At 70.8% G+C, this 55,449-nt stretch carries 57 protein-coding genes and 6 tRNA genes (2 of these 63 only partly in view); 54 read left to right on the forward strand and 9 right to left on the reverse strand.

The window, feature by feature from the left end:
• The 4 genes in view from K311_RS0102575 to K311_RS0102590 are tightly spaced (at most 35 nt apart) and all read left to right on the forward strand, a layout consistent with a single transcriptional unit that may run on beyond the window.
• On the forward strand, positions 1-179 hold the 3' end of the coding sequence (locus K311_RS0102575) for a tRNA threonylcarbamoyladenosine dehydratase (RefSeq protein WP_026816026.1). Its footprint begins 604 nt before the window's first position; the window shows 179 of its 783 coding nt (coding positions 605-783); its start codon lies beyond the left edge, outside the window; it ends in the stop codon at positions 177-179.
• A 35-nt stretch (positions 180-214) separates the two neighbouring features.
• On the forward strand, positions 215-616 hold the full coding sequence (locus K311_RS0102580) for a hypothetical protein (RefSeq protein WP_154659424.1): 402 nt from the start codon (positions 215-217) through the stop codon (positions 614-616).
• Positions 616-1,284, forward strand: coding sequence for a hypothetical protein (locus K311_RS0102585; RefSeq protein WP_026816028.1), 669 nt, complete (start codon positions 616-618; stop codon positions 1,282-1,284). The genes K311_RS0102580 and K311_RS0102585 overlap by 1 nt, the downstream gene beginning before the upstream one ends.
• 17 nt (positions 1,285-1,301) lie before the next feature.
• Complete coding sequence (locus tag K311_RS0102590) at positions 1,302-1,862, forward strand: hypothetical protein (protein ID WP_026816029.1); 561 nt, start codon at positions 1,302-1,304, stop codon at positions 1,860-1,862.
• Between the two features lie 40 nt (positions 1,863-1,902).
• Here K311_RS0102590 and K311_RS0102595 read toward each other — a convergent pair whose 3' ends face one another.
• A complete protein-coding gene (locus K311_RS0102595) occupies positions 1,903-2,673 on the reverse strand; it encodes a TatD family hydrolase (protein WP_026816030.1) in 771 nt (256 codons plus the stop codon).
• Positions 2,670-2,906 carry a DUF6116 family protein gene (locus tag K311_RS0102600; RefSeq protein WP_026816031.1) on the reverse strand — a complete coding sequence of 79 codons (237 nt, stop codon included), beginning with the start codon at positions 2,904-2,906 and terminating at the stop codon, positions 2,670-2,672. The genes K311_RS0102595 and K311_RS0102600 overlap by 4 nt, the downstream gene beginning before the upstream one ends.
• Before the next feature lie 129 nt (positions 2,907-3,035).
• Between K311_RS0102600 and K311_RS0102605 the strand changes: the two genes are divergently transcribed.
• The 7 genes from K311_RS0102605 (at position 3,036) to K311_RS0102635 (ending at position 12,067) form a co-directional block, all read left to right on the forward strand.
• Entirely contained in the window at positions 3,036-3,725 is a 690-nt protein-coding gene (locus tag K311_RS0102605) for a glycine zipper 2TM domain-containing protein (RefSeq protein WP_026816032.1), read from the forward strand.
• Between the two features lie 121 nt (positions 3,726-3,846).
• The gene (locus K311_RS0102610) at positions 3,847-5,010 is read left to right on the forward strand and encodes an acyl-CoA dehydrogenase family protein (protein WP_026816033.1); all 1,164 of its coding nucleotides are present in this window, start codon (positions 3,847-3,849) and stop codon (positions 5,008-5,010) included.
• Position 5,011: 1 nt separating this feature from the next.
• Entirely contained in the window at positions 5,012-5,569 is a 558-nt protein-coding gene (locus tag K311_RS0102615) for a GNAT family N-acetyltransferase (protein ID WP_026816034.1), read from the forward strand.
• Entirely contained in the window at positions 5,563-6,165 is a 603-nt protein-coding gene (locus tag K311_RS0102620; RefSeq protein WP_026816035.1) for a glutathione S-transferase family protein, read from the forward strand. The genes K311_RS0102615 and K311_RS0102620 overlap by 7 nt, the downstream gene beginning before the upstream one ends.
• Entirely contained in the window at positions 6,162-8,834 is a 2,673-nt protein-coding gene (locus K311_RS0102625) for a DUF3857 domain-containing protein (RefSeq protein WP_026816036.1), read from the forward strand. The genes K311_RS0102620 and K311_RS0102625 overlap by 4 nt, the downstream gene beginning before the upstream one ends.
• Positions 8,835-8,847: 13 nt before the next feature.
• The gene (locus tag K311_RS0102630) at positions 8,848-11,118 is read left to right on the forward strand and encodes a thiamine pyrophosphate-dependent enzyme (RefSeq protein WP_026816037.1); all 2,271 of its coding nucleotides are present in this window, start codon (positions 8,848-8,850) and stop codon (positions 11,116-11,118) included.
• Positions 11,119-11,167: 49 nt separating this feature from the next.
• Positions 11,168-12,067, forward strand: coding sequence for an adenylate/guanylate cyclase domain-containing protein (locus K311_RS0102635; RefSeq protein ID WP_051239399.1), 900 nt, complete (start codon positions 11,168-11,170; stop codon positions 12,065-12,067).
• Positions 12,068-12,124: 57 nt separating this feature from the next.
• Here the strand turns inward: K311_RS0102635 and K311_RS0102640 are convergent, their stop codons facing one another.
• Both K311_RS0102640 and ygfZ read right to left on the reverse strand, forming a co-directional pair.
• Complete coding sequence (locus K311_RS0102640; protein WP_026816039.1) at positions 12,125-13,027, reverse strand: phosphate/phosphite/phosphonate ABC transporter substrate-binding protein; 903 nt, start codon at positions 13,025-13,027, stop codon at positions 12,125-12,127.
• Between the two features lie 67 nt (positions 13,028-13,094).
• Entirely contained in the window at positions 13,095-13,931 is an 837-nt protein-coding gene (gene ygfZ, locus K311_RS0102645; RefSeq protein WP_043798424.1) for a CAF17-like 4Fe-4S cluster assembly/insertion protein YgfZ, read from the reverse strand.
• 67 nt (positions 13,932-13,998) lie between these two features.
• Here ygfZ and K311_RS14935 point away from each other — a divergent pair, with 67 nt between their 5' ends.
• The 26 genes from K311_RS14935 to K311_RS14955 all read left to right on the forward strand — a co-directional run bounded on the left by K311_RS14935 (position 13,999) and on the right by K311_RS14955 (position 34,879).
• Complete coding sequence (locus K311_RS14935) at positions 13,999-14,190, forward strand: DUF1674 domain-containing protein (RefSeq protein WP_043798426.1); 192 nt, start codon at positions 13,999-14,001, stop codon at positions 14,188-14,190.
• A gap of 47 nt (positions 14,191-14,237) precedes the next feature.
• The gene (gene sdhC, locus K311_RS0102655) at positions 14,238-14,633 is read left to right on the forward strand and encodes a succinate dehydrogenase, cytochrome b556 subunit (protein ID WP_026816041.1); all 396 of its coding nucleotides are present in this window, start codon (positions 14,238-14,240) and stop codon (positions 14,631-14,633) included.
• On the forward strand, positions 14,630-15,007 hold the full coding sequence (gene sdhD / locus K311_RS0102660; RefSeq protein WP_026816042.1) for a succinate dehydrogenase, hydrophobic membrane anchor protein: 378 nt from the start codon (positions 14,630-14,632) through the stop codon (positions 15,005-15,007). Before sdhC ends, sdhD begins: the two co-directional genes overlap by 4 nt.
• Before the next feature lie 7 nt (positions 15,008-15,014).
• Entirely contained in the window at positions 15,015-16,841 is a 1,827-nt protein-coding gene (gene sdhA / locus K311_RS0102665; protein WP_026816043.1) for a succinate dehydrogenase flavoprotein subunit, read from the forward strand.
• Positions 16,842-16,898: 57 nt separating this feature from the next.
• Positions 16,899-17,684 carry a succinate dehydrogenase iron-sulfur subunit gene (locus K311_RS0102670; RefSeq protein ID WP_026816044.1) on the forward strand — a complete coding sequence of 262 codons (786 nt, stop codon included), beginning with the start codon at positions 16,899-16,901 and terminating at the stop codon, positions 17,682-17,684.
• A gap of 16 nt (positions 17,685-17,700) precedes the next feature.
• Positions 17,701-17,955: an FAD assembly factor SdhE gene (locus K311_RS0102675; RefSeq protein ID WP_026816045.1), complete on the forward strand. Its 255-nt coding sequence runs from the start codon at positions 17,701-17,703 to the stop codon at positions 17,953-17,955.
• Positions 17,906-18,370, forward strand: coding sequence for a protein YgfX (locus tag K311_RS0102680; RefSeq protein WP_043798430.1), 465 nt, complete (start codon positions 17,906-17,908; stop codon positions 18,368-18,370). The genes K311_RS0102675 and K311_RS0102680 overlap by 50 nt, the downstream gene beginning before the upstream one ends.
• A gap of 8 nt (positions 18,371-18,378) precedes the next feature.
• Complete coding sequence (locus tag K311_RS0102685; RefSeq protein ID WP_026816047.1) at positions 18,379-19,623, forward strand: lipoprotein-releasing ABC transporter permease subunit; 1,245 nt, start codon at positions 18,379-18,381, stop codon at positions 19,621-19,623.
• Positions 19,616-20,335: a lipoprotein-releasing ABC transporter ATP-binding protein LolD gene (lolD, locus tag K311_RS0102690; RefSeq protein ID WP_026816048.1), complete on the forward strand. Its 720-nt coding sequence runs from the start codon at positions 19,616-19,618 to the stop codon at positions 20,333-20,335. The genes K311_RS0102685 and lolD overlap by 8 nt, the downstream gene beginning before the upstream one ends.
• Positions 20,336-20,338: 3 nt before the next feature.
• A complete protein-coding gene (locus tag K311_RS14940; protein ID WP_245570616.1) occupies positions 20,339-22,804 on the forward strand; it encodes a DNA internalization-related competence protein ComEC/Rec2 in 2,466 nt (821 codons plus the stop codon).
• A 3-nt stretch (positions 22,805-22,807) separates the two neighbouring features.
• A complete protein-coding gene (locus K311_RS14945) occupies positions 22,808-23,449 on the forward strand; it encodes a MotA/TolQ/ExbB proton channel family protein (RefSeq protein WP_043798436.1) in 642 nt (213 codons plus the stop codon).
• Entirely contained in the window at positions 23,446-23,868 is a 423-nt protein-coding gene (locus tag K311_RS0102700; RefSeq protein ID WP_026816298.1) for an ExbD/TolR family protein, read from the forward strand. The genes K311_RS14945 and K311_RS0102700 overlap by 4 nt, the downstream gene beginning before the upstream one ends.
• A complete protein-coding gene (gene msbA, locus K311_RS0102705) occupies positions 23,865-25,640 on the forward strand; it encodes a lipid A export permease/ATP-binding protein MsbA (protein ID WP_026816049.1) in 1,776 nt (591 codons plus the stop codon). The genes K311_RS0102700 and msbA overlap by 4 nt, the downstream gene beginning before the upstream one ends.
• Positions 25,637-26,662 (forward strand): tetraacyldisaccharide 4'-kinase, encoded by a 1,026-nt coding sequence (lpxK, locus tag K311_RS0102710; RefSeq protein ID WP_051239400.1) that lies wholly within the window; start codon positions 25,637-25,639, stop codon positions 26,660-26,662. Before msbA ends, lpxK begins: the two co-directional genes overlap by 4 nt.
• Positions 26,649-27,416 (forward strand): 3-deoxy-manno-octulosonate cytidylyltransferase, encoded by a 768-nt coding sequence (gene kdsB, locus K311_RS0102715; protein ID WP_026816051.1) that lies wholly within the window; start codon positions 26,649-26,651, stop codon positions 27,414-27,416. The genes lpxK and kdsB overlap by 14 nt, the downstream gene beginning before the upstream one ends.
• A gap of 18 nt (positions 27,417-27,434) precedes the next feature.
• Complete coding sequence (locus tag K311_RS0102720) at positions 27,435-27,899, forward strand: low molecular weight protein-tyrosine-phosphatase (protein ID WP_026816052.1); 465 nt, start codon at positions 27,435-27,437, stop codon at positions 27,897-27,899.
• Between the two features lie 55 nt (positions 27,900-27,954).
• On the forward strand, positions 27,955-29,376 hold the full coding sequence (locus tag K311_RS0102725; protein ID WP_026816053.1) for a redoxin family protein: 1,422 nt from the start codon (positions 27,955-27,957) through the stop codon (positions 29,374-29,376).
• Positions 29,373-31,238 carry an excinuclease ABC subunit UvrC gene (uvrC, locus tag K311_RS0102730; protein ID WP_026816054.1) on the forward strand — a complete coding sequence of 622 codons (1,866 nt, stop codon included), beginning with the start codon at positions 29,373-29,375 and terminating at the stop codon, positions 31,236-31,238. Before K311_RS0102725 ends, uvrC begins: the two co-directional genes overlap by 4 nt.
• Positions 31,235-31,795, forward strand: coding sequence for a CDP-diacylglycerol--glycerol-3-phosphate 3-phosphatidyltransferase (gene pgsA, locus K311_RS14950; RefSeq protein ID WP_043798438.1), 561 nt, complete (start codon positions 31,235-31,237; stop codon positions 31,793-31,795). The genes uvrC and pgsA overlap by 4 nt, the downstream gene beginning before the upstream one ends.
• Before the next feature lie 64 nt (positions 31,796-31,859).
• Positions 31,860-31,935, forward strand: a tRNA-Gly gene (locus tag K311_RS0102740).
• Positions 31,936-32,026: 91 nt separating this feature from the next.
• Positions 32,027-32,100, forward strand: a tRNA-Cys gene (locus tag K311_RS0102745).
• Positions 32,101-32,214: 114 nt separating this feature from the next.
• Positions 32,215-32,301: transfer RNA gene (locus tag K311_RS0102750), tRNA-Leu, on the forward strand.
• A gap of 35 nt (positions 32,302-32,336) precedes the next feature.
• Positions 32,337-32,645, forward strand: a complete 309-nt coding sequence (locus tag K311_RS0102755) for a hypothetical protein (RefSeq protein WP_154659425.1) — start codon at positions 32,337-32,339, stop codon at positions 32,643-32,645.
• The gene (locus tag K311_RS0102760) at positions 32,642-34,279 is read left to right on the forward strand and encodes an FMN-binding glutamate synthase family protein (RefSeq protein ID WP_026816056.1); all 1,638 of its coding nucleotides are present in this window, start codon (positions 32,642-32,644) and stop codon (positions 34,277-34,279) included. The genes K311_RS0102755 and K311_RS0102760 overlap by 4 nt, the downstream gene beginning before the upstream one ends.
• Before the next feature lie 59 nt (positions 34,280-34,338).
• Positions 34,339-34,413: transfer RNA gene (locus tag K311_RS0102765), tRNA-Val, on the forward strand.
• An 85-nt stretch (positions 34,414-34,498) separates the two neighbouring features.
• Positions 34,499-34,879, forward strand: coding sequence for a zf-TFIIB domain-containing protein (locus tag K311_RS14955; RefSeq protein WP_043798441.1), 381 nt, complete (start codon positions 34,499-34,501; stop codon positions 34,877-34,879).
• 9 nt (positions 34,880-34,888) lie between these two features.
• On the opposite strand, the gene K311_RS0102775 is transcribed toward K311_RS14955, so the two are convergent.
• Complete coding sequence (locus K311_RS0102775) at positions 34,889-35,749, reverse strand: tetratricopeptide repeat protein (protein WP_026816057.1); 861 nt, start codon at positions 35,747-35,749, stop codon at positions 34,889-34,891.
• 135 nt (positions 35,750-35,884) lie between these two features.
• Here K311_RS0102775 and K311_RS0102780 point away from each other — a divergent pair, with 135 nt between their 5' ends.
• Positions 35,885-36,304: a hypothetical protein gene (locus K311_RS0102780; RefSeq protein WP_026816058.1), complete on the forward strand. Its 420-nt coding sequence runs from the start codon at positions 35,885-35,887 to the stop codon at positions 36,302-36,304.
• An 89-nt stretch (positions 36,305-36,393) separates the two neighbouring features.
• Here the strand turns inward: K311_RS0102780 and K311_RS0102785 are convergent, their stop codons facing one another.
• Positions 36,394-36,699, reverse strand: a complete 306-nt coding sequence (locus K311_RS0102785) for a DUF1244 domain-containing protein (protein WP_026816059.1) — start codon at positions 36,697-36,699, stop codon at positions 36,394-36,396.
• Positions 36,700-36,738: 39 nt separating this feature from the next.
• Between K311_RS0102785 and folD the strand changes: the two genes are divergently transcribed.
• The 9 genes from folD to K311_RS14970 all read left to right on the forward strand — a co-directional run bounded on the left by folD (position 36,739) and on the right by K311_RS14970 (position 46,042).
• Positions 36,739-37,614, forward strand: coding sequence for a bifunctional methylenetetrahydrofolate dehydrogenase/methenyltetrahydrofolate cyclohydrolase FolD (folD, locus tag K311_RS0102790; RefSeq protein WP_026816060.1), 876 nt, complete (start codon positions 36,739-36,741; stop codon positions 37,612-37,614).
• A 76-nt stretch (positions 37,615-37,690) separates the two neighbouring features.
• A complete protein-coding gene (locus tag K311_RS0102795) occupies positions 37,691-38,545 on the forward strand; it encodes a TRAP transporter TatT component family protein (RefSeq protein ID WP_026816061.1) in 855 nt (284 codons plus the stop codon).
• 10 nt (positions 38,546-38,555) lie between these two features.
• The gene (dctP, locus tag K311_RS14960) at positions 38,556-39,560 is read left to right on the forward strand and encodes a TRAP transporter substrate-binding protein DctP (protein WP_051239401.1); all 1,005 of its coding nucleotides are present in this window, start codon (positions 38,556-38,558) and stop codon (positions 39,558-39,560) included.
• Positions 39,560-40,066 carry a TRAP transporter small permease gene (locus K311_RS14965; RefSeq protein WP_051239402.1) on the forward strand — a complete coding sequence of 169 codons (507 nt, stop codon included), beginning with the start codon at positions 39,560-39,562 and terminating at the stop codon, positions 40,064-40,066. The genes dctP and K311_RS14965 overlap by 1 nt, the downstream gene beginning before the upstream one ends.
• Complete coding sequence (locus tag K311_RS0102810) at positions 40,063-41,361, forward strand: TRAP transporter large permease (RefSeq protein ID WP_043798444.1); 1,299 nt, start codon at positions 40,063-40,065, stop codon at positions 41,359-41,361. The genes K311_RS14965 and K311_RS0102810 overlap by 4 nt, the downstream gene beginning before the upstream one ends.
• 178 nt (positions 41,362-41,539) lie before the next feature.
• Positions 41,540-42,997, forward strand: a complete 1,458-nt coding sequence (gene guaB, locus K311_RS0102815; protein ID WP_026816063.1) for an IMP dehydrogenase — start codon at positions 41,540-41,542, stop codon at positions 42,995-42,997.
• Between the two features lie 142 nt (positions 42,998-43,139).
• Positions 43,140-44,711 (forward strand): glutamine-hydrolyzing GMP synthase, encoded by a 1,572-nt coding sequence (guaA, locus tag K311_RS0102820; RefSeq protein WP_026816064.1) that lies wholly within the window; start codon positions 43,140-43,142, stop codon positions 44,709-44,711.
• A gap of 151 nt (positions 44,712-44,862) precedes the next feature.
• Positions 44,863-45,345, forward strand: coding sequence for a tRNA adenosine(34) deaminase TadA (gene tadA / locus K311_RS0102825; RefSeq protein WP_026816065.1), 483 nt, complete (start codon positions 44,863-44,865; stop codon positions 45,343-45,345).
• A 37-nt stretch (positions 45,346-45,382) separates the two neighbouring features.
• Positions 45,383-46,042 (forward strand): DUF922 domain-containing protein, encoded by a 660-nt coding sequence (locus K311_RS14970; protein WP_161627287.1) that lies wholly within the window; start codon positions 45,383-45,385, stop codon positions 46,040-46,042.
• Positions 46,043-46,048: 6 nt separating this feature from the next.
• Here K311_RS14970 and K311_RS0102835 read toward each other — a convergent pair whose 3' ends face one another.
• Complete coding sequence (locus tag K311_RS0102835; protein ID WP_051239403.1) at positions 46,049-46,510, reverse strand: DUF2721 domain-containing protein; 462 nt, start codon at positions 46,508-46,510, stop codon at positions 46,049-46,051.
• Positions 46,511-46,585: 75 nt separating this feature from the next.
• Here K311_RS0102835 and orn point away from each other — a divergent pair, with 75 nt between their 5' ends.
• Positions 46,586-47,140, forward strand: a complete 555-nt coding sequence (gene orn, locus K311_RS0102840) for an oligoribonuclease (protein WP_026816067.1) — start codon at positions 46,586-46,588, stop codon at positions 47,138-47,140.
• A gap of 5 nt (positions 47,141-47,145) precedes the next feature.
• Positions 47,146-50,106: a ligand-binding sensor domain-containing diguanylate cyclase gene (locus K311_RS0102845; RefSeq protein WP_051239404.1), complete on the forward strand. Its 2,961-nt coding sequence runs from the start codon at positions 47,146-47,148 to the stop codon at positions 50,104-50,106.
• Positions 50,107-50,160: 54 nt separating this feature from the next.
• On the opposite strand, the gene K311_RS14975 is transcribed toward K311_RS0102845, so the two are convergent.
• Together K311_RS14975 and ppsA are read right to left on the reverse strand one after the other, a co-directional pair.
• Entirely contained in the window at positions 50,161-51,006 is an 846-nt protein-coding gene (locus K311_RS14975) for a mechanosensitive ion channel family protein (RefSeq protein WP_051239405.1), read from the reverse strand.
• Positions 51,007-51,019: 13 nt separating this feature from the next.
• On the reverse strand, positions 51,020-53,389 hold the full coding sequence (ppsA, locus tag K311_RS0102855) for a phosphoenolpyruvate synthase (protein ID WP_026816069.1): 2,370 nt from the start codon (positions 53,387-53,389) through the stop codon (positions 51,020-51,022).
• Positions 53,390-53,505: 116 nt separating this feature from the next.
• Here ppsA and ppsR point away from each other — a divergent pair, with 116 nt between their 5' ends.
• From ppsR to K311_RS17405, 5 genes are all read left to right on the forward strand, one after another.
• Positions 53,506-54,327, forward strand: coding sequence for a posphoenolpyruvate synthetase regulatory kinase/phosphorylase PpsR (gene ppsR / locus K311_RS0102860; protein WP_026816070.1), 822 nt, complete (start codon positions 53,506-53,508; stop codon positions 54,325-54,327).
• Between the two features lie 33 nt (positions 54,328-54,360).
• Positions 54,361-54,855 (forward strand): DUF1249 domain-containing protein, encoded by a 495-nt coding sequence (locus tag K311_RS14980; RefSeq protein WP_051239406.1) that lies wholly within the window; start codon positions 54,361-54,363, stop codon positions 54,853-54,855.
• A gap of 43 nt (positions 54,856-54,898) precedes the next feature.
• Positions 54,899-54,974, forward strand: a tRNA-Ala gene (locus K311_RS0102870).
• 24 nt (positions 54,975-54,998) lie between these two features.
• Positions 54,999-55,074: transfer RNA gene (locus K311_RS0102875), tRNA-Glu, on the forward strand.
• Between the two features lie 163 nt (positions 55,075-55,237).
• Positions 55,238-55,449: the 5' portion of a 4'-phosphopantetheinyl transferase family protein gene (locus K311_RS17405; RefSeq protein WP_051239407.1), read on the forward strand. It continues 481 nt past the right edge of the window; 212 of the gene's 693 nt are visible here — the first part of the coding sequence; it begins with the start codon at positions 55,238-55,240; its stop codon lies beyond the right edge, outside the window.

Here is a 55,449-nt window from a genome sequence, read left to right on the forward strand (position 1 = left end):
CGCTCGAGAACGTCCGCTATCCGCAGGCCGACGGCAGCGTCTGCGGCGTGCGTCCGCAGCTCGATGCGGCGGCCGCACTGAAGCTCGACTGCGGCACCGGCCTCGGCGCGGCGACGCATGTCACGGGCACGTTCGGATTCGCGATGGCCGGCAGGGCGCTGGCGCTGCTGCTCAAGTGAAGCCGCCCGGCCCGCATCGCGAGGACGCTGTCGCCGTGAGCGGCTGGATCGTGGCCTTCGCGCTGCTGGCCGCCGGGGCCGCGGTGTACTGGTTGAGCAGCCGCCCGGCAGTGTTCGAACACTGGTTCCGTCTGCCGCAGCCCTCCGCGCTCGGCCTCGACCACCCGCGTCTGGTCGCGGTCGCGGATGCGATTCGCCGCTGGTTCCCGGACCTCTGCTGGTCCGTGTTCGCCGGGGTGGCGGCGCGCGACCTGGCGTGGGCCACCTTCCGGCGTGTCGACCTCGTCGTCGTCGTCTTCGCGGCGATGTCCTGGGAACTCGGCCAGCTCGTGCTCGGACACCGCGGCTACGCACATTCCGACCTGGCCATCAGTTTCCTCGGCGGCGTGCTAGCGTTCGCGTGGCCCGGGGAAACCGCGAAGGAGTCCGAAACCTGATGAAGACGTGGATCGTCGCCGCGCTCGCCGTGGCGCTTTCGGGAGCGGTCGGCGCTGCCGCCGCACAGCAAGACGAGGTCGACCGGCTGCAACTGCTCGGCCCGGATGTCCAGGACTGGCACCTGAGCCTCGATGGCCACCGCTGGCGCATTCCCCGGGGCTGCCTGATGGGCCGCCTGTTCGGCGGTGACGAGGAAGGCCGGCGCTTCGGTACCGGCGAGGAAGGCAGGTTGCTGGGCGCCGGTGAAGAGGGTCGCCGCCTCGGGGCCGCGGAAGACGGCAGACGCCTGGGAGCGGACGAGGAAGAACGCCACCTGGGGGCAGCGGAAGACGGGCGCCGTCTCGGCGCCGACGAGGAAGGCCGCCGGCTGGGCGCCGCCGAGGAAGGCCGACGGCTCGGCGCGGACGAAGAGGGAAGAAGGCTGGGGGCGGCCGAGGAGGGCCGACGCCTCGGTGCCGCGGAAGAAGGCCGACTTCACGGCTCGGCGGTCGAACCGCTCGCGTGCCGGCATTACAGCGATGCGGACGTGCCGAATGCCGTTCTCGTCGAAGGCGTGGGTGGACGCCGCATTGTCCTCAATCCGGCGAGCCGTTACCTTCTCGAAGTCCGTCACCTTCCGGCGTCCGCCGGTGGTGACGAGGACGACAGGCTGATCGTCATTCGATGACTACAGGGGAGAACCGAATGAGCAACACGAAGCAGGCGCGCGGCTGGCGTGCAGTCCTCGCAATGGTGGCGTTCGCCGTCGCGGCCATCGCCGGGCTCGGGTGTGCGACCGGCCCGGTCATGGACACGACGCCACGGCCGATTCCCACCGGAACGCTGGTCAACCGCGACGTGACCATCATCGCCGAAGACGGCAGTTTCCAGCTGCAGCCGGGCGAACAGTTCCCGACGCCGTTCGCGACCAGTGCCCTCTGGAACGCGTCGATCCCCGCGAACACGCTGGTCAATACCTACACACGCGCCCGTTCGTGGGGCGCACGTCCGGTGATCATCCGCCAGGCGGGCAAGGCCGACCTGCACGGCCTGCTGCTGTTCAACAATGCGATCGCGGCCGCGGTGGGTCCCGGCAGCCAGTCGTATTACGTGAACCTGCCGCAGGACAAGCTGGACAACGCGCGTCGCGGCAACACGACGGTCGTCTACGAGATGATGCGCTACAACGTCATCGACGAGTACGGCACGTCGCAGCAGAAGGACTGGTACAGCTGGATCCTGTGGATGTCCTCGACGCCGCTCTGATCCATCCCGTCGACGGCCGCCCCAGGGCGGCCGTCCTGCGTCAGGCGCCGCGACCGAACAGGCGCTCGGCGTTCGTGAACGTCTGCCGTGCCACTTCGTCTGCCGACTGGCCGCGCAGCGCCGCGACGGTTTCCAGCACCTCGACCAGGAACGCCGGCTCGTTGCGGCCACCGCGTTGCGCCTGCCCCGGCTGGTCGGGCGCGTCGGTCTCCAGCAGCAGGAATTCGCCCGGCATCGACGCGACGGTGCGGCGCAGCCGCCGCGCCCGTTCATAGGTCACCGGGCCACCGATGCCGAGGCTGAAGCCGAGATCCCAGAGCTGGCGCGCCTGCTCGTCGCTGCCGGACCAGCTGTGCACGACGCCGTGCAGGCCGCCGATCTTGCGGATCGCCTGGATCACCGCGTCGACCGCGCGCCGGGCGTGTACGACCACCGGCAGGTCGAACTCGCGTGCCAGCCGCAGCTGGCCGTCGAAGAAGCGCGCCATCGCGTCGTGATCGAGGCCCTCGACGTAGAAGTCGAGGCCGCACTCGCCGACGGCGGCCGGACGTTCGCCGTCGAGCCAGCGCCGCAGCGCGTCGAGATCGGCGTCGCGGTGGTCGGCGAGGAACATCGGATGCAGTCCGTAGGCGGGCCGCAATCCTTCTTCCTCCGTGCAGATCCCGCGCAGCTTCGGCCAGCCGGCACGGTTGACCGCCGGCACCAGCTGTCGCGTCACGCCGGCGGCACGGGCGCGCGCCAACACCGCGTTGCGGTCGACGTCGAACTCGGCCGCGTCGAGGTGGCAGTGGCTGTCGTAGAGCATGGTCATTCGGCAGGCGGCTCCCGGGGCGGTGCCGGCGCGGCCGCCTCGACGACGGCCCCGCGCCGCTTCCAGTTGGCGAGCACGAGCACGCCGAGCGCGGTCACCAGCTCGTCCAGCAGGGGCAGGGGATCCGGCAGGAGCCAGCTGACCAGCATCAGCACCAGCGTCACCCGGAACAGGGTCGGGTGCTCGAGGCGGCTGAACCAGCCGACGACCGGGGCGGTGAGGGGGTGCGGCATGGATCGACCTCGCACGGCAGCGCGTGAAAACGTGATGATGACATCCTGCGCTTGCTCCGCCTGCGTTCAGGCACGCGGAGCGAGGCTCCGGGCGACGGTGTCGCCACACCGCCAGATGAGGAGTCCGCCATGAACAAACCCATCGTCATCGCCATCGGCGCGGCCGTGCTGGCCGGTGGTGCCTTCGCTGCCTATACGGTCGCCAATCCGCAGGCCGAGGTGGTGTCGTCCGTGCCGATCACCGAGAAGGAGCCGGTCTTCGCCAACGTCCTCGCCGCCGAGCCGGTGACCGAACTGCGCACCGGCACCCGCGAGGTCTGCGAGGAGGTGGCCGTCGAACGCCGTCGCCCCGAGCGCTTCGGCGACCGCGACGGCGCCGTGGTCGGCGCCGTCGTCGGCGGCCTGATCGGCAACCAGGTCGGCGGTGGCAACGGCCGCAAGCTGGCCACCGTCGCCGGCGTCGTCGGCGGCGCCTACGCCGGCCGCGAGATCGATCGCCGCCACGAGGGCGGCCAGCGCTACACCGACTACGAGACGCGCTGCCACACCGTTTCCGAGCCGCGCGAGGAAATCGTCGGCTACGACGTGCGCTACGACCTCGACGGCCAGGTCTCCCTGACCCGCACCGCCGAACAGCCGGGCGCCCAGCTGCAGGTCGGCGAGCGCGACCGCATCGTCGGCTACGAGGTCACCTGGCGCTACGGCGAGCAGACCGGCACCCTGGTGATGGACGAGGATCCCGGCCGGCGCCTGCCGTACGCCAACGGCACGGTGCTGGTGCCGGCGCGCACCGCGGTGCCTCCCGCGCCGGGAAGCTGACCGCTGCCTCTGCAGGTTCAGGGGGGCCGGCCTTGCCGGCCCTTCGTTCTTCCGGGGCTGCCGCCGGGGTCGGCGCGCGGGCTAAAATGCCCGACTTTCCCGTCCGCAGACCCCAGACGCCATGGCCCTGAATCCGACCGACCTGTTCGACATCCGCTCGCTGCTCTCGGAAGAGGAGCGCATGATCCAGGACAGCGTCGCCCGCTTCGTCGACGAGAAGGTCCTGCCGATCATCGGCGATGCCTTCGACCAGGGCCGCTTCCCGCACGAGATCATTCCCGAAGTCGCGTCGATGGGCCTGCTCGGCTCCTCGCTGCCGGAAAAGTACGGCTGCGCCGGCCTCAACGCGGTCAGCTACGGCCTGATCTGCCAGGAACTCGAGCGCGGTGATTCCGGCCTGCGCAGCTTCGTCTCGGTACAGAGCTCGCTGTGCATGTATCCGATCTACGCCTACGGCTCGGAAGAGCAGCGCATGCAGTACCTGCCGGGCATGGCCCGCGGCGAGATCATCGGCTGCTTCGGCCTGACCGAGCCGCACGGCGGCTCCGACCCGGCGAACATGAAGACGGTCGCGAAGAAGGACGGCGGCGACTGGGTGATCAACGGCGCCAAGATGTGGATCACCAACGGCAACCTCGCGCACATCGCGATCGTCTGGGCGCAGACCGGGGACGGCATCCAGGGCTTCATCGTGCCGACCGACAGCCCCGGCTTCACCGCCCAGGTCGTGCACCGCAAGATGAGCCTGCGCGCCTCGGTCACCAGCGCGCTGTTCTTCGACAACGTGCGCATTCCGGATTCGCAGCGGCTGCCGAACGTCAAGGGCCTGAAGGGTCCGCTGGGCTGCCTGAGCCAGGCGCGTTACGGCATCACCTGGGGCCCGATCGGCGCCGCGATCGCCAGCTACACCTCGGCGCTGGAATACGCCAAGGAGCGCGTGCTGTTCGGCCGGCCGATCGCCGCCACTCAGGCGGTGCAGCTCAAGCTCGCCGACATGGCCCGCCGCATCACCCTGGCGCAGCTGCTGAGCCTGCAGCTCGGCCGCCTGAAGGATGCCGGCACCCTGCAGCACTCGCAGGTGTCGCTGGCGAAGTGGAACAACTGCCGGATGGCGCTGGACATCAGCCGCGAGGCGCGCGACATCCTCGGCGGCGCCGGCATCACCACCGAGTACCCGCCGATCCGGCATGCGCTGAACCTCGAGTCGGTGATCACCTACGAGGGCACCGAAACCGTGCACCAGCTGGTCATCGGCCGCGAGATCACCGGCATCAACGCGTTCTGACATGCACGACGTCGCGCATCTGCGCCTGGAGACGGAGCGCCTGGTCCTGCGGCCGACCCTGCCGGAGGACCTGCCGGCGTGGACCGCGCTGATGCAGGACGCCGAGACCTGCCGCTTCATCGGCGGCACCCAGCCGCCGTCGCTGGCGTGGCGCGGCTTCATGTCGATGCTCGGCGCCTGGCGCGCCACCGGCTTCGGCATGTTCTCGGTGCTCGAGCGCGACACCGGTCGCTGGGTCGGCCGCTGCGGCCCCTGGAGCCCGCCGGAATGGCCGGGCACCGAGGTCGGCTACACCTTCGCCCGCGCGGTCTGGGGCCGCGGCTACGCGACCGAGGCGGCGACGGCGGCGATCGACTGGGCGGTCGAGGTGCTCGGCTGGGACGACATCATCCAGACCATCGACCCGGCGAACGTGCCGTCGCAGAAAGTCGCGACCCGCCTTGGCGCCACGAAGCGCGGCGCCGGCCGGCTGCCGGCACCGCACCAGGACGCGCCCGTCGAGATCTGGGGCCAGAGCGCCGCGCAGTGGCTGGCGAGGCGCGGGGCAGGGGGATGCTGACCGTCCACGGCACCGCGGTATCGGGCAACTGCTACAAGCTGCAGTTGCTGCTGGAACTCCTGGGCACGCCCTACCGCTGGAACGAGGTCGACATCTTCAGCGGCGGGAGCCGCACGCCGGAGTTCCTCGCGAAGAACCCCAATGGCCGCGTGCCGGTGCTGGAGCTCGCGGATGGCCGCGTGCTGGCCGAGTCGAATGCGATCCTGTGCTTCCTCGCCGAAGACACCCCGTGGTTGCCGGCGGAGCGTTTCGCCCGCGCGCAGGTGCTGCAGTGGCTGTTCTTCGAGCAGTACAGCCACGAACCCTATGTCGCGGTCGCCAGGTTCATCTGCCGGTGGCTGCCGGAAGACCACCCGCGCCGCGCCGAGCTGCCGAAGCTGCGCGAGCGCGGTCACCAGGCGCTGGCGGTGATGGAACGCCATCTCGCCGACCGCGACTGGTTCGTCGGCGCGTCCGCCAGCGTCGCCGACCTCGCGCTCTTCGCCTACACGCACGACGCCGACCGCGGTGGCATTTCCCTCCACGGCTATCCGGCCATCCGTGCGTGGATCGCGCGGATCGCCGCGCTGCCCGCTTTCGTACCGCAGGCCACGTGAGGCGCCTGCTGTTCATGCTGCTCGCGCTCGCGGGCGCGGCGGGCGCGGCCACGCCGCTGCCCGAAGGCGTGGTGCGCGCGCCTGCACCGGACTGGATCGAGCCGGTCGCGGCCGAAGGGCTGCCCGCGACCGAAGCACGCAATGGCCTCGCCTACGTGCTCGTCGACGACCAGCTGACGACGCTGCCGGCGACCCCCGAGCGCTACCGGCGGCTGGTCTTCGACGTCGCCGGCCGCGAGGGCCTCGAGAACGCCGGCCGCCTGTCGATCGGCTTCCTGCCGGGGGACGAACAGGTGCGGCTGCACGCGCTGCGCATCGTTCGCAACGGCGGCGTGCTCGAGCGCCTGGACGAGGCCGGTGCCGAACTGCTGCGCAAGGAGACCCGCGCCGACGAGGGCATCCTCGACGGCGAACGCACGCTCGAACTGGTGATTCCCGACGTTCGCGTCGGCGACCGCCTCGATCTGGCCTTCAGCATCGTCGGTTCGCGCGGGGTATTCGGCGGCGACTTCCATCGCGCGTTCACCACCGGCTATTCGCAGCCGGTGGCGCTGCGCCGCCTGCTCGGGTTCGCGCCGGCCACGCGTCCCCTGCGGTGGCGGCTGAGTGGTGGATGGCCGGGCCACACCGTCGGGGAGCAGGTGCAGGGGAGTCGCCAGCGCCTGGAACTGCGCGCCTCGCCGTCGCCGCGGGTGATCGAAGAGTCCGGCGCGCCGGCCTGGTTCGACGGTCATGGCCACGTCGACCTCAGCACCAGCGCGGACTGGGCGGCGGTCGCGGCCTGGTCGCTGCCGCTGTACCGGATCGACGCGGCGGGCGAGGCGGCCGCCGCGGCGGTCGTCGCCGACCTCGGCCTGCGTGGCCGCCCGGCCGCCGAGGTGCTGGACGCCGCGCTGCCGTGGGTCCAGCGCGAGGTGCGCTACCTGAGCCTGGGCCTCGGCGCGAACGCCTACAGCCCGGCGCCGCCGGCGACGACGCTGGCGCGCCGCTTCGGCGACTGCAAGGACAAGGCGCTGTTGCTGATCGCGATACTGCGCGCCGCCGGCATCCCGGCCGAACCGGTGCTGGTGAGCACGACGCTGCGGCGCACGGTCGCCGACCACCTGCCGACGCCACTCGCCTTCGATCACGTGATCGTGCGCGCCCGCCTGGACGACGACTGGGTGTACGTCGATCCGACGCGGGACGTCGAGACCGCCGTCGCCGGCGAGCGCGAGCCGGTCCGCTACGAAACCGGTCTGCCGATCGCCGCCGGCAGCGCCGACCTGGTGGCGATTCCCGCCACCCGTCTCGAGGGCCCCGCCATCGACGTGCTGCAGCAGGTGGCGGTGCTGCCGGCGGATGCCGAGGCGGGCGGCACCCGCCGCGCTTCGATGCACGTCCGCACGGTGTACCGCCGCGGCCATGCCGACGGAACGCGTGCGCACTTCCGCAACAGCGGCGCCGAGCAGGTCGGCCGCGACTACCTGGCCTACATGCAGGGCATGTACCGCGACATCCGCATGGACGCGGCGCCGACGTTCGAGGACGAGCCGGCGGGCAACCGCTTCGTCGTCGACGAGCACTATGCGGCGGCCTTCCGCCCCGACGAAGACGCGCCGCGGGCGATCGGCGACCTCGACCTGATGCTCTTCCAGATCGCCGACTGGGTGCCGCGCGCCCGCGAAGGCGAGCGCCGCTGGCCGCTGGCGCTCAAAGGCCCGGAGTACGGCGTGCACGAGATCCGGATGGACGTGGCGGGCGGCTGGGACATCGACGCTGCCGAGGAACTGGTCGAGAACGCCTGGTTCTCGTTCCGGCATCGTGTCCACGTCGATGGCGACACGCTGGTCGTCCGCGGCGAGTGGCGGCGGCACGTCGATGCGATTCCGGCGGCGGATTACGCGGTCGCCCGGCGTGACCTGCACCGTGTGCGCGACCTGCTGAACTACCCGGTGCAGATCGGCGGTGGCGTCACGGCGAAGCCGGCACGGGAGGATCTCCCGCCCGGCGCCCTGGTCTGGCCGGCCCTTGCCCTGGCCGGGTCGGTGATCCTGCTCCTGATCGCCTGGCGGCTTCGCCGACGCAGCGACTTCGCCGGCATGCTGTTCGCCCCGCGGGCGACCGCCGTGCGGGTGGCCGAGCGGCGCGGGCCGGGATCGGCGGTGCTGCTGGTGCTGCTCTACGGCACCGTTTCCGCGCTCGCGGTGCCGGTATCGGCCTGGCTCGCGGGCACGCCGATGGACTGGCTGGAATTCGCGAAGGCCTTCGCGATGCCGGTGCCGGCGCTGGCGCTGCTGGCCGCGTTCGTCCGGGTCGTGCTGAAACTGCTGGGCGAGCCGGCGGCCTATCGCCGCCTGTTCGTGACCGGCGGCTGGGCGCATGCGCCATTGCTGCTGCTGACGCCGTTCGTGCTGCTCGCGGCGGGGCCGATGCTGGTCCTGATCGCCGACGGCGCGACGGTCCCCGGCGGCGCGGTCGCCGCGGTGCTGGTGCTGGTCTGCGTGCTCGCCGCGCTCGGCGCCTTCACCTGGAGTGCGATCGCCTGGATCGGCGCGATCGCCGGCGCCGCCCCGACCAGTCTGTTGCGCGCCGTGGCAGCCTATGTGCTCGCCGCCGGCGCATTGTTCGTCCTGACCTTCCTGATCGTGCTCGGGATCCTGATCCCGGGCCTGCTGACCAACGCCTGACACGGACCCGACCATGACCGCCCCGCCGATTCCCGCCCGCCACAAGGACGTCAACCGCGCCAAGGTGTGCGACGACAACTTCGTCGAGTTCGTGAGCCAGTGGAACGGCACGCCCGCCGCGAAGCCGGCACCGCACGAGGCGGTGCTGCCGGGCAGCGCCTGCACTGCCGCCGACTTCCTCGACCTGTTCGAGTCGCAGCTGGTCTCGCGCCACCTGGACCTGATGGCGCGCGTGCTGCGCGTGCAGCAGAAGGTGTTCTACACGATCGGTTCCAGCGGCCACGAAGGCAATGCGATGGTCGCGCGCCTGACCCGCCACACCGATCCGGCCTTCCTGCACTACCGCTCCGGCGGCTTCATGGCCGAACGCTTCCGCAAGCTGCCGGGCATGGATCCGGTGATGGATTCGGCGCTGTCGTTCGCGGCGTCGAAGGACGATCCGGCCTCCGGCGGCCGGCACAAGGTCTGGGGCAGCAAGCCGCTGTGGGTGCTGCCGCAGACCTCGACGATCGCCTCGCACCTGCCGAAGGCGCTGGGTACCGCGATCGCGATCGAACAGGCGCGGCGCATCGGCCACACCCTGCCGATCCCGGAGGATTCGATCGCGATCTGTTCCTTCGGCGATGCCTCGAGCAACCACGCGACCGCGCAGACCGCCTTCAACACCGCGCAGTGGACCGCCTACCAGAAGCTGCCGGCGCCGGTGCTGTTCGTCTGCGAGGACAACGGCATCGGCATCTCGGTGAAGACGCCGGCCGGCTGGGTCGCCGAGGCCTTCCGCCAGCGCCCGGGCCTGGACTATTTCTTCGCCGACGGCCTCGACCTCGCCGAAGGCTATGGCCAGGTGCAGGCGGCGGTCGAGCACTGCCGGCGTACGCGCCGGCCGACCTTCCTGCACCTGAAGACGACCCGGATCATGGGTCATGCCGGCACCGACTTCGAGATCGAGTGGCGCAGCATCGCCGAGCTGATGGCGGTCGAGGCCTCCGACCCGCTGCTGCGCAGTGCCGCGATCGCGCTCGAGTCCGGGTTGATGACGAAGGACGAGCTGCTGGCGCGCTACGAGGCGATGCGGGCGCGCTGCTTCGCCGCCGCCGACGAGGCCGACCGCCGCCCGAAGCTCGACTCGCTGGCCGAGGTGATGGCGCCGCTGGCGCCGTACACACCGGACGCGGTCGCTGCCGAGGCGGCGCGGGTGCCGGCGCCGGAACGCCGGCTCGAGGTCTTCGGCGGCGAGGCGAAGCTGCCGGAGAACCAGCCGCCGAAGCACCTCGCGATCCAGATCAACCAGGCCCTGCACGACCTGTTCGCCAAATACCCGGAAGCCCTGCTGTTCGGCGAGGACGTCGCCCAGAAGGGCGGCGTGTACACGGTCACCAAGGGCCTGCACAAGGTCTTCAGGAATGCGCGCGTGTTCAACACGCTGCTCGACGAGACGATGATCCTCGGCCTCGCGCAGGGCTACGCCAACATGGGCATGCTGCCGCTGCCGGAGATCCAGTACCTGGCGTATTTCCACAACGCCTGCGACCAGATCCGCGGCGAGGCCTGCAGCCTGCAGTTCTTCAGCAACGGCCAGTACCGCAACCCGATGCTGATGCGCATCGCCTCGCTGGGCTACCAGCGCGGCTTCGGCGGCCATTTCCACAACGACAACTCGATCACCGCGCTGCGCGACATCCCCGGCCTGGTCGTCGGCTGCCCGAGCCGCGGCGACGACGCGGCGACGATGCTGCGGACGCTGGCGGCGCTGGCCAGGGTCGACGGCCGCGTCTGCGCCTTCCTCGAGCCGATCGCGCTGTACATGACCAAGGATCTGCACGAGGCCGGCGACGGCCAGTGGCTGACCACGTACCCGGCCCCGGACCAGGCCATGGCCCTCGGCGAGGAGCGGGTCTACGCCCCCAAGGCGACCGATCTGGTGATCTTCACCTTCGGCAACGGCGTGCCGATGAGCCTGCGCGCCGCCCGCCGGATCGAGGCCGCGCAGGGCTGGAAGGTCCGCGTGGTCGACCTGCGCTGGCTGCAGCCGCTGAACGCAGCGGCCATCGCCCGCCATGCCGGCGAATGCGCCCGCATCCTGGTCGTCGACGAAGGCCGCCGTTCGGCCGGCGTCGGCGAGGGCGTCATCACCGCGGTCGTCGAGGGCGGCCACGGCGACAAGCCGCTGCGCCGGGTCGTCGGTGAGGACACCTACACGCCGCTGGCCGGGGCCGCCTTCCTGGTCATTCCTTCCGACGACGACATCGTCGCGATGGCCGCGGAACTGGCCGGGGAGCGTTGACGGAAACCGCGGGCATGACGCCCGCGCCGCCTTGTCCTAGACTCAGCGCATGTCCCAGTCCCGCCCCCAGACGATCCTGTTCGCCGATGTCAGCGGCAGCACGCGGCTGTTCGAGACCAAGGGCGACCAGGAGGCGAGGCGGCTGATCGCCAAAGTCCTCGGCGCCCTGACCACGGTCTGCCAGCAGCACGGCGGGCGGGTGATCAAGACCATCGGTGACGAGGTCATGTGCACCTTCCCGGCGGCGCTCAACGGCGTGCTGGCGGCCTGCGACATGCAGCGCAAGATGGGGCGCGACATCGATTTCGTGCGCGACAGCCTGGCGGTGCGCATCGGCCTGCACCACGGCGACGCGCTCGAGGAGGCCGACGGCGACGTCTACGGCGACGCGGTCAACACCGCCGCGCGCATGGCCTCGCTGGCCAAGCGCGAGCAGATCGTCACGACCGCGGCGACCTACAACAGCCTCAGCGGCAAGATTCCCGAGGCGCGCAGCCTCGGCAAGGCGCGGGTCAGCGGCAAGCTGCTGCCGATCGAGATCGTCGACCTGATCTGGCAGGAGGACACCTCCGGCATGACGATGGTGCAGTCGGCGATCCGCCTCGGCGACCCCACCGGCGGCAGCAATGCCCGCCTGCGCCTGCGCCACCGCGCGAACCAGATCGAGTTGACGCCGACCTCGCAGCCGTTCTCGATGGGACGCGAGGCCACCAACAATCTCGTGATCGAGGCCGACTGGGTCAGCCGCGCGCATGCGCTGATCGAGTTCAAGCGCGGGCACTTCATGGTCGCCGACCGCTCGACCAACGGCACCTACGTGCGCATCGGCGACGACGACGAGATCAAGGTGCACCGCGACGAGCTGCACCTGCGCAAGTCGGGCACGATCTCGCTGGGGCAGAGCTTCGGCGTCAACAGCGGCGACGTCATCTACTTCGACGCCGACTGAAAGCAGGACGCCGGCTTTCGCCGGCGTCGCTTCCTTCCCGCGAGGTTCCGCGGCCGCTCAGCGGTCGGCGCGGACCTCGATGCCGCCGATGTCCTCGTCCTCGCCCGGGGGCGCCGTGGTCGTGCGCGCCGCCGGTCGCGCGGCCGGCGCCGCGGCCTCGGCCTTGGGCTTGTAGCCGAACATGCCGCGCAGCAGCGGTTCCGCGGACGCGTAGGCCGTCGGATCGGCGGCGACGAACTGGGTCGTGTCGAGTTCCTGCAGGATCTCGGTGTTGTCGGCATCGTTCAGCGCCAGCATCGCCGCCGTCACCGCCTCGCGGACATTGGCCGGCACGGTGCCACCGGCCGACAGCGTGCGGCCGATGAACTCGCGCGACTGCGAGACCGGCACGAGGTCCGGATACTGGTTGGCGATGTAGTTCGGCACCATCGCGCCTTCGGTTTCCTGGGCGTAGACCATCTCGACGCCGTCGCGCCAGTTGGCCGCGCGCGACAGGATGTCGGGCTGGGCGATCGGGTTCTTGTACATCTCCCCGAGCAGCAGGTAGCCGAGGCTGGGCGCGGGCATGCTGACCACGCGGTAGCCGATCAGCCCGGCGGTGCCCTGGTCGGCGAACGACCCGGTGGCCACGAGGGTGTAGCGGGTCGGCTCGACCGTGCGTACCAGCGGCGTGAAGCCGAGGCGGTCGGCACGGTAACCGGTGAAGTGGGCTTCCTCGAACGCGAAGTCGGTCTTCACCGCGGTGCGCAGGTCGCGCCAGTAGACGTGGTAGTTGCCGGCCGTGCGCAGCACGAAGGTATGGCCGGTCTCGCGCGACAGGTAGTCGAGCAGCGGCTTGTAGACTTCCTGCGCCTGGTCGGGCGGGTAGTTCGGTTCGACTGCAAGGGTGTACTCGGCGGACAGCACCGGCGTCGCCATGACGGCCAGCAGCAGGCCCGGCAGAACGTGTTTCTTCTTCATGTTGGACTCCTCCCCGTGGCGGCGGGTATAGCAGAGATCGGCATGCGCCGCCAAACCTGCGCAAGGTTCAACCGCGCGCGAGTCCGTCGAGTAGAGGCAGGCGCTGCAGCGGCACCGCGGTGCCATCGGGAAGGACGGCGGACAACGCGTTTCCGGCGTCGCCGCCGAGCACCGCCAGCGCTTCGTCCGATCCCGTGACGCAGATCACGGTTCCGGCCGGCTGGCCGTCGCTGGCCACGGCCATGCCGGGTGCCAGGCCCGCGCCGGCGAGGCGGGCGAGGCCGCGCTTGGCCTGGCCGAGGTAATGCGTGCGCGCGACGATTTCCTGCCCCGGATAGCAGCCCTTGCGCAGGCTGAAGGCCGCGAGGCGGCCGAGCGAAAGCATCTGTGGCGTCCACGCCCCGCGCTGGGCAGCCTCGAGCCGCGGCAGCCCGTGGGCGACGTCGGCGGACCGCCACGCCGCGGCCACGTCCGGATCGGCGGCGCCGAGGGCAGGGGCGTCCTTCGCCAGCAACCAGAGCGTGCGCGCACCGCCCTCACCGCCGAAGTCGAGGGCGAACGCACCCTCCACCACGAACGCCTGGTTGCCGCGCGCCCCGTCGATCCCGGGACCGGCGGCCGCCACCAGGCTGCCGTCGGCGACCAGCGTCAACTTGCTGCGGAACACGAAGCGGCGCAGCGCCGCCGCGAGTTCGCCAGCCGGCATGTCGGGGCAGGCGAGCAGGTAGCGGCCCGGTTCGGCGTGCAGGACGGCGAACAGCGCGATCACCCGGCCCTTCGGCGTCAGCCAGCCGTTCCAGTGCCAGGTCCCCGGCGCCAGCGCGCGCGCGTCGTTCATCGTCTGCGCCTGCAGGAAGGCGGCCGCGTCGGCGCCGCCGACCTCGAGAACCGACCAGTCGGACAACGGCGTGCAACATTCGTTTGAAACGTGCGGCTTGTACGGCATCGGGGCCGGGACCTATCATTACGGCATGGCGAATCAGCCGCGAATCATAGGCGAAACCGCTTCTCCGACCGATCCGGCGGCCGATTCCACGGCCGATCGGGCAGGGGCCGGAACCGGTTCCGGCGATGCCCCGGTCCGCGAGATCGGTGGCCGCGACGGGCCCGATCCCACCCGCTACGGCGACTGGGAGAAGAACGGCCGCTGCATCGATTTCTGAACCGCCGTCGCGCGGTTTCCTCCGTCCACCAGCCAGCCGAGATGCCAATGGCGACGCCCGAACGTCCGCTTTCCCCCTTCATGCTGGGCAGCACCTACCGCTTCCAGCTCACCAGCACGCTGTCGCTGCTGCATCGCGTCACCGGCATCGCGCTCGCCGTCGGCAGCGTCGTGCTGGTGTGCTGGCTGGTGTCGGCGGCCTTCCTGCCGGAGCACTTCGCGCAGTTGACGGCCTGCCTGGCCTCGGTTCCCGGCAGGATCGGCCTGTTCCTGTTCTCGGCGGCGCTGAACTACCACTTCCTCAACGGCATCCGCCACCTGATGTGGGATGCCGGCCACGGCTACGAGATCCCGAAGGCCTATGCCAGCGGCTGGGCCGTCGTCGTGCTGGCGATCGTGCTCACCGCCGTGCTCTGGCTGTTCGTGACCGGAGGTGCGGCATGAGCCTGCGCAACCCGCTCGCCCGCGCCCGCGGCCTCGGTTCCGCCCGCGATGGCGTCGGCCACTGGTGGCGCCAGCGCCTGACCGCGATCGCGCTGGCCCTGCTGTCGCCGTGGTTCGTGATCTTCGCGCTCGGCCTGCTCGGCGCCGACCAGGCGACGGTGCAGGCGAGCATCGCCCGGCCGCTGACCGCGACCCTGCTGGCCGCCTTCGTGGTGTCGCTGTTCTGGCACGCCCAGCTCGGTCTGCAGGTGGTCATCGAGGACTACGTGCACGGCTGGAAGGAACTGGCGCTGCAGGTGCTGGTGAGGTTCGCCTGCGTGCTGGCCGTGATCGCCTCCCTGCTGGCCATCGGCCGCATCGTCTTCTCCGCCTGAGTCCGCCATGACCGCTGCCTACAAGATCCACGAACACACCTACGACATGGTCGTCGTCGGCGCCGGCGGCGCCGGCCTGCGGGCGACGTTCGGCCTGGCCCACAAGGGCCTGAAGACGGCCTGCCTGAGCAAGGTGTTCCCGACCCGCTCGCACACGGTCGCGGCCCAGGGCGGCATCTCGGCCGCGCTCGGCAACATGAGCGAGGACGACTGGCGCTACCACTTCTACGACACCATCAAGGGCTCGGACTGGCTGGGCGACCAGGACGCGATCGAGTACATGTGCCGCGAGGCCATCCCCGCGGTCATCGAGCTCGAGCACCAGGGCGTGCCGTTCTCGCGCACCGAGGACGGCCGCATCTACCAGCGCCCCTTCGGCGGCATGACCACCCGCATGGGCACCGGCCCGGCCGCGCAGCGCACCTGCGCCGCGGCGGACCGCACCGGCCACGCGATCCTGCATACGCTCTACCAGCAGTCGCTGGCGCATTCGGCCGAGTTCTTCATCGAGTACTTCGCGCTCGACCTGGTGATGGACGCCGAAGGCGCCTGCCGCGGCGTGCTGGCGATGGACATGGCCACCGGCGAGCTGCACCTGTTCCGCGCCCAGGGCACGGTGCTGGCGACCGGCGGCTACGGCCGCGCCTATTTCTCCGCGACCTCGGCGCATACCTGCACCGGCGATGGCGGCGGCATGGCGCTGCGCGCCGGCCTGCCGCTGCAGGACATGGAGTTCGTGCAGTTCCACCCGACCGGCATCTACGGCGCCGGCTGCCTGATCACCGAAGGCGTGCGTGGCGAAGGCGGCATCCTGCGCAACGCCAAGGGCGAGCGCTTCATGGAGCGCTACGCGCCGAACGCCAAGGACCTGGCCTCGCGCGACGTCGTCAGCCGCTCGATGACGATCGAGATCCGCGAGGGCCGGGGCGTCGGTCCGCACCAGGACCACATCCACCTCGACCTGACCCACCTCAATCCGGCCGACATCCACGAGAAGCTGCCGGGCATCGCCGAGACCGCGAAGATCTTCGCCGGCGTCGACGTCACCAAGCAGCCGATCCCGGTGCTGCCGACCGTGCACTACAACATGGGCGGCCTGCAGACGAATTATCACGGCGAAGTCGTGACGCTGAAGGACGGCAACCCGGACAGCGTCGTGCCGGGCCTGTACGCGATCGGCGAGGCGGCCTGCGTGTCGGTGCACGGCGCCAACCGCCTCGGCTCGAATTCACTGCTGGACCTGGTGGTGTTCGGCCGCGCGGTCGCCAACCGCTGCGCCGAGACGATCCGCCCGGGCGCGCCGCAGCCGACGGTGCAGCGCGGCGCCTATGAGCCTTCGCTGGCCAACCTCGACCGCGTCCGCAACGCCAGCGGCGGCACCCCGACCGCCGAACTGCGCCTGCGCATGCAGCGGGCGATGCAGGAGGACGCCGCGGTGTTCCGTACCCCGGACGGCCTGAAGCGCGGCGTCGAGCGCATCCGCGAATGCGTGCGCGGCTTCGACGACATCCGCATCAGCGACCGCTCGCTGGTCTGGAACTCCGACCTGATGGAGACGCTCGAGCTGCAGAACCTGCTCGGCCAGGCGCTGGCGACGATCGTGTCCGCGGAGAATCGCACCGAGTCGCGCGGCGCCCACGCCCGCGAGGACTTCTGGGAGAAGGACGAGCAGGGCAACCTCAAGGACGAGGGCATCCGCCGCGACGAGGAGTGGCTCAAGCACACGATCTGCTGGGTCGACGGCGACCAGACCCGCATCGACTACCGCCCGGTGCACATGTACACGCTCACCCGCGACGTGGACGTGGTGCCGCCGAAGAAGCGCACTTACTGAGTCATTCCAGGCAGGGCGGCGGCGCCGCCCCGACCCAGGCACCGATCGAGATCAGACATGGCCGAGTTTTCGCTCCCGAAGAATTCCAAGGTGAACAAGGGACGGCACTTCCCCGCGCCGGCCGGCGCGAAGAACGTGCGCGCGTTCAAGGTGTACCGCTGGAACCCGGACGACGGCGCCAATCCGCGCACGGACACCTACGAGATCGACCTCGACGCCTGCGGGCCGATGGTTCTCGACGCGCTGATCAAGATCAAGAACGAGATCGACCCGACGCTGACCTTCCGCCGCTCCTGCCGCGAGGGCATCTGCGGCTCGTGCGCGATGAACATCGACGGCACCAACACCCTGGCCTGTACCCGCGCGATCGACGAGTGCAAGAAGGCCGAGGTGCCGATCTACCCGCTGCCGCACATGCCGGTGGTCAAGGACCTGGTGCCGGACCTGACCCACTTCTACGCGCAGTACGCCTCGATCCGCCCGTGGCTGCGTACGCAGAGCCCGGCACCGGCGAAGGAGCGCCTGCAGTCGAAGGCCGACCGCGCCAAGCTCGACGGTCTCTACGAATGCATCCTCTGCGCCTGCTGCTCGACCAGCTGCCCGAGCTACTGGTGGAACGGCGACCGCTACCTCGGCCCGGCGGTCCTGCTGCAGGCCTACCGCTGGATCGTCGACTCGCGCGACGAGGACACCGGTGCCCGCCTGGACGACCTGATGGACCCGTTCAAGCTCTATCGCTGCCACACGATCATGAACTGCGCCCGCACCTGCCCGAAGGGTCTGAACCCGGCGAAGGCGATCGGCGAGATCAAGAAGCTGATGCTGCAGCGGCGCGGCGCCTGAGCCGCCGGTCCGAACGATGTCCGCAGACGCCGACGCCGAGCTGCGCCGCCTGCGCTGGCGCTGCCGGCGCGGCATGCGCGAACTCGACCAGCTGCTGCTGCGTTATCTCGACCGCTGCTGGGCGGCGGCGGATGACGCGGAACGTTCGGTTTTCCTACGCCTCCTCGACAGCGAGGACGATAGGCTGTGGCGGTGGTTCATGGGCCGGGAGGCTCCGCAGGATGCGCAACTCGCCGGACTCGTCGCCCGTGTACTCGACCTGCCGCCTTGACTGGCGGACGTCGCGGCCGCTCGCCGCGGCCCTCGTGATCCTCGGCGGCCTCGCCGCGATCTCGATCCTCGCCAGCGCACTCCCCGCGCTCACGGCCTGCCTCGCCGCCGGGGCCGCGTTCGGATGGTCGCTGCATTCGGCGCGCCGCGAACTCGCGCGTGCCGGCGGCACGCTGACGCTGGACGGGCAAGGGCGGGGGCGCTGGCAGTGCGTCGGGGACGTGGTCGCGTTGCAGGAGGTGAGTGTCGTGTTCCGCGGCCCGCTGGTGGTCGTCACCGGGCGCACCGCGCAGCGACGCACACGACGCTGGCTGTTCTGGCCCGGCATGCTCGTGGCTTCCGACCGCCGCCGCCTGCGCCTGCTCGCCGGCCCCGCACGCGGGGGCGACGCCGCGGTGCCCTCGGTGGCAGCATAGGCGCCCACATGTTCCAGCCCCTTCCCCTGTCGATCGGCCTGCGCTACCTGCGCGCCAAGCGCCGCAACGGCTTCATCTCCTTCCTGTCGCTGGCCTCGATCCTCGGGATCATCCTCGGCGTGGTCGCGCTGATCACGACCATTTCGGTGATGAGCGGCTTCCAGTCGGAACTGCGCACCCGCATCCTCGGCATGGTCGCGCATGCGACGATCACCGGCCTCGACGGGCCGCTGGAGGACTGGCAGCGCGCGGTCGCCTTCGCCAGCGAAGACGGCCGGGTGGTCGGCGCCGCGCCCTATGTCGAGACCGAAGCGCTGCTGCAGGGCCACCGCCGCCAGGGTGCGCTGGTGCGCGGCGTGCTCCCCGACTACGAGCCGCGGGTGTCGGAGATCGCGGAGAAGATGACCCACGGCCGCCTCGACGACCTGCGTCCGGGCGAGTTCAACATCATCCTCGGTGCCGAACTCGCGGCCGCGCTCGGCGTCGGTCCCGGCGATGCGGTGAACATGTACATCTCCGAAGCGACGGCGACCCCGCTCGGGGCGCTGCCGCGCGCGCGCCGCTTCAATGTCGTCGGCGTGTTCCGTGCCGGCGCCCAGGAATACGACCTCGGCCTGGCGATCATCCATCTGCAGGACGCGCAGCGGCTCGGCCGCCTCGGCGACGGCGTCACCGGCGTGCGCCTGAAGCTGGCCGACATGTGGCAGGCCTGGCCGGTCGCGCGCGACCTGACCGAGCGCATGCAGGGTTATTTCCGCGTCCGCGACTGGGCCCGCGACCACGCCAACTTCTTCCGCGCGCTGAAGCTCGAGAAGACGGTCATGTTCATCCTGCTGTCGCTGGTGATCCTGATCGCCGCGTTCAACCTGGTGTCGTCGCTGGTGATGCTGGTGCAGGACAAGCAGTCGGACATCGCGATCCTGCGCACGCTCGGCATGTCACCGGCCGGGGTGATGCGGGTCTTCGTCGTGCAGGGGATGGTGATCGGGCTCGCCGGCATCGCGATCGGCGTCGGCGGCGGCGTACTGCTGGCCAGCAACCTGTCGCACGTGGTGGCCGCGATCGAGAACGCCTTCGGCACCGAACTGATGCCGGCGGACGTCTACTACATCAGTGGCGTGCCCTCGGAAGTGCATGGCGACGACGTCGCGATGGTCGCGGTGGTCGCCTTCGTGATGTGCCTGCTGGCCACCCTGTACCCGGCGTGGCGGGCCGCCCGCACCGATCCCGCGACGGCGCTGCGCTATGAATGACCGCGTCCGCGAACCGGTGATCCGCTGCCAGGGCCTCGGCAAGACCTACGAGGAGGGCAACCTGCGCACGCCGGTCTTCGACGGGCTCGACCTGACGGTCGGCAAGGGCGAGACCGTCGCGATCGTCGGCGCTTCCGGAGCTGGCAAGAGCACGCTGCTGCACCTGCTCGGTGGCCTGGACGCGGCCAGCGCCGGCGAGGTGCTGGTCGCCGATCCCGCCGGCGGCGGCCTGAAGGCGATGTCGGGGCTGGGCGAACGCGAACGCAGCCGGCTGCGCAACCGCGCGCTCGGCTTCGTCTACCAGTTCCACCACCTGCTGCCGGAGTTCACCGCGCTCGAGAATGTGATGATGCCGCTGCTGATCCGCGGCGATGCCGTCGCCGCGGCGCGCGGACCGGCGAAGGCGCTGCTCGAGCGCGTCGGCCTCGGCCATCGCCTCGGCCACAAGCCGGGCGAACTGTCCGGCGGCGAGCGCCAGCGTGCCGCGGTGGCGCGCGCCCTGGTCACCAATCCCGCCTGCGTGCTCGGTGACGAGCCCACCGGCAATCTCGACGAGAAAACCGCCGCCTCGGTGTTCGACCTGCTGCTCGAGCTCAATCGCGAGCAGGGCACGGCGCTGGTCCTCGTCACCCATGATCGCCGCCTGGCGCGGCGACTGGATCGAACCCTGGAACTGACCCGGGGAAAGCTGCGACCACTGCCCGAGGACTAGGCCGTGCCCACCGCGCGGGCGACCGCGACGGACACCGGGCCACGGCCGGCCGCCGGGATTCCGGCGGAGCAGGTGCCGCCGCCGTTCGCGCCCGCGATCGCCGCAGCCCTGCTCGCGGGCGTGCTCTGGGTGCAGGTCTGGGCCGAACTTCCGCCACGGTGGGCGGGCGCAGTCTTGACGCTCGCCGGGCTGCTGATGTGGGGCGGGCGGTGGCGCGGGCGCGCCTTCGGGGCGCTGTTGGTCGGCATCGCCCTGGCCTGTGCCCACGGCGGCGCGGCGATGGCGCTGCGGCTGCCGGCGGAACTCGCGGGACAGACCCTCTGGGTCGAAGGGCGCATCGCCGGCCTGCCGGAACGCGGCGATGGCCAGTGGCGGTTCGCTTTCGTCGTGGAGCAGGGCGATGGGCCGGCGGCGATCCTGAAGGGTCGGCGCCTGCGCCTGGGCTGGTACGCCCGTGATGGCGCGCCGCTGCCCGAACTGGCCGCGGGTAGCCAGTGGCGCCTGCCGGTGCGGCTGCGTCGGCCACGCGGGCTGATCAACCCCGGCGGCTTCGATTTCGAGCGGCGCGCGCTGGAGCAGCGGCTGGCAGCCACCGGGGCCGTGGTGACGGCGGCGAAGGGGAGGGACGCGGGCGACGGCGATTCCGGCGGCGAACCGCGGCGCCTGGCCCCCGGCGCGGGTCTGGATCCGCTGCGCGAACTCCTTTCCGGCCGCATCGCCGCGGCGCTTCCGGCCGAGCGGGCGCGTTTCGTCGCCGCGCTGGCCCTCGGCGACACCCGCGAGCTCGACGACCACGACTGGCAGGTACTGCGGGCGACCGGCCTCACCCATCTGATCGCGATCTCCGGCTTCCACGTCGGCCTCGTCGCCGGCTTCGGGGCGCTGCTGGTGCGGGCGCTGTGGACGCTCGTTCCGGGCCTGGCGCGACGCTGGCCGCGACCGCCGGCAGCGGCGGTCGCCGCGGTCGTGTTCGCGGCCGCTTACGCGGCGCTGGCCGGCTTCGCGCTGCCGACGCTGCGCACGCTGCTGATGATCGCCGCACTCGCCGGCGCCCGGATCTGGCGCCGGCGGCCGCGTCCCGGTGACGGCCTCGCCCTGGCCCTGGTCGCGGTGCTGCTGCTCGACCCGCTGAGCGTGCTCGCGCCGGGCTTCTGGCTCAGTTTCGTCGGTGTCGCCTGGTTGCTCTGGTGCCTGCCGCCGGACCCGCGCGCCGGCATGCTGCGCCCCTTCCTGCAGGGGCAGGGCGTGGCGGTGCTCGGGCTCCTGCCGCTGACCGTCTGGTTCTTCGGGCAGGCCTCGCTGTCGGGACCGCTGGTGAACCTCGCCGGGATTCCGTGGATCAGTCTCGTGGTCGTGCCGCTGTGCCTGCTCGGCCTGGCGGCGACACCGCTGTCGGACACCCTCGCGGGGACCGTGTGGACCCTCGCGGGGCAGGCGATGGACGGCTTCTGGACCGTGCTCGAGCAGGTCGCGGCCTGGCCGGCGAGTCTGGTCTGGCTGCCCGAACCGGCGCTGCCGGCGCTGGTCCTGGCCTTCGCCGGCGCCTTCTGGTGCCTGTTGCCCCGCGGCGTGCCGGGCAAGCCGCTGGCGCTGCTGCTCCTGCTGCCGCTGCTCTGGCCGGCAACCGGCCGGCCCCGGCACGGCGAGGCGGAGCTGTGGCTGCTCGACGCCGGCCAGGGCCTGGCCCTGCTGGTGCGCACCGCCGACCACGACCTGCTGTACGACGCCGGCCCGGCGACCGCGCACGGGGCCGACCTCGGCGAGGTCGCGGTGGTACCGGCGCTGCGCGCCCTCGGCGTCCGCCGGGTCGACCGCCTGGTGATCAGCCACGGCGACAGTGACCACGCCGGTGGCGCCGACGCGGTGCGCCGCGAATTCGCCGTCGGCGACATCTTCGCGCCGCCCGGCTGGCGACCGTCGCCGCTGCCACCGACGCCGGTGCGCGACTGTCTCGCCGGCGCAGGCTGGGAGCACGACGGCGTGCGCTTCCGCTGGCTGCATCCGCCGGCCTACTTTCCCTATCTGCGCAACCAGAGTTCCTGCGTTCTGCGCATCGACGCCGCCGGCGCCTCGGCGATCCTCGCCGGCGACATCGGCCGGCACATCGAGACGCGACTGGCCGGGCTGCCGCCGGCCGACATCCGCGCCGACGTGCTGCTGGTGCCGCACCACGGCAGCGACAGCTCGTCCAGCCTGGACTTCATCGCCGCCGTGCGGCCGCGCCTCGGGCTGCTGGCGGTTGGCGCCGACAACCGCTTCGGACTGCCGAAGCCGCGGGTGCTGGCGCGCTACGCGCGCTATTCGGTGCCCCTGTCCGACACCGCCATGGACGGGGCGATCGCGGTCCGCCTCGGCACGCATGGCGCCCGCATTCACACGCAGCTGCGCCGCGACCGGCCGCGCTACTGGCGCGATGTCCGGACTGCAGGCACGGGTTATGCTGGCGAGGTTTCCGCGATCCGAAGGTGAGGCGTGTTCGAACTGATCAAAGCCGGCGGCTGGGTGATGCTGCCGCTGATTGCCCTGGCCGTGCTCGCGACGGCGATCGTGCTCGAAAGGTTCTGGACCCTCCGCCGCAAGGACGTGCTGCCGCCCGGGCTCGGCGAGGAGGTGCGCGAGTGGGCGCGCGGCCGCAATCTCGACCCGAAGCACATCGAGGTGCTGCGCCGGAACTCGCCGCTCGGCGAGCTGCTGGCGGCGGCGCTGGACGTGCGCAACCGGCCGCGCGAGCTGATCAAGGAACGCATCGAGGACACCGGCCGCCATGTCGCGCACCGGCTCGAGCGCTTCCTCAATACCCTGGGCACGATCGCCGCGGTGTCGCCGCTGCTCGGCCTGCTGGGCACCGTGTTCGGCATGATCCGGATGTTCCTGGACATCCTCGGCCACGGCGTCGGCGACGCCAACCAGCTCGCCGGCGGCATCGGCGAGGCGCTGATCAGCACGGCGGCCGGCCTGGTGGTGGCGATCCCGGCGCTGATCTTCCACCGCTACCTGCGCGGCCGCATCACCGGCTACATCGTCGAGATGGAAGTGCAGGCGACGGCCCTGCTCGACGCCCTCGACGACGGCACCGGCCGCCTGCGTCCGACGGTCAAGCGGAGCGAGGCATGAGGCTCGGCACCGGCCGCGTCCCCGACGAGCCCGAGATCAACCTGGTCTCGCTGATCGACGTGGTCTTCTGCCTGATCATCTTCCTGGTCGTGACCACCAGCTTCAACCAGCGCAGTGCGATCCGGCTCGAGCTGCCGAAAGCCGACATCGCGGCGGAGGTGCAGCCACCGGATCCGCTGACGATCGTGATCGACGCCGAGGGCCGCATCTATCTCGGCAACCAGGAAGTGCTGCGCCGTGACCCCGCCTCGCTGAAGGAAGCGATCGCCCAGGTCGCCGGCGACGACCGCCAGCGGCCGGTGTTCATCCGCGCCGACGCGCGCGCGCAGACGCAGGCGCTGGTGACGGTGATGGAAGCGGTCGGCCAGCTCGGCTTCACCCGCGTGTCGCTGCCGGTCGCGCCGGGGGCGCCGGAATGAGCGGCTCCACGGCCGCCGCGGAGCGCACCGAGACCGCGACCTGGACCATCTACCGCCGCCTGCTCGCACGCTCACGCCGCTACTGGCCACTGCTGGTGGCCTCGGCGATCGGCATGATCATCGAAGCCGGCGCCGCCGCCGGGTTCACCGCGCTGATGCAGCCGGTCGTCGACGAGACCTTCGTGACCCGCACCTCGGCGCTGGACTGGACGCTGCCACTGGCGATCGTCGCGCTGTTCGTGATCCGCGGCGCCGCCACCTTCACCACCGACTACGGCATGGCCCGCGCCGGCCGCAGCGTCGTGCGCGATCTGCGCGAGGAGATCCTCGGCAAGTACCTGCGCCTGCCGAGCACGCGCTTCGACCAGGAAGCGGTGCCGGCGATGGTCTCCCGGCTGAACTACGACACCGAGCAGGTGACCCAGGCGAGCAGCGACGCGCTGAAGACGATCTTCACCGACACGCTGACCATCGTCGGCCTGCTGGCGGTGATGTTCTGGTACAGCCCGCGGGTGACCGTGGTGATGCTGGTGCTGGCGCCGCTGATCGGCGGCATTTCCAGTGTCGTCGGCCGCCGCTACCGCAAGATCAACCGCGGCATCCAGGACGGTGTCGCCGGCATGGCCCAGGTCGCCGAGCAGGCGCTGTCGGCGCACCAGGAGGTCAAGATCCACGGTGCCCAGGACTCCGAGCGGGCCCGCTACGGCGAACTGGTGAACCGCAACCTGCGCCTGGGCATCAAGGTCGAGTCGACGCGGGCGCTGGCCTCGTCGGTGGTGCAGATCCTCGCCGCGATCGGGCTGGCGGTGATCCTGATGGTCGCCGGCTACGAGTCCTCGCGGGGACGCATGACCGCCGGCACCTTCGTGACCCTGCTGACGGCGATGATGGCGATGCTGCCCTCGCTCAAGCGCATCACCAACGTGCAGGCGATCGTGCAGAAGGGCGTCGCCGCGGCCGAGCGCCTGTTCGCGATCATCGACGAATCCGACGAGCCCGACAGCGGCACGACGCCGATCCAGCGTGCCCGCGGCGACATCGAGTTCCGCGATGTTCGCCTGGCCTACGCCGGCCAGGAAGGCGCCGCGCTCGAGGGCGTGTCGTTCCGCGCCGCGCCGGGAACGGTCACCGCGGTCGTCGGGCGCTCCGGCAGCGGCAAGTCCTCGCTGATCCGGCTGCTGCCGCGGCTTTACGAGCCGACCGCCGGCACCGTGCTGCTCGACGGCGTGCCGCTGGCCGATTACCGGCTGGCCGATCTGCGCCGGCAGATCGCCCTCGTCGGGCAACGGGTCATGCTGTTCGATGACAGCGTCGCCGCCAACATCGCCTACGGTGCGGAAGGCGCCGACCCGGCGCGGATCCGCGCCGCCGCCGAAGCCGCCAACGCGGCCGAGTTCATCGACCGGCTGCCGGGCGGCATGCAGGCGCGCATCGGCGAGAACGGCGCGCTGCTTTCCGGCGGTCAGCGGCAGCGGCTGGCGATCGCCCGCGCGATCCTGCGCGATGCGCCGATCCTGATCCTCGACGAGGCGACCGCGGCGCTCGACACCGAGTCCGAGCGGCTGGTGCAGGCGGCGCTCGACCGGCTGATTCCCGACCGCACGACGCTGGTGATCGCGCACCGCCTGTCGACGATCGAGCACGCCGACCAGGTGCTGGTGCTGGACGCGGGCCGGGTGGTGGAGCAGGGCACGCATGCCGAACTGCTCGCGCGCGGCGGCCTGTACGCGCATCTGCACCGCATGCAGTTCCGCGAGCCGGAGGCGGGGTGAGCGCGGCACTGGAAGCCTGGCTGCTGCGGCGCTGGTACGGCGGCGTGGCGCCGGGGCCGGGCCTGCGTGCGCTCGCGGCGCTGCACGGCACGCTGCTGCGGCTGCGTACGTGGCTGCGCCGCCGCGGCTGGCCGGCGGTGCAGTCGCTGCCGGTGCCGGTGGTCGTCGTCGGCAACCTGATCGCCGGCGGTGCCGGCAAGACGCCACTGACGATCGCGGTGGCCGGCCACCTCGCCGCCGCCGGATGGAAGCCGGGCATCGTCAGCCGCGGCCATGGCCGCCGCAGCCGCGGCCCGGTGCGTGTCCATCCCGATACGCCGGCTTCCGAGGCCGGTGACGAGCCGCTGCTGATCGCCCGCCGCACCGGCCTGCCGGTCGCCGTCGACAGCGACCGCGTCGCCGCCGCGCGGCGCCTGATCTCGGAGGGCTGCGATCTGATCCTCGCGGACGACGGCCTGCAGCATCTGCGCCTCGGCCGCGACATCGAGATCGAGGTCGTCGACGGCGTGCGCGGCTACGGCAATGGCCGCCTGATCCCTGCCGGGCCCCTGCGCGAGCCGCGCGGTCGGCGGGTCGACCTGCGGGTGCGCAACGGCGGTGACGGGGATTTCGCCGGTGCCGGCGCAGCACCGGCGCCGTGGCCGATGACGCTGGAACTCGCCGATGCCGAGCGGCTCGTCGGCGGCGAAATCCGGCCGCTGGCGGGCTTCGCCGGCAGGCGCGTGTTCGCGCTCGCCGGCATCGCGCATCCGCCGCGCTTCTTCGCGGCGCTGGCGGCCGCCGGGCTCGCCGTCGACGGTCGCGGCTTTCCCGACCACCACGCGTTCGCCGCCACCGATCTCGACTTCGCCGACGGCGCGCCACTGCTGGTCACCGAGAAGGACGCGGTGAAGCTGCGCGGACTCGCCGGCGTCACCGCCGACCTCTGGGTCGTGCCGGCGCGGGCGAAACTCCCCGACGGCTTCTTCGCCGCCCTCGACCGCCTGCTCGCCGAACGGAGCGCTTCGCATGTCCCAGCCTGATTTCGTCGTCGCGGTACCCGCGCGCTACGGCGCCTCGCGCCTGCCCGGCAAGCCCCTGCGGCTGATCGCCGGCATCCCGATGGTCGTGCATGTGGCGCGGCGGGCCCTTGCCGCCGGCGCCCGCCAGGTCGTCGTCGCGACCGACGACACGCGCATCGCCGACGCGCTCGCCGGCGAGCCGCTGACCGTCTGCATGACCCGGGCCGACCACGCCTCCGGCACGGATCGCCTCGCCGAGTGCGCCGACCAGCTCGGCTGGGACGACGCCACGATCGTCGTGAACCTGCAGGGCGACGAGCCCTTCGCGCCACCGGAAGGCATCCGCGCGGTCGCCGGGGCCCTGGCCACCAGCGGCGCCGGCATGGCGACGCTGGCGACCGCGGTCGAGGACGCCGCAGCCCTGTTCGACCCGAACGTCGTCAAGCTGGTGCGCGACCGCGCCGGCTTCGCGCTGTACTTCAGCCGCGCGCCGATCCCCTGGCAGCGCGACCGCTTCGCCCGCGACCGCCTCGGTCCGCCCGGCGACGACGTCTGGCGGCACATCGGCATCTACGCCTACCGCGCCGGGTTCCTGCGCCGGTTCGCCACGCTGCCCGCGGGGCGCCTGGAGCAGCTCGAGGCCCTGGAGCAGCTGCGGGTGCTGGAAGCCGGCGAACGCATCGCCGTCGGCATCAGCCCGGTGCCGTTCCCGCCCGGCGTCGACACCCTGGCGGACCTCGAGCGCGCCGATCGCCGGGCCCGTGAACTCACCTGAAGAAGTGTCTCCAAGTCATTGAATATCTTGTTCGTCTGTCTCGGAAACATCTGCCGATCACCGCTGCTCGAGGGCTGGGCGCGACATGTCGCCGAGGGCGCCAGCCGGCGCGAGCTCGTCTTCGACTCGGCCGGTACCGGCGACTGGCACATCGGCCAGCCGCCGGACCCGCGGGCGATCGCCGCGGCCCGCCGCCATGGCATCGACATCGCCGACCTGCGCGCCCGCACGGTGCGCGGCGATGATTTCGCCCGCTTCGACCTGATCCTCGCGGCCGACCGCGCCAACCTGGACTGGCTGCAGCGACACGCGCCGGCCGATGCCCGCGCGCGCGTGGCACTGGCGCTGGCGTGGGGCTGCGACACGCCGGGGGCGGAAGTGCCGGATCCGTACACCGGCACCGACGCCGATTTCGACGCCGTCTGCCGGCTCGCGCAGGCCGTGGCGACGGGCTTGCTGCGCAAATCGGCAGCGCGGTCATAATGCCGGCATCCCCCAGTCCGGACCGCGAGGTCCGGCACGCGCAGGAAGCCCCCGAATGAACCAGGCCGCCACTGCCGCTCCCGAACTCCTCCCTGGCCTGACCTGGCTGAACGCCGAACCGCAGACCATCGGCGGCCACCGCGGCCGCGTGCTGGCGCTGGTGTTCTGGAATGCCGCCTCGCCGTATTGCCACAACCTGATCGACGATCTCGTGCGCCTGCAGGCGCGGCATCCGCTGGCCCTGTCGCTGGTCGGCCTGCACCAGCCCAGGTTCGACACCGAACAGGACGCCCAGCGCGTGCTGAAGGCGGTCAACCGCCTCGGCATCACTTTCCCGGTCGCCAACGATCCGCACTGGGTCGCGTGGCAGCACTACGGCGTGCAGTCGTGGCCGACCGTCGCGCTGGTGGACCCGCGCGGCCGCCTGCGCGAGGTCTTCGCCGGGGACCAGCGCATCGCCGCGATCGATACCGCCGTCGCCGCCCTGGTGGCGGAGGCGGGCGGCACGTTCGCTCCGGCGCCGGCCGCGCGTCCGCGCGGCGCGGAGACGCGGCTGCCACTGGCGTTCCCGTCGGGCCTGGCGGTGGGCGAGAACCACCTGTACGTCGCCGACACCGGTCATCACCGCATCCTGGAGTGCACGCACTCCGGGCGCCTGCTGCGCGAGTTCGGCACCGGCCACGGCGACCTCGTCGACGGCGTCGAGGAAGCGGCCTTCCGCGCCCCGCGCGGCCTGTGCCTGGTGCGCGAACAGCTCTATGTCGCCGACACAGGCAACCACGCGCTGCGGCGCATCCGCCTGCTCGACGGCGCGGTGGAGACGGTCATCGGCAACGGCCGCGCGGGGTCGCCGCGCGAGGCCAGCGGCGCCGACATCGCCGCGGTCGCGTTGAACGCCCCGTACGACGTCGCGGGCACCCTCGACCGGCTGTACCTGGCGATGGCCGGCACCAACCAGATCTGGGAATACGACCTGCAGCAGGCGAAGTTCCGCTGCCTGGCCGGCGCCGGCGACCTCGGCATCGCCGACGGCCATGCCCGCAGCGCGCTGTTCGCGCATCCGGTGGCGCTGGCGATGGTGCAGCAGACGCTCTACGTCGTCGATTCGGCCAGTTCCGCGCTGCGCGCGATCCAGACCGCCCAGGGCCAGGTGCAGACCCTGGTCGGGCAGGGGCTCTACGACTTCGGCGACACCGACGGCCAGCGCCGCGATGCCCGCCTGCAGCTGCCGATGGGGCTCGCGCTGGATCCGTCGTCGCCGGTGCTGTGGGTCGCCGACAGCTACAACGGCAGCCTGCGCAAGCTCCGCCTCGGCGGCGGCGACATGGGCACGCACTCGCTGGCGCAACCGCTGCAGCAGCCGGTGGCCCTGGCCGCCGGCGCCGGCTCGTTGTGGATCGCCGACGCCGGCGCGCACGAGGTGCTGCGCCTCGATCTGGGCACCGGCAAGCTCACCCGCCTGCCGATCGGCGAATGACCGCGGACGAAGACGCGACCCCGGCGTTCGACGGCAAGGCCTTCGTCCGCGAACTGACCCTCGCGCCCGGCGTCTACCGGATGCTCGCCGCCGACGGCAGCGTGCTCTACGTCGGCAAGGCGGCCTCGCTGCGCAAGCGCGTCGGCAGTTATTTCCTGAAGGAACAGCCCTCGCGGCGGATCGCCCACATGGTGCGGCAGATCGCCGCGATCGAGATCACCGTCACCCGCACCGCCGGCGAGGCGCTGATCCTCGAGAACCAGCTGATCAAGTCGCTGCGGCCGCGCTACAACGTGCTGCTGCGCGACGACAAGAGCTATCCCTTCGTGCTGCTGACCGACGAGACCTGGCCGCGGCTGGCCTTCCACCGCGGCCCGCGCTCGACGCCGGGGCGCTACTTCGGGCCCTACCCGGGTGCCGGCGCGGTGCGCGAGACGATGGACCTGATGTTCAAGCTGTTCCGCCTGCGCAGTTGCGAGGACAGCGTTTTCCGCAACCGCAGCCGGCCCTGCCTGCAGCACCAGATCGGCCGTTGCAGCGCCCCCTGCGTCGGCCTCGTCGCGACCCGCGAATACGACGCGACGGTGCGGCGAGCCGCGCTGTTCCTCGAGGGCCGCGGCGAGGAACTGGTGCGCGACATGCAGGCGGCGATGGACGAGGCCGCGCACCGGCTCGACTTCGAGCAGGCGGCGGTGCTGCGCGACCAGATCGCCGGCATCCGCAAGGTGCAGGCGCGGCAGTACGTCGAGGGCGAGCAGGTGGAGATGGACGTGCTGGCCTGCGTGGTCGAGCAGGGACAGGCCTGCGTGCTGCTGATGGCCTTCCGCGGCGGCTTCAACCAGGGCACCCGCAGCTTCTTCCCGAAGACCAATGGCGAGGAGGCCGCGGAGGAGGTGCTCGCCGCCTTCGTCGCCCAGTACTACCTCGATCAGCGACCGCCGCGCGAGATCGTGCTCAGCCATCCGGTCGCCGACCGCGAGCTGCTCGAACAGGTGCTGGGCGAACAGGCCGGGCGCAAGGTCGAGCTCAAACCCTCGGTGCGCGGCGAGCGTGCGCGCTTCCTCGAACTGGCGAAACAGAACGCGGCGCTGGCGCTGGCCACCGAGATCGGTTCCAGCGCCAGCCAGAAGGCGCGCCTGCTCTCGCTGCAGGAGCTGCTGGAACTGCCGGCACCGCCGCAGCGCATCGAGTGCTTCGACATCAGCCACACGATGGGCGAGGCGACCGTGGCCTCCTGCGTGGTGTTCGACGCCGAAGGCCCGGTACGTGGCCAGTACCGGCGCTACAACATCGCCGGCATCGAGCCGGGCGACGACTACGCGGCGATGCACCAGGCGCTCGAACGCCGCTTCCGCCGCGGCGTCGCCGAGGGTGTGCTGCCCGACCTGCTGCTGATCGACGGTGGCGCCGGCCAGCTCGCGCAGGCGAGGGCGGTGCTGGCCGAACTCGGTGTCGAGGGTGTGGCGATGATCGGTGTCGCCAAGGGTCCCGAACGCAAGGCCGGCGCCGAGGCTCTGGTCTTCCCCGACGGCCGCGAAATCCGCCCCGGCGCGGCATCGCCGGGCCTGCAGCTCGTGCAACAGGTACGCGACGAGGCGCACCGGTTCGCGATCACCGGTCACCGCGGCAAGCGGCAGAAACTGCGCGAGACCAGCCGCCTCGAGGACATCCCCGGCATCGGCCCGCGCCGGCGTGCGGCGCTGCTGAAACATTTCGGCGGCCTCGCCGGGCTGCGCAACGCCGGCCCGGAAGAGATCGCCCGGGTCGAGGGCGTCAATGCGGCGCTCGCGCAACGGATCCACGCCGCTTTGCACGGGCTTGCGCCACAATCTCCCCAGCCCCCCCGCACGGAGACGCCGTGACCCTGACGATCCCGACCCTGCTGACGCTGTTCCGGATCCTGCTGATTCCGGTACTGGTGGTCGTCTTCTACCTCGAGGGGCGATGGACCAACCTGGCGGCCGCGGCGGTATTCGTGCTCGCCGCGCTCACCGACTGGCTCGACGGCTGGGTGGCGCGGCGCTACGGCATGTACTCGGCCTTCGGCGCCTTCCTCGACCCGGTGGCCGACAAGCTGATGGTGGCCTTCGCGCTGCTGCTGGTCGTCGAGCGCCACGACACGCCGTGGATGGCCCTGCTGAGCGCGATCATCATCGGCCGCGAGATCACGATCTCGGCGCTGCGCGAATGGATGGCGCAGGTCGGCGCGCACGGCCTGGTCAAGGTCGCCGCGCTCGGCAAGCTGAAGACGATCGTGCAGATGGTCGCGATCAGCTGCCTGCTGTTCTACGAAGACCTGTTCGGGCTGCCGGTATTCCGCATCGGCGAATGGCTGCTCGCGATCGCGGCGGCGCTGACGCTGTGGTCGGGCTGGGACTACCTGCGTGCGGCGTGGCCGGCGATGCGACAGAAGGGCTGAGAAAAAATTAGTGAAAGAAGGCTTGACACACTCGGGGGCCTTCCCCAAAATATGCGTCTCTTCCGCGGGAATAGCTCAGTTGGTAGAGCACGACCTTGCCAAGGTCGGGGTCGCGAGTTCGAGTCTCGTTTCCCGCTCCATTTTCGCCAAAACCCCGTTCGCGGGGTTTTGTTTTTTCGGGTCCCGGCAGGCTAAGCTGCGACCCGCGCGGATGCAGAGTCCGCACACCCAGGCCGGGTGGCAGAGTGGTTATGCAGCGGACTGCAAATCCGCGTACGCCGGTTCAATTCCGACCTCGGCCTCCATATGAAACGACGCCCCGGGCAGGAATGCCCGGGGCGTTTTCATTGCGCGTCCGGCGCGCGCGCAGCTTCGACCACGGCGGCATGGCACACTCTGCGCGTACACCGTCGCGGCCCGCCCGGGTGGCGAAACCGGTAGACGCAACGGACTTAAAATCCGTCGGCCTCGCGGCCATGCGGGTTCGATCCCCGCCCCGGGCACCAGACGCGGCCTGCCGTCTCGTTTCGGGGAGAAGCGGATGTTGTCGGGTTTCATGGAATTCCTTTACGGGCTCGTGCAGCTCGGCGTCGCGCTGATCGCGCTGGCGACCTGGCAGCGGAGCGCGATCACCGGCTTCCTGTGGATCGCCTTCGGCCTGGTGCTGGACACGCTGGCGGGGTGGGTGACGCCGCTGCTGTTCCCGCTGGCCAACACCACCGACGGGGGCGTCGACATCGAGCTGCTGATCCTCGTGGTCCGCTTGCTGCGGCTGGCGACGCTCGCGGTGGTCGCGATCGGCTTCTGGAAGGTCTACGCCGCGCTGAAGCGGCACGAGGGGAAGGCATGAGCCTGGTACTGCCGTCGCGCTATGCGGCATTCATCACCGTCGTCGCGCTCACCGTGCTCGCCGGCATCGCGACGATCTGGATCTCCGGCATGGTCTGGGTGCTGGCGGTGTTCGCGGCGCTGACCCTGGTCGGCATCGTCGACCTGATGCAGAAGAAGCACAGCCTGCGGCGCAATTTCCCGCTGCTGGCGCATTTCCGTTACGGCCTGGAATCGATCGGCCCGGAGATCCGCCAGTACTTCATCGAGCCGGATACGCAGGAGAACCCGTTCTCGCGGGCGCAGCGGGCGATCGTCTACCAGCGCGCGAAGGACGTGCTCGACAAGCGCCCCTTCGGCACCCAGATCGACGTCTACGGCGACGATTACGAGTGGATCAACCATTCGCTGCGGCCGGCGACGATCGGCTCGCACGATTTCCGCGTGCGCGTCGGCGAAGGCCGCGCGCAGCCCTACGACGCCAGCGTCTTCAACATCTCGGCGATGAGCTTCGGTTCGCTGTCGGCGAACGCGGTGCGCGCACTGAATGCCGGCGCGAAACGCGGCGGTTTCTACCACGACACCGGCGAGGGCTCGATCTCGCGCTACCACCGCGAGCACGGCGGCGACCTGGTGTGGGAGCTCGGCTCCGGTTACTTCGGCTGCCGCCGCGACGACGGCGGTTTCGACCCGGACAAGTTCGCCGCGAACGCCGCCGACCCGCAGGTGAAGATGATCGAGATCAAGCTCAGCCAGGGCGCCAAGCCGGGGCAGGGCGGCATCCTGCCCGCGGCGAAGGTGTCGCCGGAAATCGCCGAGGCGCGCGGCATCCTGCCGGGGGTCGAATGCCATTCGCCGGCGGCGCATTCGGCCTTCTCGACGCCGATCGGCCTGCTCGAATTCGTCGAGCAACTGCGCACGCTCTCGGGCGGCAAGCCGACCGGCTTCAAGCTGGCGATCGGCCACCCCTGGGAGTGGTTCGCGATCGCCAAGGCGATGCGCGAGAGCGGCATCGTGCCCGACTTCATCGTCGTCGACGGCGGCGAAGGCGGCACCGGCGCAGCGCCTCTCGAGTTCAGCAACCACGTCGGCGCGCCGATGCGCGAGGCGCTGATGCTGGTGCACAACACCCTGGTCGGGCTCGACCTGCGCTCGCGGGTGCGGGTGGCCGCGGCCGGCAAGGTGATCACCGCGTTCGACATCGCCCGCACGCTGGCGCTCGGTGCCGACTGGTGCAATGCCGCCCGCGGCTACATGTTCGCGCTGGGCTGCATCCAGTCGCAGAGCTGCCATACCGACAAGTGCCCGACCGGCGTCGCCACCCAGGACCGCAGCCGGCAGGCGGCGCTGGACCCGGAAGACAAGGCGACGCGCGTCTTCAACTACCACCGCAACACATTGCTGGCGCTGAAGGAACTGCTGGCGGCTGCCGGGCTGGAACATCCGTCGCAGCTCGGCCCCGAGCACATCGTGCGGCGGGTGTCGTCGACCGAGGTCCGCTCGCTGGCGGCGCTGCACAAGTTCATACCGCCGGGCGCGCTGCTGGGCGGCGTGCCCGAACATCCGGTCTACCGGGTGTTCTGGGACAAGGCACGCGCGGACAGTTTCACCGCGCCGCCGGAGGCGCTGGCGATGCTCGCGACCAAGATGCGCTGATCCCGCCGCCCTGCGATTGACCGCCCGAAGCCCGCTCGCGTAAACTGCGCGTCCTCTACGGGCGGTTAGCTCAGCGGTAGAGCATCGCTTTCACACGGCGAGGGTCACAGGTTCAAGCCCTGTACCGCCCACCACCTCCGGAAGGCCACCCTCGCGGGTGGCCTTCGCTTTTTCCGGGTCGGCGCGGCATGCTTTCCCGGCGAACAGGGGAGAGCCGCGATGAAGTGCCCGAAGTGCAGCGCCGACATGGGGAAGGTCCGGTTCGAGGGTGTCGAGGTCGACCGCTGCAGCGGCTGCCACGGCATCTGGTTCGACATGCTCGAACACGAGGACCTGAAGGCGATCGCCGGCTCCGAAGCGATCGACACCGGCGACGTGGCGCAAGGCCGCAGCAATGACGCCACCCGCCGGATCCGCTGCCCGGTCTGCGACCAGCCGATGATCGCCATGGTCGTCGCCGGTCAGCCGCACATCGCCTACGAGGCCTGCACGGTCTGCTACGGCATCTATTTCGACGCCGGCGAATTCCGCGATTTCCGCGAGGAAACCTTCGCCGAGGCCTGGCGGGCGATCTTCGGCGGCGGCAAGTCCGCCGGCTGAGGCGCGCCCTTACTCGAGCTGCGCCTTCGCGTAGTCGGCGTCGAGTTTCTCCATCGCGTCGCGCGGCTCGAGCCTGCCTGCTTTCTCGAACGCGGCGGCGGCATCGTCCTCGCGCTTGTCGCCGTGCAGCAGCAACAGCACGTTGGCCTGCTCCACATGCGCGATCGGCGACGCGGGCGTCAGCTTCAGCGCCTGCGCGATGTGCTTCTCCGCTTCCGCCGTCTTGGCGCCGTAGGTCATGCCGCCGATCAGGCCGCCGACCTTGGCGATGATCTCGGCGTGGTAGACGGCGAGCGCGGTGTGCGCTTCGGCGTGTTTCGGTGCCAGCTCCAGGGTCCGGTCCAGGGCCTTGCGCACCTTCGTCGCCAGCCCGAGCTTGAGCGCCTTGGCGATGCTGATGCCCTGGCTGTAGCGGCCGAGCGCGAAGGCCAGGCGATAGTGGCTGTTGGCCTCGCCGGGCAGGGCGGCGACCGCGGCTTCCGCCAGTTCGCCCGCCTGCTGGTAGCGGGCCAGCTGTTCGTCCGCGTCGTCGACCAAGTACGTGGCGTGGATGCCGATCGCCCGGGTCGCGACCGAGGCCCCCACGGGGCCCAGCGCAGCGCCGGCCTCGAAGGCCTGCTGGAAGTCGCCGCGGTGGAAGGCGCGCCAGGCGTCCTGCAGCGATTCCGCCAGCGCGTCCGCATCGATTCCTTTCGGTGCCGCCTTGCCGGCCGCCTTCAGCAGCGCGGCCGCCCGCTTCGCATCCGGGAAGGGTTCGCAGTCCCCGGCGTGCAGGCCCGGCCAGGCCTTCTTCAGCTTGTCGCCGGCGAACTCGAACGGCTTCTGGTCGTGCGGAAACTTAGCCCAGGCGGACTTCTTCTTCGTGGCCATGCTCGCCTCTCCCTGTTCGCGGCGAGCATCCCGCAGCCGCCGCGCGACGCGCAAGCACGCCCTAGTGTGAATGCTCTGAGGCGCGCCGACAGACTCGCTGGCGTCAGGCCAATCGGCCAACCCTGGAGGTGCGTCATGTCCCGCAAGCCCCGCCGTACTCCGTCCCGCAAGCCCGCGCCGGTCGCGGTCCCGCTGAATCCCCGCACGCTGCTGCTCGCCGGCCTCGGCGCCGCCGCGCTGGGCCGCAGCAAGGCGAAGGCGACCGTGCAGGCGATCGGCGACAACGCCGCCGACCTGCGTGGCCGCGCCGACGACATCGCCCGCGAGGCCGGCGTCCGCGTCGCCCGCCTGCAGGCGCAGGCACAGAAGCGGCTGGCGCCGGTACGCGCGCAGGTCGAGGCCTTCGCCATGCTCGCCGGGAAGGAATTCGAGACCCGCTTCTCGCCGGTGCTGGTCAAGCTCGGCCTCGCCGAGGCGCCGCGCAAGCCGGCGCCGTCCAGGCGCGCCAAGGCCACCGCTCCGCGCACCGCCGGCGCTCGCAAGCGCCGCGCCTGAGCCCGGAAGGCGCCGCCGGCCGGCGCCCCGGGCGCGCCCGCATCCCGTCAGGTGGACGCTTCGCCCCGGCCCGTCCGGGGCGCTTCTTTTCAGCCGTGCGCCTTCTGCGCGGCGGCGAAGGCGGCGAGCTGTTCCGGCGTCGCCTCGCGCTGGTGCTTCGCCTGCCAGTCCGCATAGGGTTCGCCGTAGACCCATTCGCGGGCCAGGGCCCTGTCGATCGGCGTGCCGGCTTCTCCGGCGGCGTCCTGCAGCCAGTTCGCCAGGCAGTTGCGGCAGAAGCCGGCGAGGATCATCAGGTCGATGTTCTGCACGTCGCTGCGCTGGCGCAGATGCGCGAGCAGGCGGCGGAACGCGGCGGCTTCGAGGGCGGTGGTGTCTTGCGGGAGCGGATTCATGGCTGGCGGGGAAGGGAAGGGTTCGCGGATAATCGCAGCATGACCGCACGCCTGCTCGACGGCAAAGGCATCGCCGAATCCCTGCTCGACCACCTCGCGGCACGCGTGCGCGCCCGCGTCGCCGCCGGCCTGTCGGCGCCGGGCCTGGCGGTCGTGCTGGTCGGCGACGACCCCGCGTCGGCGGTGTATGTGCGGAACAAGCGCCGCGCCGCCGCGAAGGTCGGCATCCGCGCGGTCGACTACGACCTGCCGGCCGACACCGGCGACGCCGAACTCGCCGCGCTGATCGACCGCCTCAATGCCGATCCGGACATCCACGGCATCCTGCTGCAGCTGCCGCTGCCGGGCGGGCGCGACGCCAGTTGCCTCATCCACCGCATCGACCCGCGCAAGGACGTCGACGGCTTCCACCCGCAGAACGTCGGCAACCTCGCGCTGCGCCAGTTCGGACTGCGGCCGTGCACCTCGCGCGGCATCACCACGCTGCTGGGCTGGACCGACCGTCCCGTGCGCGGCGCCAGTGCCACGGTGGTCGGCGTCAGCAACCACGTCGGCCGGCCGACGATCTTCGAACTGATGATCGCCGGCTGCACCGTGACCGCCTGCCACCGCTTCACGCCGCGGGCCGAACTCGAGCGCCATGTCGGCGAAGCCGACATCCTCGTCGTCGCGGTCGGCCGTCCCGGCCTCGTACCCGGTGAATGGGTGAAGCCCGGGGCCGTCGTCATCGACGTCGGCATCAACCGGCTCGACGACGGCCGCCTGGTCGGTGACGTCGGCTTCGCGGCGGCCGCGCAGCGGGCGTCGTGGATCACCCCGGTTCCCGGCGGTGTCGGTCCGATGACGGTGGCGACGCTGATGCAGAACACGATCGAGGCCGCGGAGGCCTTCGATGCGCGCCCCGACGCGCGCTGACCGTCTCCCGGATCCGCAGCGCGGCCCGCTGGCCGCGGTTCCGGCGCGCCGCGCCTTGCGGGCTCCGCTTCTGCGCTTGGCGGCGCTGCTGGCCGCGGCGGCGCTGCTCGCCGGCTGCGCCTCGCTGGTCGGCCGCGCCGGTGATCGCCTCGCCGGCCGGCTCGGCACCGTGATCCTCGCCAGCGACGACCCGGCGACCGTGCGCGACGCGTTGCCGGCCTACCTGCTGCTGCTCGACGCGATGCTGATCGAAGGCGACGGCGACGATGCCGGCCGCAGCGGCCTGCTGTTCGCCGCCGCCGAACTCAACGGCGCCTATGCCGGCAACTTCACCGGCGACGACCGCGAACGCGCCCGCCGGCTCGCCGGCAAGGCCTTCGCCTACGCCCGCCGCGGCGTCTGCACGACGGCGGCGACGCTGTGCGCACGCATCGACGGCGACGTCGACGGTTTCGCGCAGGCGGTCGCCGACGCGCCGCCCGCGCAGGCGCCGGCGATGTACGCGCTGGCCGCCGCCTGGGCCGGCCAGCTGCAGGCCAACAGCGACGACTGGGGCGCGATCGCCGACCTGCCGAAGGTGCAGGCCCTGCTCGAGCGGGTCGTCGCGATCGACCCGGGCCACGCCCGCGGCATGGCCCGCGTCTACCTCGGCGTGCTCGATTCGCTGCGCCCGGAAGCCGTCGGTGGCCGCCCGGAGCGCGGCCGGGCGCATTTCGAGGCGGCGATCGCCCAGAGCGGCGGCCGCAACCTGTACGCGAGCACGCTGTTCGCGGAGTACTACGCCCGCCTGGTGTTCGACCGCGAGCTGCACGATCGCCTGCTGCGCGAGGTGCTGGCCGCCGACCCGCATGCCGACGGCTACACGCTGACCAATGTGCTCGCGCAGCAGCGGGCGCGTACGCTGCTCGCCAGTGGCGACGACTATTTCTGAGGATCCTGCGATGCGCCTGCCGAGCCGATGCCTCGCCCTGTTGCTGCTGCTGGCCGCGGCCATGCCCGCCTGGGCGCAGACGCAGATCAAGATCGCCACGCTCGCGCCCGACGGCTCGTCGTGGATGCGCGAACTGCGCGTTGCCGCCGCCGAGGTCGAGGCCGGCACCGGCGGCCGCGTGCAGGTGAAGTTCTATCCCGGCGGGGTGATGGGCACCGACGCCGTCGTACTGCGCAAGATGCGCCTGGGCCAGTTGCAGGGTGGGGTGCTGACCGGCAGCGAGCTGTCGCTGGTGTATCCGGACGCGCCGGCCTACAGCCTGCCGTTCCTCTTCTCCGGCTGGGACGAGGTCGCGCGCGTGCGCGAATCCGTCGATCCGCTGCTGGCCGCGGGTTTCGAGGAGCGCGGCATCCACATGCTCGGCGCCACCGGCGTCGGTTTCGCCTACTTCCTGGGCACGAAGCCGATGGCCGACGCCGCCGCCTGGCGCGGCCTGAAGCTGTGGATCCCGACCAACGACGAAATCGCCCGGCGGGTGTTCGAGATCGCCGGCGTCGGCACCATTCCGCTGCCGATCGGCGACGTGTTCACCAGCCTGCAGACCGGGATGATCGACACCGTCGCGAACACCCCCGCCGGCACCGTCGCCCTGCAGTGGCACGGCAAGGTGCGGCACATGGTCGACCTGCCGCTGACTTATGTCGTCGCCTACCTGGTGCTCGACCAGCGCGCCTGGGAGCGGCTCTCCGCCGGGGACCAGGCGGTGTTGGCGCGCGCCTTCGCCGCGGCCGCCGCGCGCATGGACGCCAACGCCCGCCGCGACGACGAGGCCGCACTGGCGGCGATGCAGCGCCAGGGCCTGCAGGTGAGTCCGCCGGATCCGGCCGAGGCCGCACGCTGGCGCCGCTTCGGCGAGCAGGTGCAGCGCGACATGGAAGCCGACGGTTCCCTGTCGCCGGCGATCCTGGCGGCGATCCGCGCCGCCCGCGGCACGCCGGCGCCCGCGGCGAACTGATGCGACGGCGCTGGCTGCAGGGCCTGCACCGCGCCGAGGACGCGCTGCTCGCGGGCCTGCTGGCGGCGTTGCTGCTGCTCGCGGTGGCGCAGATCGGCCTGCGCGTGTTGTTCGACGCCGGCCTCGACTGGGCCGAGCCGGTCAGCCGCACCGGTGTGCTCTGGCTGGCCCTGTTCGGCGCGCTCGGCGCGACCCGTGAACGCCGGCAGATCGCGGTCGACGCGCTGCCGCGGCTGCTCGCCGCCGGCCCGCGCCGGCTGCTCTGGGTGGTCGCGCAGGCCGTGGCCGCGGCGGTGTCGGCGGCGTTGGCCTGGTTCGGGCTCGGGATGGTGCTGCTGGAGCGCGAGGCGCCGGTGCCCTTCGTCGCCGGCATCCCGAGCTGGGTGCCGATGCTGGCGGTGCCGGCGGGATTCGCGCTGATGGCGCTGCGCTTCGCGATCGCGGCGACGCTGCCGCCGCCCGAGCCCGACGTGGCCTCCGCAAGCGGCGCGGAGGCGGGCCGATGAACGATGGCCTGATCCTCGGCCTCGTGCTGATCCTGCTGCTGGCGGCCTGTGGGCTGCCCTTGTTCGCGGTGCTGGCGGCGGTGGCGATCCTCGGATTCCATCTGGCCGGCTACGACCTGATCGTGGTCGCGGTCGAGTTCTACCGGCTCGCGGACATGCCGGGCCTGGTCGCGATCCCGCTGTTCACCCTGGCCGGCTACGTGCTCGGCGAAAGCGGGGCGCCGCGGCGGCTGGTTCGCCTGTCCGAAGCGCTGCTCGGCTGGTTGCCGGGCGGGCTGGCGATCGTCGCGCTGGTGGCCTGCGCCTTCTTCACCGCCTTCACCGGCGCTTCCGGCATGACGATCGTGGCGATCGGCGCGCTGCTCTATCCGGCGCTGCGCGAGGCCGGCTACCCGCAGAATTACAGCCTCGGCCTGGTCACCTCCTCGGGCAGCCTCGGCCTGCTGTTCGCGCCGTCGCTGCCGCTGATCCTCTACGGCTTCGTCGCCGGCCAGCTGCAGACCGAGCAACCGGTGACGATCGAGGCGCTGTTCCTGGCCGGCATCGTGCCCGGCCTGCTGATGGTCGCGGTCCTGTCCGGGCATGCGATGTGGGTCGGGCGGCGGCTGCCGCGGCCGGTGCGCAAGACCGGGAAGGGGGACCTGCGGGCCGCCTTGCGCGACGCCGGCTGGGAGCTGCCGCTGCCGGTGCTGGTGCTGGGAGGCATCTATTCCGGACTGTTCACCGCCAGCGAGACGGCGGCTGTGACGGCACTTTATGTTCTCGTCGTAACCGTCGGAATAAAAAAAGAAATCACCCTCGGCAAGCTGCCCGCCGTGATAGCGGAAGCCGGACGCATGGTCGGCGCGGTGCTGCTGATCCTCGGCCTCGCGATGGCGATGTCGAACTGGCTCGTGGACCAGGAGGTGCCGGCGCGCCTGTTCGAACTGAGCCGCGGATGGATCCACTCGCCGCTGGCCTTCCTGCTGGCGCTCAACGTGCTGCTGCTGTTCGCCGGCATGCTGATGGACATCTTCTCGGCGATCGTGATCCTGACCCCGCTGCTGCTGCCTGTCGCGGTCGGCTACGGCGTGCACCCGGTGCATTTCGGCATCGTGATGCTGGCCAACCTGCAGATCGGCTATTTCACTCCGCCGGTGGGCATGGACCTGTTCATCGCCTCCTACCGCTTCGGCATCGGTCTGCCGACCCTCGTGCGTGCCTGCCTGCCGTTCTTCCTGCTGGTGGGACTGTGCGTGCTGCTGATCACCTGGTGGCCGGCGCTTTCTCTCGGGGTCGGATCCCTCCCGGGCTGAGCACGAAGTCGAATCGCGAGCCGGAGAGGGCTCCGACCCCGGTTGTATACGCTGGGTCGGGAACAACCGGGGTCAGAGCCCTTTTCCCGCCGACTCGCATTCCGATCGGAAAGTTCGCAAGGGGAAAAGGGCTCCGACCCCTTTATAATGGCGCGCTTCCCCGCACCCGGAGCCGCCCATGCTGCGCATCCAGGCCGAAGCGCTGACGTTCGACGACGTCTCCCTCGTCCCCGCCCACTCGACCGTCCTGCCGAAGGACGTCAGCCTGTCCACCCGGCTCACCCGCGGCATCCGCCTGAACCTGCCGATCGTCTCCGCGGCGATGGACACGGTGACCGAAGCCCGCCTCGCGATCGCGATGGCCCAGCTCGGCGGCATCGGCATCATCCACAAGAACATGAGCGTCGAGCGGCAGGCCGCCGAAGTCCAGCAGGTCAAGAACTTCGAGGCCGGCGTGATCCGCGAACCGTTCACCGTCGGTCCGCAGACGACGATCGGCGAAGTCCTGCGCCTGACCCGCGCCCGCAACATCTCCGGCGTGCCGGTGGTCGACGGCGGCCAGCTCGTCGGCATCGTCACCAGCCGCGACATGCGCTTCGAGAAGAAGCTCGACGACCCGGTCAAGAACATCATGACCCGCAAGGAGAAGCTGGTCACGGTGCGCGAGGGCGCCAGCGACGACGAAGTCCTGCAGCTGATGCACAAGCACCGCATCGAGAAGGTGCTCGTGGTCGACGACGGCTTCGCGCTGCGCGGCCTGATCACCGTCAAGGACATCCAGAAGGCGCGCGACAACCCGAACGCCGCCAAGGACGTCGACGAGCAGCTGCTGGTCGGCGCCGCGGTCGGCGTCGGCGGCGACACCGAGGCGCGCATCGAGGCGCTGGCGGCGGCCGGCGTCGACGTGGTCGTCGTCGACACCGCGCACGGCCACTCGCAGGGCGTGATCGAGCGCGTCGCCTGGGTCAAGAAGACGTATCCGAAGCTGCAGGTGATCGGCGGCAACATCGTCACCGGCGACGCCGCGCTCGCGCTGATGGATGCCGGCGCCGATGCGGTGAAGGTCGGCGTCGGTCCCGGCTCGATCTGCACCACCCGCATCGTCGCCGGCGTCGGCGTGCCGCAGATCACCGCGATCGGCATGGTCGCCGAGGCGCTGCAGGACCGCATCCCGCTGATCGCCGACGGCGGCATCCGTTACTCGGGCGACATCGCCAAGGCGCTGGTCGCCGGCGCCAGCGCGATCATGATCGGCGGCCTGTTCGCCGGTACCGAGGAGAGCCCCGGCGAGACCGAATTGTTCCAGGGCCGCAGTTACAAGAGCTACCGCGGCATGGGCTCGGTGGGCGCGATGGAGCAGGGCAGCAAGGACCGTTATTTCCAGGACGCGTCCGACGCCGACAAGCTGGTACCGGAAGGCATCGAGGGCCGCGTGCCGTACCGCGGCTCCGTGCGCGGCATCGTCCACCAGCTCGCCGGCGGCGTGCGTGCCTCGATGGGTTACGTCGGCTGCGCGACGATCGACGAGATGCGCACCCGTCCGAGTTTCGTGCGCGTCACCAACGCCGGCACCCGCGAGGCGCACGTGCACGACGTGCAGATCACCAAGGAACCCCCGAACTATCGCGCCGGCTGAAGCCGGCGCGAAGAAATGATCGAGCGGCGAAGAAATGATCGAGAAGCGCAGAAATGAGAAATGAAGGCACGACTCGATTTCGACTCTTTCCGATGACGACTGGCCGCCTTCTTCGTTTTTCATTTCTCCAACCTCATTTCCCATGACCGCCGACATCCATTCCGACAAGATCCTCATCCTCGACTTCGGCGCGCAGTACACGCAGCTGATCGCCCGCCGCATCCGCGAGCTCGGGGTCTATTGCGAGATCTGGGCCTGGGACCATGACCCGGCCGAGATCGCCGCCTGGGGCGCGAAAGGCATCATCCTGTCCGGCGGGCCCGAGTCGACGACCGAAGCCGGTTCGCCGCGGGCCCCGCAGCAGGTGTTCGACGCCGGCGTGCCGATCCTCGGCATCTGCTACGGCATGCAGACGATGGCGGCGCAGCTCGGCGGCAGGGTCGAGGGCGGCCACCACCGCGAGTTCGGTTACGCCGAGGTCGAGGTGGTCGCGCAGTGCGGCCTGCTCGACGAACTGAAGGATCACGCCGGCAGCCCGCCGCGGCTGGACGTGTGGATGAGCCACGGCGACCGCGTCACCGCGCTGCCGGAGGGTTTCCGCGCCACCGCCCGCACCGCCAGCGTGGCGATCGTCGCGATGGCCGACGACGCCCGCCGCTGGTACGGCGTGCAGTTCCATCCCGAGGTCACGCACACGAAGTCGGGCGAGCAGCTGCTGCGCCGCTTCGCCGTCGACCTCTGCGGCTGCCGCACGCTGTGGACGCCGGCCAACATCATCGACGACCAGATCGCCCGGGTGCGCGAGCAGGTCGGCGACGACGAGGTGCTGCTGGGCCTGTCCGGCGGCGTCGATTCCTCGGTGGTCGCGGCGCTGCTGCACCGGGCGATCGGCGAGCGCCTGACCTGTGTGTTCGTCGACACCGGCCTGCTGCGCTGGCAGGAAGGCGACCAGGTGATGGCGATGTTCGCCGAGCACATGGGCGTGCGCGTCATCCGCGTCGATGCCGCCGAGCGTTATTTCGCAGCGCTGAAGGGCGTCGACGAGCCGGAGGCCAAGCGCAAGATCATCGGCCGCCTGTTCGTCGAGATCTTCGAGGAGGAGGCGGCGAAGCTGCGCAACGTGAAGTGGCTGGCGCAGGGCACGATCTATCCGGACGTGATCGAGTCGGCAGGCAGCAAGACCGGCAAGGCGCACGTGATCAAGAGTCACCACAACGTCGGCGGCCTGCCGGAGCACATGAAGCTCGGCCTGGTCGAGCCGCTGCGCGAGCTGTTCAAGGACGAGGTGCGGCGCATCGGCGTCGCCCTCGGCCTGCCGCGCGAGATGGTCTACCGGCACCCGTTCCCGGGCCCGGGCCTGGGCGTGCGCATCCTCGGCGAAGTGAAGGCCGAATACGCCGAACTGCTGGCGCGGGCCGATGCGATCTTCATCGACGAGCTGCGCCGGTCCGGCTGGTACGACAGGACCAGCCAGGCCTTCGCGGTCTTCCTGCCGGTGAAGTCGGTCGGCGTCGTCGGCGACGCGCGGGCCTACGAATGGGTGATCGCGCTGCGCGCGGTCGAGACGGTCGACTTCATGACCGCGCACTGGGCGCATCTTCCGTACGAGCTGCTGGGCACGGTCTCCAACCGCATCATCAACGAACTGCGTGGCGTCTCCCGCGTCGTCTACGACATCTCCGGCAAGCCGCCGGCGACGATCGAGTGGGAATGAGATGGCAGGAGGTAGGAGGTAGGAGGTAGGGCTGCACGCACCGCCTCCTCGCGCGAAGCGCGCGCGCTCCACTACCTCGTACCTCGTACCTCGTACGAACCACGAACCACGAACCACGAACGTGCGTTCCGATCCAGCACGAGCAACCGCAATGCCCGAACCCGACGACACCCACTGGATGCGCCACGCCCTGGACCTCGCCGACCGCGCCGAGCGTGAGGACGACGAGATTCCGGTGGGTGCGCTCGTGCTGGGGCCGGACGGCGCGCTGCTCGCCGAGGGCTGGAACCGCAACATCGCCGAGCACGATCCGAGCGCGCATGCCGAGATCGTCGCGCTGCGCCGCGCCGGCGCTGCGCTCGGCAACCACCGGCTGACCGGCTGCACGCTCTACGTCACGCTCGAACCGTGCGCGATGTGCGCGATGGCGATCGTGCACGCGCGGATCGCCCGCGTCGTCTTCGGCGCGCGCGATCCCAAGACCGGCGCCGCCGGCAGCGTGTTCGACCTGCTCGCCGATCCGCGCCACAATCACCGGGTCGCGGTAGAGGGAGGCGTGCTGGGTGACGAATGCGGTCGCCGGCTCACCGCGTACTTCCGCCGCAAGCGGGGCCGGTCCGAAACCAGGGAGTGAGGCGATGCGATCCGGGACACACGGCAGGGCACTGGTGGTGACACTGCTGTCCTTGGCCGGTGCCGCGGGAAGCCACGCGAACGAGGGCGACCCGCCGCGAACGCCGGTCACCGTCACCGAATCGGTCGAATACGTGCCGCTGCCGGCGCGAACCCTCGAACACGCGGTCGCCCTGATCCAGGGCAGCGAGCCGATGCCCGACGGCCGGCCCAAGCCCGAGTTCAATACCGAAGGCGCGCTCTCGCTGGGCTACAAGCTGACGCCGCTGGAACGCGGCGGCTGCCGGCTCGAGAACGTCGCGGTCGGCATCACGATCACCACCCGCATCCCGCGCTGGGCACCGCCGGAGAATGCCCGCGCCGACGTCCGCGAGCGGTGGGCGAAGGTCGACGAAGGCATGCACGCGCACGAACGCGGCCATCGCAACAACCTGGTGACGATGGCGGAGGACCTGCGGGACCGCCTGCTCGCCCTCGCCGCCGAACCGGCGCCCGACTGCGAAAGCCACGCCCGCGCGATCCTGCGCGCCCAGCTCGCCGCGCAGACCCGCCATCAGACCCGCGACCAGGCCTACGACCGGCTGACCCGTCACGGCCAGACCCAGACGCAGCTGCCACCGGCGGAACCGGCGACCCCGCACACCGACCTGCGTCGCCGTGGACGCGATCGCGACGGCGACGGCAAGCCCGACGCGTGAGCCCGTTCAGCGCTGCCGGCGCTTGAACTCGTTGTCGAGTTCCAGGTCGAAACTGCGCACCGACAGGCTGACCTCGGCGCCCAGGCTCAGGCTGGCGCCCAGCAGGCAGACGACGCCGACGATCGCCAGCCCGGTCGGCAGGTAGAACACGCGGAAGCCGGTCAGCGCGTCGATCGCCAGCATCAGGCTGGTGCCGACGAAGGCGCCGAGCGCGAGGTAGAGCATCAGGCAGGCGCGCAGCACCAGGTGGGCGCGGCGGCGATGGCGGCGGATCTGGTCTTCGACCTCGGACCGCAGCTGCGGGTTCTCCGGCACCGGCTGGGCGATGATCGAGCGCAGGCGGTCGACGACCCGGGCCAGGCGCGCATTCGCCGACACCAGCAGCGAGCCGGTCGCCGCCATCAGCAGGGCCGGCGCCAGCAGCGAGGTCAGGATCCGGTAGTGGTCGAGGGCTTCCAGCGGATTCATGCGGGGGACGGGCGGCGGGGTGGGGCGCGGGCGCTGAAGTATGATGCCGCCACCTTCCCGCGAACAGCCGCGCGCATGGCCGCCAACGAGCAGAACCTGATCTGGATCGACCTCGAGATGACCGGCCTCGATCCGGACGTCGACTCGGTCCTGGAGATCGCCACGCTGGTCACCGACAGCCAGCTGAACATCCTGGCCGAGGGTCCGGAGCTGGCGATCCGCCACCCGCTGGCACGGCTCGAAGCGATGGACGACTGGAACCGCCGCACGCACAGCCATTCCGGCCTGTGGGAACGGGTGCTCGCCAGCACGGTCGACATGGCCGCCGCCGAGGAACAGACGCTGGCCTTCCTGCGCGAATGGGTGCCGGCCGGCAAGTCGCCGATCTGCGGCAACTCGATCTGCCAGGACCGCCGCTTCCTGGTGCGGCACATGCCGCGGCTCGAGCAGTTCTTCCACTACCGCAACCTCGACGTGTCGACGCTGAAGGAACTGGCGCGGCGCTGGGCGCCGTCGGTGCTCGCGGGCGTGAACAAGGTCGGCGCGCATACCGCGCTGTCCGACATCCGCGAGTCGGTCAAGGAGCTGGCCTACTACCGCCGGCACATGGGCGGGCTGTCCGGGCTGTGACGACGATGCGGCGCCTGCTCACCGCCGTCGCCGGCCCGATCCGCCGCGCGGCACTGGCGGCGCTGCTGCTGGCACTGGCGCTGCCCGCGGCGGCGCTGCAGCAGAAGGCGCTGTCGACCTATTCCCGCGAGATCTGGACGACCCGCGACGGCCTGCCGCACAACCAGGTCAACAGCATCGCCCAGACCCGCGAGGGCTATCTGTGGTTCGCGACCTGGGAAGGCGTGGTCCGCTACAACGGCCAGGAATTCCGCAGTTTCGGCCGCCAGAACGTGCCCGAGATCCGCGACAACGGCATCCGCTCGGTGCGGGTGTCGCCGTCCGGGGCACTGGTGGTGGCGACCTCGCGCGGCGGCATCAGCGTGCTGCGCGGCGAGCAGTGGAGCCACGTGGGGACCGCCGACGGGCTCGGCCAGGACGAGCTGTCCGTGGCGATCGAGGACCACGCCGGCCGGCTGTGGGCGGCGACCGAGAGCCGTGGCGTCACCCGCCTGGCCGACGGCGTCGCCACCCATTTCCGCACCGGCCAGGGCCTGCCTTCGAACGACACCTTCGCGCTGATCGAAGACGGTGCCGGCGCGATCTGGGTCGCCACCGGCGGCGGCGTCGCCCGCATCGAGGGCGATCGCGTGCAGGCCTTCTCGACGACCGCCGGGCTTCCGGAAGGCTCGGCGTTCAGCCTCGCGATCGACGAGAACGGCGACCTCTATGTCGGCACCGAACGCGGCGTCTACGTCGGCCGCGGCGGCCGCTTCGCACCGCTGATGCCCGGCTTCCCGAAGGAGGCGATCCCGAGCCTGCAGGTCGACGCCGAGGGCAGCCTGTGGATCGGCACGGTGAACCGCGGCCTGATGCGCTACGGCGAGCGCGGCCTGGAATTCTTCGACGCCGCCACCGGCCTGCCGAACAACCGCGTCGCCTCGCTGTTCGCCGATCGCGAGGGCAGCCTGTGGGTCGGTACCAATGCCGGCCTGATGCGCTTCGCCGATACCCCGTTCATCACGATCGACAGCCACCACGGCCTGTCCGACGACTACGTGCGGGCGCTGCTCGAGGACGCCGACGGGGCGATCTGGATCGGCACCAGCCGCGGCCTCGACCGTTGGCAGGACGAGCAGGTGAGCCCGCACCCGGCGCTGTCCGGCGACGCCATCCTGAGCCTGGCCCGCGACGACGAGGGCCTCTGGGTCGGCACCTATTCCACGGGGCTCGTGCGCCTGCGCGGCGGCGCGGTGAGCGAGCGCCTCGACAGCGCCGGCGGCATCCTCCCGTCCAACCAGGTCCGGGCGGTGCTGCGCGCCGGCGACGGCGCCCTCTGGGCCGGCACCTCGCGTGGCCTGATGCGACGCGATGCCGACGGCGACCGCATCCTGCTGGAAGCCGACGGCCTGCCGCGCAACTTCGTACTGAGCCTGTTCGAGGCCCGCGACGGCGACATCTGGGTCGGCACCACCAACGGTGCCGCGCGCATCCGCGGCGGCGAGGTCGAAGCCTTCGACTTCAACGACCTCGAGCAGGCCCAGGACGTCTTCGGCATGCACGAGGATGAAGACGGCACCCTGTGGTTCGCGACCGACCGCGGCGTCATCCGTCTGCGCGGCGACGAGCGCCGCATCGTCGGCGCGGTGCACGGGCTGCCGGTGGACACGATCTTCCAGATCGTCGCGGACAGTTACGGCAACTTCTGGCTGAGTTCGAACGCGGGCGTGGTCTACGTGCGCCGGCAGGACATGGAAGCGGTCGCCGACGGCCGCCAGCCGCGACTGGATTACCAGCAGTTCGCCGAAGCCGACGGCATGGGCAGCGCCCAGTGCAACGGCGGCGCCGGTCCTGCCGCGCTGCGCGCCGCCGACGGCAGCATCTGGGTCGCGACCGCGCGTGGCGTCGCCGTCGTGCAGCCGGACGAACTGGCGCGCTACCAGCTGGCACCGCCGCCGGTGGTCATCGAGGGCCTGCGCGTCGACGACCAGAGCACCAGCGCCAACGGCGTGATCGTGCTGCCGCCGGGCACGCGCAAGCTCGAGCTCGACTACGTCAGCCTCAGCTACCGCACGCCGGAACAGATCCGCTACCGCTACCGGCTCGAAGGCTTCGACAACGGCTGGGTCGAGCGCAGCACGCGCCGCAACGCCCAATACACGAACCTGCCGCCGGGCCGCTACCGCTTCCAGGTCAGCGCCGCCCAGCGCGGCAGTGGCTGGAGCCCGGAGACGGCGACGGTCAACTTCGAGATCCAGCCGGAGTTCTGGCAGCAGCCGTGGTTCCTGCCGGCGGCGATCGGCGGCTCGATCGTGCTGCTGTACGGCTTCTACCGCCTGCGCGTGCGCCAGCTGACGACCCGCGAGGCGCAGCTCAGCCGGATCGTCGACGAGCGCACGCGCGCCCTCAGCGAGAAGAACACCGAACTCGAGCAGAAGAACGAGACGATCCGCCAGCAGAGCGAGATCTTCGAGCAGCTCTCGCGCACCGACGCGCTGACCGGCCTGCCGAACCGGCGCAGCATGGAACTGACGCTGGCGAAGGCGTTCGAGGAATCGCTGCTCGCCGACCGCCCGCTCAGCTTCGGCCTGCTCGACATCGACCATTTCAAGCGCATCAACGACGGCTTCTCGCACGACGTCGGCGACGAGGCCCTGCGCCGGGTCGCGGCGACGATGCGCGAGTCGGTCGGCGCCGCCCTCGTCGGCCGCTGGCGCGGCGACGAACGGGTCGCGCGCTGGGGTGGCGAGGAGTTCGCGCTGCTGTTCCCCGACACCGACCTCGACGCCGCGCGTCGCCAGGCCGAGGCACTGCGCGCCGCGATCGAGGCGATCGACTGCAGCGACTTCGCCCCGGGCCTGAGGATCACCGCCAGCATCGGCCTCGCCACCCGCATCGACCAGGCGCACCACGAGCGCCTCGTCAACGAAGCCGATCACCGCCTCTACGACGCCAAACACTCCGGCAGGAATCGGGTCTGCGGCTGATGGGTTCGCGGCGTGGGTCGGCGGTGACCATCGCGCCGGATGCCGGATCGCCGGTCAATCGTTCGGCGCCACCGGCGCCAGGACGGCGACTTCGCGGCGCGGGAGGGCGAGGGGGATGTGCTCGCGGTCGAAGGTGTCGCGAATGGCCTGGAGCAGCGCGCTGCGCGCCGCCCCGTGGTCGGGCGTCGCCACCCACGCGTAGAGGTTCACCGTGACCGCCGCCTCGCCGAGGGCGCCGACGGTGACGTCCGACGCGGGCGTCGCCAGCACCCGCGGCTCGTCGCCGGCGATCGCCAGCAGCAGGCTGCGCACGCGGCCGAGGTCCTGGTCGTAGCCGATGTTCAGGGCGATGTCGATGCGCCGCTGCGGCCGCGCCGTGTAGTTCACGATCGGCGCGGTGGTGATCTGGCTGTTGGGCAGGATCAGCTCGTGACCCTGGGCGGTGCGCAGCCGGGTCTGGAAGATGCGCACGTGCTCGACGGTGCCTTCCTGGCCGGCGATCGATACCGCGTCGCCGGCACGGAACGGACGCAGCACGATCAGCATCACCCCCGAGGCGATGTTCGACAGCGAGTCCTTCAGCGCCAGGCCGATCGCCAGGCCGGCGGCGCCGAGCACCGCCAGCAGCGAGGTCGTCGGCACGCCGAGCGCGTCGAGCGCCGCGACCAGGACGACGACCAGGCCGATCGCGTTCGCCAGGCCGGCGAGGAAGCCGCGCAGGATCGGCTCGACCGCGAGGCGTTCGAGCAGCCGCACCAGCGCGCCGGCAAGCCGCTTGGACAACCACCAGCCGCCGCCGGCGATCGCCAGCGCGACGCCGACCCGCAGCAGCCATTCGGTCCAGCGTTCCGCGGTCAGCAGGTCGGCGGCGCGGACGGACGCCAGCAGGGTGTCGAACATCGGCGGCCCGGCCTCAGCTCGCCTTGAGGCGCGCCAGCCGCAGCCAGGTGTCGACGACCGTGTCGGGATTCAGCGACACCGACTCGATGCCCTGCTGGAACAGCCATTCGGCCAGGTCCGGATGGTCCGACGGGCCCTGGCCGCAGATGCCGACGTACTTGCCCTTGGCGCGCGCGGCCGAGATCGCCATCGACAGCATCTTCTTGACCGCCGGATTCCGCTCGTCGAACAGGTGGGCGACGATGCCGGAATCTCGGTCCAGACCGAGGGTGAGCTGGGTCAGGTCGTTGGAGCCGATCGAGAAGCCGTCGAAGATCTCCAGGAACTCGTCGGCGAGCAGGGCGTTGCTCGGCACCTCGCACATCATGATGACCTTCAGGCCGTTGACGCCGCGCACCAGGCCATTGGCCTCGAGCGTGTTGATCACCGCCTGGCCTTCCTCGAGCGTGCGCACGAACGGGATCATGATCCAGCAGTTGGTCAGGCCCATTTCGTCGCGGACCTTGCGCACCGCGCGGCATTCCAGGGCGAAGCAGTCCTTGAAGTCCGGGTGCACGTAGCGCGAGGCGCCGCGGAAACCGATCATCGGGTTTTCCTCGTGCGGCTCGTACTCCTTGCCGCCGACGAGGTTGGCGTATTCGTTGGACTTGAAGTCCGACAGGCGCACGATGACCGGATGCGGCGCGAAGGCCGCGGTCAGGGTCGCGATGCCCTCGGCGAGGCGCTCGACGTAGAACGACACCGGATCGCTGTAGCCGGCGGTGATCTGGTCGATCTGCTTCTTCAGCTCCGGCGACTGCCGCTCGTACTCGAGCAGGGCACGCGGATGCACGCCGATCTGGCGGGCGATGATGAACTCGAGGCGCGCCAGGCCGATGCCCTGGTGCGGCAGCTGCGCGAAGTCGAACGCGCGCTCCGGGTTGCCGACGTTCATCATGATCTTCAGCGGCGCCGGCGGCATGTTGCCGAGGTCGGTGGTGGTGACCTCGAAGCCGAGCTCGCCTTCGTAGATGAAGCCGGTGTCGCCTTCGGCGCAGCTCACGGTGACCTTCTGGCCGTCGCGGATCGACTGCATCGCGTCACCGGTGCCGACGACGGCCGGCACCCCGAGCTCGCGGGCGATGATCGCCGCGTGGCAGGTGCGGCCGCCGCGGTTGGTCACGATCGCCGCGGCGCGCTTCATGATCGGCTCCCAGTCGGGGTCGGTCATGTCGGCGACCAGCACGTCGCCGGGCTGGAACTTGCCCATCTCGGCGAGGTTGCGCACGACGCGCGCGGTGCCGCTGCCGATCTTCTGGCCGATCGCGCGGCCCTGGCTCAGCACCTCGCCACGCTGCTGCAGGCTGTAGCGCTCGATCCGGGTCTGCCGCGCACGCGACTTCACCGTCTCCGGGCGCGCCTGCAGGATGTAGAGCTTGCCGGTGGCGCCGTCCTTGCCCCATTCGATGTCCATCGGCCGGCCGTAGTGCTTCTCGATGACGAGGGCCTGGCGCGCCAGTTCCTCGACATCGGCATCGCTGATCGAGAAGCAGCTGCGCAGTTCCGCCGGCACGTCCTCGGTACGCACCCGCTCGCCGGGCACGTCGGAATAGACCATGCGGATCTGCTTGGAACCGAGGTTGCGCCGCAGCACCGCCGGGCGGTGCTTCGCGAGCGTCGGCTTGTAGACGTAGAACTCGTCGGGATTCACCGCGCCCTGCACGACCATCTCGCCGAGGCCGTAGCTGGCGGTGACGAACACGACGTCGCGGAAACCCGATTCGGTGTCGAGGGTGAACAGCACGCCGGAGGCGCCGATGTCCGAGCGCACCATCAGCTGGATGCCGGCGGACAGAAACACGTCCTCGTGCTTGAAGCCGTGGTGCACGCGATAGGCGATCGCGCGGTCGTTGTAGAGGCTGGCGAAGACTTCCTTGACCTTGCGCACGACGTCGTCGGCGCCGGTGACGTTGAGGAAGGTCTCCTGCTGGCCGGCGAAGCTGGCGTCCGGCAGGTCCTCGGCGGTCGCCGACGAACGCACGGCCACCGAGACCTCGCCACCGGCCTCCGCGCACAGCTTCGCGTAGGCCTCGCGGATCGCCGTGTCGAGTTCCGGCTGCAGCGGCGCATCCATGACCCAGCCGCGGATCTCGGCGCCGGCCTTGACCAGCGCGTCGACATCCTCGACATCCAGGGTTTCGAGCTTCGCGAAGATGCGGTTGCCGAGGTCGTTGTGGGCGACGAAGCGGCGGAAGGCCTCGGCCGTGGTCGCGAAACCGCCGGGCACCGAGACGCCGAGCTGGGCGAGATTGCCGATCATCTCGCCGAGCGAGGAATTCTTGCCGCCGACCTGGGCCAGGTCGGTCAGGCGAAGTTCGTGCAGCCAAAGGACATCGGCGTTCAAAGGCGGTCTCCGTGCGGGATGGGCGAGGGCGGCCCCGCGAGTCGCGGCGGGGCGGGCTGCCCGGGGGAAGGGATCGCTGCGTATGATACGACGCCGCAACGGACCGGGGAGCGCACATGGCCGACGCCAGGCCCATTTTCTACGTATCGGATGGCACCGGCATCACCGCCGAGACGATCGGCCACAGTCTGCTGACGCAGTTCAACGGCGTCAGTTTCGATCCCCGCCGCATCCCCTTCGTCGACAGCGTCGAGAAGGCCGAGGCCGCGGTGGCCGAGATCCGCGCCACCGGCGAACGTGCCGGTTGCCGGCCGATCGTCGTGAACACGGTCGTCGACCCGGACCTCAATGCGCTGCTGGCCGAGAGCGGGGCGCTGATGCTCGACCTGTTCGCGCCGTTCATCGCCCCGCTCGAGCAGGAACTCGGCGTCCGCCGCGAGAGCGCGGTCGGCCACGCCCATGGCATGGTCGACTTCGCCGCGTACGAGCAGCGCATCAATGCGACGAACTACGCGCTGACCCACGACGACGGCATCGACATCCACTACGACGATGCCGACGTGATCCTGGTCGGGGTGTCGCGCTCAGGCAAGACGCCGACCTGCCTGTATCTCGCCCTGCATTACGGCGTGAAGGCCGCGAACTACCCGCTGACCGAAGAGGACCTCGAAGGCTCGGGCCTGCCGCCGCGCCTGCGCGCGCACCGCGGCAAGCTGTTCGGCCTGACCATCGATCCGCAGCGGCTGCAGCAGATCCGCCAGGAGCGCAAGCCGAACTCGCGCTACGCGACGATGGAGCTGTGCCGGCGCGAGGTCGCCGCCGCCGAGACGATGTTCCGGCAGGAGAACATCCCGGTGCTCAGCACGACCCATACCTCGATCGAGGAGATCGCCAGCAAGGTGCTGGCGCACAAGGGCATCCGCCGCAGCATGTTCTGATTCCGTGCGGGAAAGGGCTGCTAGAGTCGGCCCATGACTGCAGGAACCACCCGCAACCCGGCGCCCCGTTTCAGCCGCTTCACCTGGCTGATGGAGACCTACGCCGAGAACTTCAGCCGCCTGAGCCGGATGTTCCAGCCGCAGGGGCTGCCGGAGGGTCGTTACGTGTCGCGCGTGCCCGGCGGCCTCGAGCTGCTGGTCGACGTGCTCGCCCAGCATCCCTATACGGTGGAATTGCGCCTGAGCTACCGCATGCTCGACGACGCCACCGGCCAGCCGGATCCCTCGGCCTATGTGCGGCTCTATCGCGATGCCCGCCAGGCCGAGGTCACGCACTGCTACGTCGGCCGCCACTGGCAGGACGTGCTGGGGGTACACCCGAGCATCAAGGCGATGCTCAACCATCGCCTGCGCATGAACGCTTTCCTCAACAAGTGGCTGGAATATCTGGACGGCGAGGGGCATGGCCCGCATACAATCACCGCGGTCGAGCCCAGCGAGGACAACGAAGTTGTCGTCTGTGCTTGACGACCCGGAAGTCGATCACTAAACTTCCGCTTCTTCCTTCGGTGGGGCTATAGCTCAGCTGGGAGAGCGCTACAATGGCATTGTAGAGGTCATCGGTTCGATCCCGATTAGCTCCACCACCGATTCAAACTCGCTGCGTCCAAGTCCCCATCGTCTAGAGGCCTAGGACATTACCCTTTCACGGTAGCGACCGGGGTTCGAATCCCCGTGGGGACGCCACGCGGCGCCGCGAGTTCACGAAAGCCCGGCGAACGCCGGGCTTTTGTTTTTCCGGCCGCCGCCACCATCATCGCCGGCAGGGCGACTGCCAGGTCGAGCCGGATGCCGAACCCGAAAGCCTTCACCGCCATCACGATCATTCGGAACGAGCACGGAGCCGCGCGTGGCTGAGCAGCCCGTGCGACTTGCCATCGCGACGCTGGCGCCGCTGGCCGAAGCAGCCGCCGGCCGCGGGGAAGGTTGGCTGGTCGACAGCGAACGCGCGCGAGTGGCGGCGATGACGCTGCCGCTGCGGCGCGCGCAATACCTGGCGGGCCACTGGTTCGCCCGCGAACTCGCCGCCGAGGTCCTGCGCGAGGCGCCGGAGCGGCTCGC

The sequence above is a fragment of the Arenimonas composti TR7-09 = DSM 18010 genome (assembly GCF_000426365.1).
GTDB classification, from domain to species: Bacteria; Pseudomonadota; Gammaproteobacteria; order Xanthomonadales; family Xanthomonadaceae; genus Arenimonas; species Arenimonas composti.

Bases quoted from the DNA above. Each gene is read 5' to 3' on its own strand.
- K311_RS0102585 (WP_026816028.1), top strand. From the start codon at position 616: ATGAAGACGTGGATCGTCGCCGCGCTCGCCGTGGCGCTTTCGGGAGCG.
- K311_RS0102590 (WP_026816029.1), top strand. From the start codon at position 1,302: ATGAGCAACACGAAGCAGGCGCGCGGCTGGCGTGCAGTCCTCGCAATG.
- K311_RS0102595 (WP_026816030.1), bottom strand. From the start codon at position 2,673: ATGACCATGCTCTACGACAGCCACTGCCACCTCGACGCGGCCGAGTTC.
- K311_RS0102600 (WP_026816031.1), bottom strand. From the start codon at position 2,906: ATGCCGCACCCCCTCACCGCCCCGGTCGTCGGCTGGTTCAGCCGCCTC.
- K311_RS0102605 (WP_026816032.1), top strand. From the start codon at position 3,036: ATGAACAAACCCATCGTCATCGCCATCGGCGCGGCCGTGCTGGCCGGT.
- K311_RS0102610 (WP_026816033.1), top strand. From the start codon at position 3,847: ATGGCCCTGAATCCGACCGACCTGTTCGACATCCGCTCGCTGCTCTCG.
- K311_RS0102615 (WP_026816034.1), top strand. From the start codon at position 5,012: ATGCACGACGTCGCGCATCTGCGCCTGGAGACGGAGCGCCTGGTCCTG.
- K311_RS0102620 (WP_026816035.1), top strand. From the start codon at position 5,563: ATGCTGACCGTCCACGGCACCGCGGTATCGGGCAACTGCTACAAGCTG.
- K311_RS0102630 (WP_026816037.1), top strand. From the start codon at position 8,848: ATGACCGCCCCGCCGATTCCCGCCCGCCACAAGGACGTCAACCGCGCC.
- K311_RS0102635 (WP_051239399.1), top strand. From the start codon at position 11,168: ATGTCCCAGTCCCGCCCCCAGACGATCCTGTTCGCCGATGTCAGCGGC.
- K311_RS0102640 (WP_026816039.1), bottom strand. From the start codon at position 13,027: ATGAAGAAGAAACACGTTCTGCCGGGCCTGCTGCTGGCCGTCATGGCG.
- K311_RS14935 (WP_043798426.1), top strand. From the start codon at position 13,999: ATGGCGAATCAGCCGCGAATCATAGGCGAAACCGCTTCTCCGACCGAT.
- sdhC (WP_026816041.1), top strand. From the start codon at position 14,238: ATGGCGACGCCCGAACGTCCGCTTTCCCCCTTCATGCTGGGCAGCACC.
- sdhD (WP_026816042.1), top strand. From the start codon at position 14,630: ATGAGCCTGCGCAACCCGCTCGCCCGCGCCCGCGGCCTCGGTTCCGCC.
- sdhA (WP_026816043.1), top strand. From the start codon at position 15,015: ATGACCGCTGCCTACAAGATCCACGAACACACCTACGACATGGTCGTC.
- K311_RS0102670 (WP_026816044.1), top strand. From the start codon at position 16,899: ATGGCCGAGTTTTCGCTCCCGAAGAATTCCAAGGTGAACAAGGGACGG.
- K311_RS0102675 (WP_026816045.1), top strand. From the start codon at position 17,701: ATGTCCGCAGACGCCGACGCCGAGCTGCGCCGCCTGCGCTGGCGCTGC.
- K311_RS0102680 (WP_043798430.1), top strand. From the start codon at position 17,906: ATGCGCAACTCGCCGGACTCGTCGCCCGTGTACTCGACCTGCCGCCTT.
- K311_RS0102685 (WP_026816047.1), top strand. From the start codon at position 18,379: ATGTTCCAGCCCCTTCCCCTGTCGATCGGCCTGCGCTACCTGCGCGCC.
- lolD (WP_026816048.1), top strand. From the start codon at position 19,616: ATGAATGACCGCGTCCGCGAACCGGTGATCCGCTGCCAGGGCCTCGGC.
- K311_RS0102700 (WP_026816298.1), top strand. From the start codon at position 23,446: ATGAGGCTCGGCACCGGCCGCGTCCCCGACGAGCCCGAGATCAACCTG.
- msbA (WP_026816049.1), top strand. From the start codon at position 23,865: ATGAGCGGCTCCACGGCCGCCGCGGAGCGCACCGAGACCGCGACCTGG.
- kdsB (WP_026816051.1), top strand. From the start codon at position 26,649: ATGTCCCAGCCTGATTTCGTCGTCGCGGTACCCGCGCGCTACGGCGCC.
- K311_RS0102725 (WP_026816053.1), top strand. From the start codon at position 27,955: ATGAACCAGGCCGCCACTGCCGCTCCCGAACTCCTCCCTGGCCTGACC.
- uvrC (WP_026816054.1), top strand. From the start codon at position 29,373: ATGACCGCGGACGAAGACGCGACCCCGGCGTTCGACGGCAAGGCCTTC.
- K311_RS0102755 (WP_154659425.1), top strand. From the start codon at position 32,337: ATGTTGTCGGGTTTCATGGAATTCCTTTACGGGCTCGTGCAGCTCGGC.
- K311_RS0102760 (WP_026816056.1), top strand. From the start codon at position 32,642: ATGAGCCTGGTACTGCCGTCGCGCTATGCGGCATTCATCACCGTCGTC.
- K311_RS14955 (WP_043798441.1), top strand. From the start codon at position 34,499: ATGAAGTGCCCGAAGTGCAGCGCCGACATGGGGAAGGTCCGGTTCGAG.
- K311_RS0102775 (WP_026816057.1), bottom strand. From the start codon at position 35,749: ATGGCCACGAAGAAGAAGTCCGCCTGGGCTAAGTTTCCGCACGACCAG.
- K311_RS0102780 (WP_026816058.1), top strand. From the start codon at position 35,885: ATGTCCCGCAAGCCCCGCCGTACTCCGTCCCGCAAGCCCGCGCCGGTC.
- K311_RS0102785 (WP_026816059.1), bottom strand. From the start codon at position 36,699: ATGAATCCGCTCCCGCAAGACACCACCGCCCTCGAAGCCGCCGCGTTC.
- folD (WP_026816060.1), top strand. From the start codon at position 36,739: ATGACCGCACGCCTGCTCGACGGCAAAGGCATCGCCGAATCCCTGCTC.
- dctP (WP_051239401.1), top strand. From the start codon at position 38,556: ATGCGCCTGCCGAGCCGATGCCTCGCCCTGTTGCTGCTGCTGGCCGCG.
- K311_RS14965 (WP_051239402.1), top strand. From the start codon at position 39,560: ATGCGACGGCGCTGGCTGCAGGGCCTGCACCGCGCCGAGGACGCGCTG.
- K311_RS0102810 (WP_043798444.1), top strand. From the start codon at position 40,063: ATGAACGATGGCCTGATCCTCGGCCTCGTGCTGATCCTGCTGCTGGCG.
- guaB (WP_026816063.1), top strand. From the start codon at position 41,540: ATGCTGCGCATCCAGGCCGAAGCGCTGACGTTCGACGACGTCTCCCTC.
- guaA (WP_026816064.1), top strand. From the start codon at position 43,140: ATGACCGCCGACATCCATTCCGACAAGATCCTCATCCTCGACTTCGGC.
- tadA (WP_026816065.1), top strand. From the start codon at position 44,863: ATGCCCGAACCCGACGACACCCACTGGATGCGCCACGCCCTGGACCTC.
- K311_RS0102835 (WP_051239403.1), bottom strand. From the start codon at position 46,510: ATGAATCCGCTGGAAGCCCTCGACCACTACCGGATCCTGACCTCGCTG.
- orn (WP_026816067.1), top strand. From the start codon at position 46,586: ATGGCCGCCAACGAGCAGAACCTGATCTGGATCGACCTCGAGATGACC.
- K311_RS0102845 (WP_051239404.1), top strand. From the start codon at position 47,146: ATGCGGCGCCTGCTCACCGCCGTCGCCGGCCCGATCCGCCGCGCGGCA.
- K311_RS14975 (WP_051239405.1), bottom strand. From the start codon at position 51,006: ATGTTCGACACCCTGCTGGCGTCCGTCCGCGCCGCCGACCTGCTGACC.
- ppsR (WP_026816070.1), top strand. From the start codon at position 53,506: ATGGCCGACGCCAGGCCCATTTTCTACGTATCGGATGGCACCGGCATC.
- K311_RS14980 (WP_051239406.1), top strand. From the start codon at position 54,361: ATGACTGCAGGAACCACCCGCAACCCGGCGCCCCGTTTCAGCCGCTTC.